This window comes from Ruegeria sp. D7, assembly GCF_056534355.1.
In genome coordinates, this window is the sequence record NZ_JBQFPG010000009.1 from 111175 (window position 1) to 166304 (window position 55130).

Below are 55130 nucleotides of genomic sequence, written 5' to 3' on the forward strand. Positions count from 1 at the left end.
GGTGATCCTGAGTGCTCTGCCCAACATGAATTGGCTCCCCCCTTACATCCAAAAAAAGGGTAGCCATTCCGAAATGTGACGCACCAGCGTTACGTTGCGTTTCGCGGGATCAGAGCAATCCCTCAACCTGCAGCAACTCCTGCATGTTCGCCTCAGGGCGCGGGCCGATATGGCTGATCACCTCGCGGGCACAGACATTGCCGATCCGCGCACAGGTCTCGTAATCGCGGCCTGTTGCCATGCCATAAAGGAACCCGGCGGCGAATTGATCGCCCGCGCCGGTCGCGTCCACGGGGACGATCTTTTCAACTGGTACGTCGATGCGCGCGTCGCCGTTCAGAACGGTCACCCCGTCGCCAGACCGGGTGCAGACGACCAGAGGGCAAATCTCGGCCGTTTTCGCCAGCGCCTCTTCAAGATCGTCGGTTTCGAACAGCGATTTGATTTCGGCCTCGTTGCCGATTACAAAATCCAGCTCATTCTCGATCAGCAGCAGGAAATCGACCCGGTGCCGTTCTACACAGAACGGGTCAGAAATGGCGATGCCCGCCTTGCCGCCACCCTTGTGGCAGTTGCGCGCGGCCTCCAGGAATGCCGCCTTGCCCTTTTCCTTGTCGAACAGATAGCCCTCGAGGAACATGATCTGGCTGTTGCCCGCGACGTCTTCCGAGACATCCCGAGAAGACAGCTCGGACGAAATACCCAGATAGGTGTTCATCGACCGCTCGCCATCCGGTGAGACAAAGATCATCGAACGCGAGGTTGGCAGCTCGCCCCCCGGCACCGGCGGGTTCACAAAATCCACCCCGTCTTCGTTCATCGCATCGGCATAGAAACGGCCCAGCGCATCATCATGCACCCGCCCGATAAACGCCGAATCCAGACCCAGTGCACCCGCACCCGCAATGGTATTGGCAACCGAGCCACCCGGAGTCTGCACCCGGCCTTCCATCGAGGCGTACAGTACCTCGCCGCGTTCCTGTTCGATCAGCTGCATGATACCCTTTTCGATGCCCATCAGCTCAAGGAAACTGTCATCGGCTTGGGAAATCACGTCCACAACGGCGTTTCCGATGCCGGTCAGTTGGTAGGTTTTCATAGAGTCTTGTCCTCAAATTCGCAGAGATCGCGGATGATACAGGTCGGGCACTGCGGTTTGCGTGCCTTGCAGTGATAGCGGCCATGCAGGATCAGCCAGTGATGCGCATGCAGCTGAAAGTCGGTCGGTATGTTGTCTTCGATGGCGCGTTCGACGGCGTCCACATTCTTGCCCGGGCAGATGCCGGTGCGGTTGCCGACGCGAAAGATATGCGTGTCCACGGCCTGCGCCGGATATCGCCACCACATGTTCAGGACAACATTGGCTGTCTTGCGCCCCACACCCGGTAGCGATTGAAGCGCCGCGCGGGAGTTGGGCACCTCACCGCCATAGTCTTCGACCAGAATGCGACTCAGCTTGATTACGTTCTTGGCCTTCTGGCGGAACAGGCCGATGGTCTTGATGTGTTCGATCAGACCTTCTTCGCCCAGTTCCAGCATCTTCTGCGGCGTGTCGGCGATCTTGAATAGCGCGCGCGTAGCCTTGTTGACGCCGGCATCGGTCGCCTGCGCTGACAGTGCGACGGCAACGACCAGAGTATAGACGTTTACATGCTCCAACTCGCCCTTGGGTTCAGGGTCGGCGTCGTGAAAACGCGTAAAGATCTCGCGGATCTTGTGGTATCCGAGTTGTTTGGCCATCCGAGCCTTAATGCCCTGCCAGACAAGCGGTCGCAATTGAAAAGGTGCGTTTTGATTTTGCCTAGGCGCGGGTCTTGGTCGATTTATCCCTATGCCTCACGTCTGCAGTCGGAAATCCACCCCCGCCGTTGCAAGTTGATCCCTGATCCCCTGCCACCGGTTCGGATCAGCCGCCAGAACGGCTGCCGAATTGATCTGAACCCGATATCCTCGATTGAGCGCGCCCTGCGCGGTCTTATTCACGCAATGACACCCGTCCAACCCTGTCAGAACCAGCGTTCCGATCCGTTTGTCTTGCAGGAACCGTTCAAAGCCCGGCGAAGAAAAGGCGTCACCTACGGATTTTACAAACTCGGCATCGGGATTCAGCGCAAGACGCGGATCCAACCCAACTCCGTCGGAACCTGCGTTGCCGCGCCCCTGATTGAACCACCCGTTCAGCAAGTTCGCCAGCCGTCCCTTGAATTCATGACGGATGGCAATCACGGACCAGTCAGACTGGCGGGCGCTGTCCGTCGTTGACCGGATCGTCGACAACGCACCCTCAATTTGCGCGTCATCCCATGTGGGTATCGAGGTAAAATCTGTTTGCATATCGATCACCAGCAGCGCCGTTTCAGGCCGCGATGCCAGGTCTATTTTGGGTCCGGTTGTCGGAGTGCCAATCTTTCGGATTTGCAAGAGGATGTACAAAACGGCGATCATGATGCTTGCCGCCATTATCCAAAGGACGGTCATGTCAGGCCTCCCTGGCGAGTTCTGCGAAATAGCGGGTCAGGGCCAGCTGAACCTTGTGATAGGCGACAAGCTCTGACGCAGAAAAATCCTGTGCAAAGCGTGTCAGCTTGGCCATCTCATCCGCTCTGATAGCCGTGATCGTCTCTTCGCCCGCTGGGCTCAGCCGGTAGCAGTAGGTGCCTGCACGTTTGGGATTGGGCTGGCTTTCGATCAGCTGTGCACCCATCAACTCTTTTAAGATGCGCGAGACATATTGTCGTTTCAGCTGCAGCTCGGCGCATAGCATCGGGGCTGTCGCGCCGGGAGATAGCGACAGACCTTCCAAAAGGGCACGTTGCCCGACGGTCACGCCTTTGCGCTGGCTGCCCTGCTCAACTGCTGCCGTGATGTTCCGCAGCAAAGGCCGGGTGGCCTGAACTGCCTGATAAAGCTGATCCAACCTGTGTCCCATACCTGAATGGTAGGAGAAATCGATTTGATTCGTCAACTCAGTTGACAAGATAAAGCGCAGGTTCCGGGTCGCAAGATCGACAGGGGCAAGTTACTGTTCCTGTAACTGATGAGGTGACTGATGAACGTCCAGACAGCAGAAAGCGGATATCATTATAACGTCATGCGGCGCGCGATCGAATTGATCGATCAAGGCGGAGAGAGTCTCAGTCTTGATGAGTTGGCTCGCCAGATGGATATGAGCCCTGCCCACTTTCAGCGTCTGTTCTCACGCTGGACCGGGGTCTCGCCGAAGCGATACCAGCAATACCTGACTCTCGGCCATGCCAAAGCCCTGTTGCACGAGCGTTTCACCACGCTGGAAACCGCTCATAATGTGGGGCTGTCCGGCAGTGGGCGGCTTCATGACCTGTTCCTGAAATGGGAATCCATGAGCCCCGGTGAATATGCCCGCAAAGGCGCAGGTCTCACGATCTACTGGGGCTGGTTCGAGTGCCCCTTTGGCCCTGCGCTGGTTATGGGAACTGACAAGGGAATCTGTGGAATCGCCTTTGGGGCCGAGACAGGCGAGGAGGCGGCGATGGAAGACATGATCTCTCGTTGGCCCAATGCTGATTTTGTCGAGGACCCGATGCGCCTGCGGCCTTGGGTGCTCAGCGCCTTCGGTGCGGCCAGCGACCGGTTGGAGCCGACCCCGCTCTACCTGATCGGCTCACCACTGCAGATCAAGGTATGGGAAGCGCTGATGCACATCCCTTCGGGGCAGGTCACCACCTATTCCGAGATCGCGCAGCGGGTCGGCTCACCCCAAGCGGTGCGCGCCGTAGGCACCGCAGTTGGGCGCAACCCGGTCAGTTGGCTGATCCCCTGCCACCGTGCCTTACGCAAATCGGGCGGCCTGGGTGGCTACCACTGGGGACTGCCCGTCAAGCGCGCCATGCTGGCCTATGAGGCGGCGCAGGCCGACGCCTGATTGACATTCTGGCGCGTCGTTGCCATATGCACGGCAGGTTCGGGTCCCCTGCCGTTCGCGGCCTTAGGCTTTGGTGAAACCCGATTGAATCACATCTGTTGCCCTTTCCAGGCGCGCGGATGGCAATGCGAACCCCGTCCAGATTTCGCGCCCGTTTCAGGAAACGAGGCACACCATGACACATACTCAGAACATCGCTCCGGTTGCGGAGCTGAAAGAGCAGGCAAAACGCCTGCGCAAACGCCTGCAGGACGCCGGAGTGAAGCTATCGCATAGCGAGGCGCTGGAACTGTTGGCGCATCAACTCGGTGCGCGGGATTGGAACACGTTGCACGCAATGGCAGGAAATCGAGTGCAGTTGCGCGTTGGTGACCGGGTTGAGGGCCGATATCTGGGTCAGCCCTTCACCGCCGAAATCCGCGGTCTGACCATGATTGGGGATGGCGGACATCGCCGGGTGACCCTGCAGTTCGACGTGCCCGTAGATGTGGTCCGGTTCGACAGTTTTTCGTCCCTTCGCCAGCGGGTGACAGGTGAGATTGGCTGGGATGGTCGATCCACCCGTCACACGTCGGACGGAGAGCCGCAGCTTATCGTCCGACCTGCCTAAGAAACAAAGCGAGGCACCCTTAGGGTGCCTCACATTTTGATACCACCAAAACCGGGTTATTCGGTAGCCCAGCCCCCGACGGCCTTGACCTCAAGGAAGTCCTCCAAGCCCCAAACCCCGCCTTCGCGGCCATTGCCGGACTGTTTCATCCCACCAAACGGGGACCCAGCGCTGCGCGACTGGCCGTTCATCTCAACCATGCCCGACCGCAAGACGCGAGCCATTCGGTTGGCGCGTGCACCGTCTTGGGTCTGAACATAATTGGTCAGCCCGTAAGGTGTGTCATTGGCAATCTCGATGGCTTCTTCTTCGGTATCGAAGGGGATCATGGTCAGAACCGGGCCAAAGATCTCCTCGCGCGCGATCGTCATCTGGTTATTGGCATCGGCAAAAACCGTTGGGCGCACATAATAGCCCTTGTTCAGCCCCTCTGGCCGACCCGTGCCGCCTGCAACCAGACGCGCGCCCTCATCAATTCCTTTCTGGATCAGGTCCTGAATTTTGGTCCACTGCACTTCGTTCACCACCGGTCCGATATGTCGGCCTTCTTCGGCGGCACTGCCGACGGTGACCTTGTTTGCCACTTCGGCGGCTGTCTCAACCGCCTGATCATAGATCGGACGCTGCACCAGCATCCGGCTGGGCGCGTTACAGCTTTGACCGGTGTTGTTCATCATGTGCAGGACGCCGCGTTTTACCGCCTTTTCGTCGGCATCGGCGAAGACCACATTGGCCCCTTTGCCGCCCAGTTCCAGATGCACTTTCTTCAGTGTATCCGCCGCATTCTTGGAAATCGCAGTGCCCGCGCGGGTCGAACCGGTGAAGCTGACCATATCAACATCTGCGTGCCCCGAGAGCTGAGAGCCCACGCCCACGCCATCGCCATTCACCAGGTTGAAAACACCAGCCGGGAAGCCAGCCTCATCCATCATCTCAGCAAAGATCATCGCGTTCAGCGGGCTTTGCTCGGACGGTTTCAGAACCATCGTGCAGCCCGCAATCGCGGCGGCCCCGACTTTGAGCGTGACCTGATTCATCGGCCAATTCCATGGGGTGATCAGGGCTGCCACACCCACCGCTTCATAGATGATCCGGTCATTCGGCGCATGATCGCCCAACGGACGTTCGAATTGGAACGCCTTGGCGGCACGGATGAAGTTTTTCAGGTGATAGATCCCCGCGCCCGATTGCTGGCTGCGCGCCATTTCGATGGGTGCACCCATCTCCATCGACATCGCCTGGGCCAGATCCTCTGAGCGGGTGGCGTAAATATCGACCAGTTTCTCTACCAAAGCGATGCGCTCGACCACCGGGGTTGCCATCCAACCAGGCAGAGCAGCTTTGGCCGCGGCGACCGCTGCGTTAGTGTCAGCCTCTGACCCCAATGAGATCACCGCGCATGGTTCTTCGGTCGACGGGTCGATCACTTCGAAATCATTCGGCTCTGATGGGGCGACCCATTTGCCGTTGATATAGAAATCGCGTTTTTCGATCATGGCTCATCCTCCGGATCAGGAATCAATCGACCGAACGGTCGGTTTTCATTCGCACTCTGTCACCCACCCGGGTGTCGGGCAAGGGTAAAACATAATTTGATCAAATTATCTACCTACTGAATCTTCTGACAGCGCAACATGAATGGTTTAACCTCTGCGCAAAGTGATTAGGTTGGCAGCAATCGACTCGCGATTTTTCACAGGAAAGGAGTTTCCCAATGGGTTTGCGCATCAATGATACGGTCCCGAATTTCACCGCAGAGACAGATCAGGGCACCGTCCAGTTTCATGACTGGATTGGCGATAGCTGGGCCATCCTGTTCTCACACCCCAAGGACTTCACTCCTGTTTGCACGACCGAGTTTTCGGCAGTTGCGCAGCTGAACGATGAATGGGCGGCGCGGAACACCAAAGTGATCGGCGTGTCGGTCGATGGTGTCGAAGATCATAAGAAGTGGAAAAAAGATATCGAGGCCTATGGCAACGCCAACCCCGGCTTCCCGATCATCGCCGATGACGGTCTGGCTGTGTCCAAAGCCTTCGACATGCTGCCGGCCGAGGCCTATCTGCCCGACGGCCGCACGCCTGCCGACAGCGCAACTGTACGCTCTGTCTTTATCATCGGACCCGATAAGCAGTTGAAACTGTCCATGACCTACCCGATGACCGTGGGCCGCAACTTTGCCGAGATTCTGCGTGCGCTGGATGGCCTGCAGATGAGCGCCAAGGGCGTGGCAACCCCCGCAAATTGGGTGCCGGGTGAGGATGTGATCATTCCACCTGCGGTCTCCAACGATGAGGCAAAAGAGAAGTTCGGCGAGTTCGAGACGATCTTCCCCTATCTGCGCAAAACCAAAGCGCCGTCGTAATCGGATCAACGGGCAGGGGGCGAAAGCCCCCGCCTTCTTCTAATGCGCAAACGCCGAGGTTGCGCCGCAAGGGGCAGATAGCTCCGGGCGCAGCATCTGCACTTCGTACGGTTTCAGAACCGGCAGCACCGTATCACCATAGCCGCCTGTGTCGGAATGAAGCTCAGGGAACAGCTCGAATAGTTCCTCCTTCACTGCACTGCTCATCGCGTCCAGCGTATATCCGCCGGGATAAAACGATTCCGACCACAATCCTTCGACATTCACCAGCTCATGCTGGTCGAATAGAATGTGAATGTACTCGACGCCCCCGCTTGGCGGAACTTGCGTGATAGACTTGCCGTTGAGCAGAGACTTGGCCGTCGCCAACATCATCGGGTGACTATGATGCAATTCCAATGCAGGTGAGGACACGACAACCCGATGCTGAGGTGACAGCAGCAGATCTCGCGATGGTGTCTGCGGCCCAAGACTGCCCGCACTGATCCGGATCGGGCAATGCTTAGGGGTCTGTCTCAGGTCCGCATCACTCAGCCGTCGCCGACCCACCCAGCGCACGGCCCGACCGGTGCCATCTGCGGTGATCACATGATCGCCTGCTTTGACTTCTTCGATCAGACGCTGGCCCGACGGTGTCAGAATATGTGACCCCGAAGTAAAGCAGACAAAGCTGGGAAGGTTATCATATTCGACCGCAGGTGCAGTACTCTGGGCCAGTGAGTTGCCTGTCAGTACATCGTTAACAGCAACGTTTCCCGAGGTCACAACGATGTATTGCGTACCCGAGAATTGCAGCAGTGTGTAGGTGACCGGTGCACCTCCGACCGTCGCGCTGTAGCCTTCAAATATCTGAAAGCTGCCGGAGTTGTTCAGCCCGTGGATTGGGAGGGTATCGAACTGTTGGCTGCCGTTGTTGTCCGGATTTTCGAGAAAATTATCATCATCAGTAATGGTGACCTGAAACCCCTGGGTCACCGTCACACTGGGGTTGCCAAACGGATCTCCGTCGATCTCAAAGATGGTGATAGAGGCCAAAGCGCGGCGACTTCCCAGATGATTTGGATTTCCTTAACTTTGAGCTAACTCAACTTAGAAGTGTTAACATATCGTTTACCGTGACGTGCAGGGCTCGAAAGCGGCACTGATCGAAAAAGGCAGATTGGCTATGTTGGATCGACTGTGGGCACGCCTGCCGAGGCGGTGGTTGGGATCGGATACGTCAGTTGAACGCGGTCTCGCTGCCAAGGATTGTAGCTTCTGATGGAAACTGAAAGCTGCGCTGACTGCGCTGACCAGGCGAAACATTGCCTTGATGTTCGATACCACAGAGGCTGCGTATCTCGAGGCGATTAAGTGGGATCCGATTTTGGACGTCGAAAGGTTGCGTTGAAGGCAACCGTGACGCGGCTTTCTTTACTTTGGTTTGGGTGGACCCAATGGGTCAGATAGGATGGAAAAAGGATCATTTCGCCTGCTGCCGGGCGCAGCTTCTTTTTGTTCCGAAACGCACTCGCCTGAAGTATGCGCCAGTGAGGCAACTCGTTTCGGGGGTCGAGAAACTCAATCATTCCAGACGAACCTTCTTCGATCTCGGGTTGAGAAACATAGTACACTCCAGACCAATGCGCGCCGGGATGAGTATGCGGCGCATTGTACCCGCCGGAAGGATTGTCGTTTATCCACCCGAACAGTTTCAGGCGAAGTTTATCCAGTTCAACCTTGTCGGAGACCTTTCGCGTTATTTGAAACACCGCATCTTCGGCTGCGTCTCGCAAATTCTGAATAGCGGGCGTATCGCGATCAAAGAGGTTTCCGTTTGAGTGCCATCCGCCGCGATTGGATTTTGAGGCACCCTCGTCTTCCTCACGCATCTTTTCGGCCTCAAACAGAATCGCCGCATTAAGCGCTGCACTGTTAGGCACCACAAATCGCATCATTGGAGTAGAGAAGAGCTTTTCGAATTTCTTGGCTTCGGGCATATCCTCGGTGTCACCTTCAAAAACTACATGGCTGTAAATTCAGATCGGTCCGAGATCAAATTCAGGAATTTGCTCCTGAAAAATTTTTCGGCGCTCTCCAAATCCACGTTCCCGCACATTGCGCGCATTACCCAGTACCGTTGAGGATATAGTTCTTTGGTTCAAGTCTGGCCTAACCAACCTAAGTTATATTCCCATCGCAAAGCGCCGATGTTTTAGTTCAATTGGCAATTCCTTTGAGGATGGGAACATGAACAAGAAAACTATCGGTCTGACATCAACTTTCGTTCTGATGGCCACCACGGCGCTTTCGCAAACCACCAAGCAAGACATCATCGACGAACTCACAGAACAAGGTTTCCAACGAATCGAAATAACCAACACGCTGTTTGGGAATCTTCGCTTTGAAGCGACTGGACCTGGAATCGAGAGAGAAGTGGTGCTGGGGAAAGACGGAACCATCGTTCGGGATCGTTCAGAGCGAGACGATGAGTTCGACGATGAGGAAGATGACGACGAAGATTTTGATGACGAAGATGACGACGAAGATGACGACGAAGGATTTGATGACGAAGGTGACGATGACGAAGGCGATGGGGAAAACGATAGCGAAGGTGACGATGGCGAGCGCGACAGCGAAGGTGACGATGGCGAGCGCGATAGCGAAGGCGACGATGGCGAACGCGATAGCGAAGGCGATGACGGCGAACGCGATAGCGAAGGCGACGATGGCGAGCGCGACGGTGAAGGTGACGATGGCGAAGGGGATGACGAAGGCGACGATGATTAATTCAGCTTCCAACTTGAGCCCAAGCGAGATTGGGGTTTGAACAAATGGTTTAAAAAAGAAGCCATGTTCAAAGCGGGGATCGCTGTATATGCGATCTCTGCTTTGACGTTTGTGATCGAATTGATTGGCGAAATAACAGGGTACTACATTTTTTCCGCGAGTTGGGTGGTCCATGAAATCACGGCTCTCATCACCCTATTTGGGTTTATTCTTGGGGGGCTTTTGATTTGGCAAAGCCACAGGCTGTTTTTGCGACGTCACCAAGAAGTCAAACAGAACCTGCGGAAGGCTCAAGGCGAGTTTTTTCGAATGCTGGAACTACAGTTCGACCGTTGGGGCCTTAGTGCTGCGGAACGAGATGTTGCACTTCTCACCGTAAAGGGCCTGTCCCTCGCAGAAATAGCTAAACTGCGCGAGACCAGCGAGGGAACAATCAAGTCCCAGAACAATTCAATCTACAAAAAAGCCAAGGTCAAATCGAGGACGCAACTGTTGGGCGCGCTCATAGAAGAGCTTTTGATCGAAGAAAAGAAATAAACCAAGAAACGATCGGATATCGTCGTAAATTCATTCATTTATCGGCAATGAGTAGAAAAGAACGCCCAAGTAGATGCCTCGGGGCTGTAAAGCCAACGTTTTAAGTGGTTGCGAGGCTCTGTTTCAGGGCAATGCACTCAGCGATTAAAACTGTATCCTCATCTAAATTGAAGCCTGCCCCAGCACCAGCTGATGGTCGGCACATTCCACAGCATCGCTACGGCACTCGTCATTCGCCCAAAGAAAAAGGCCCCGGCGGATTACCGGGGCCTTCGTTCTTGCAAAAGAGGCAGATTACTCTGCGCTTTCCTCTTTCTTTTCTTTCTTCTCGGGAACGATCTCTTCGCCGGTTTCCTGATCGACAACTTTCATCGACAGGCGCACCTTGCCGCGATCGTCAAAGCCCAGCAGTTTGACCTTTACTTCCTGACCTTCTTTCAGAACATCCGACGGATGGTTCAGGCGTCGGTTTTCGATCTGGGACACGTGCACCAGACCGTCGCGCTTGCCAAAGAAGTTCACGAAGGCACCGAAGTCGACGATCTTGACCACTTTACCGGTGTAGATCTGACCTTCTTCCGGCTCGGCCACGATCGAGTGGATCATCTCATAGGCCTTCTTGATCGATTCACCGTCGGGCGACGCGATCTTGATGACGCCGTCGTCATTGATGTCGACCTTGGCACCCGAAACCTCGACGATCTCGCGGATGACCTTACCACCCGAGCCGATCACTTCGCGGATCTTGTCGGTGGGGATGTTCATGGTCTCGATGCGCGGCGCGTGGACCGAGAATTCGTTGGTTTCGGACAGGGCTTTGCCCATCTCACCCAGAATGTGCATCCGGCCGTCCTTGGCTTGCGCCAGGGCTTTCTCCATGATCTCAGGCGTGATGCCCGCAACCTTGATGTCCATCTGCAGCGAGGTGATGCCGTTTTCGGTACCCGCAACCTTGAAGTCCATGTCGCCCAGGTGATCTTCGTCACCCAGAATGTCCGACAGGATGGCGTATTCGCCGTCATCTTCCAGGATCAGACCCATGGCCACACCGGCAACCGGTGCTTTGAGCGGAACGCCCGCATCCATCATCGAAAGCGAACCACCGCAAACCGACGCCATCGAGGACGAGCCGTTGGATTCGGTGATCTCCGACACGATGCGGATCGTGTAGGGGAAGTCGGTCGCCGCAGGCAGAACCGCCTGCAGGGCACGCCATGCCAGCTTGCCGTGGCCGATCTCACGACGGCCCGGACCACCCACGCGGCCAACTTCGCCAACCGAGTAGGGGGGGAAGTTGTAGTGCAGCAGGAAGTTCGATTTGAAGTTGCCGTGTAGCGCGTCGATGAACTGTTCGTCGTCACCGGTGCCCAGCGTGGTCACGGCCAATGCCTGAGTCTCACCACGGGTGAACAGGGCAGAACCGTGGGTCCGCGGCAGCATCGAGGTTTCTGCGACGATCGAACGGATATCGGTGGTCGAACGACCGTCGATACGTTTGCCGCCTTTGACGACGTCACCGCGCAGAATGCCAGCTTCCAGCTTCTTCATAGCGGAACCGAGGTTGCCGTCTTCTAGTTGCTCTTCGGTCAACGCTTCCTTGATCGCTTCACGGGCCGCGGCAACAGCGGCGGTGCGCTCTTGCTTGTCGGTGATCGCGAACGCGGCGCGCATCTTCTCTTCACCGGCAGCCGAAACAGCGGCGGACAGCTCCGAGTAATCGGGGGCGACAAATTCGAACGGCTCTTTCGCGGCTTCTTCGGCCAGCGAGATGATCAGGTCGATCACGGGCTGAATTTGCTCATGCGCGAAGTTTACCGCGCCCAGCATTTCCGCCTCGGACAGTTCGTACGCTTCCGATTCCACCATCATCACGGCGTCTTTGGTACCGGCGACAACCAGGTCTAGACGCTGTTCAGGGTTCAGGCGCAGGTCCTGCATGTCGTCGACGGTCGGGTTCAGAACGTATTCGCCATCCTCGAAACCAACGCGGGCACCGGCGATCGGACCCATGAACGGCGCGCCGGAAATGGTCAGAGCAGCGGATGCCGCGATCATCGCAACGATGTCGGGGTCGTTGACCAGATCGTGGGACAGCACGGTGCACATCACCAGAACTTCGTTTTTGAAGCCGTCAACAAACAGCGGGCGGATCGGACGGTCGATCAGACGCGCGGTCAGCGTCTCTTTCTCGGTCGGGCGCGCTTCGCGCTTGAAGAAGCCACCCGGAACCTTACCGGCGGCATAGTATTTTTCTTGATAGTGTACGGTCAGCGGGAAAAAATCCTGACCGGGCTTTTGAGCACGGGCAAAGGTCACGTTCGCCATGACGCTGGTTTCACCCAGCGTGGCAATCACGCTGCCGTCGGCCTGACGGGCAACCTTGCCGGTTTCCAGTGTCAGCGTCTCTTCGCCCCACTGAATCGATTTCTTTGTTACATCAAACATATGCGTATCCTAGAACGGAGCACTCCCGCCCCTGCGGGTCTCCGGTTTGCATGGCGGCCCCATTGCCGCCGACCCCACTTTATCTTCCATTCGAGTGCCGGGGTCAGGGCACAACGTCTCAGATGACAGGCCCATACATCAGTTTGCAAGCTTTGGAAAGTCGGGAGTTTTTGGGGGGCAGGGGATTACCTAACCCCCGCCCAAGCTGGGCAGGGGCCGATGTATCAAAGGATAGCGTGCGCCAATATCATCACCACGCCGCAGCCCAGCGCATATCCGGTGTCGACTGCGATGGCGAAGCCGCTTTTCTGCGCCCATGCCCCGACCGATGCGGCCTGAGCAGCCACCGCAAGGATGGCCAGAACTGCAACGCCAAGGCTATTGGTGGTCTCGGTCACGGCGATCACAGCAGCCAGCAGGATCAGAAATATGATCTGGGCTGCCAGTTGAGGCAGAGGTGGTGTGTCAGGCGGTGTCGGATCGATCCGAGTACCTTCGGCCCAACGTTTCTGAAATCCCACAGGTCCGTAGACCAGCCAGCCCAGCAGAAAGGCGGCGATGACTCCCGCGCCAAGGGCAAGCCAGTTGATCACAGCGCGACCTCCAGCACTTCAAGGATCCGGGTCCAGCCGCCTTCATGATTGTCTCGGCTTTCTTCCGAAGGGAAGCGGATGTGGTGCAGGCGCAATTCAGTACCCTTATCGGTGGGCGTGAAATCTAGCGTCACGGTGGAATCGTCCTGACTGTAAGGAGAGTTCCAAGTGAATTGCAGCCGATTGGGCCGGTCGATCACTTTGTATTCGCCCTCATGCGGAAGGTCCCCGGCCTCGGGCGCGCGCATGATGATCTTGAACCGGCCCCCTACCTTGGCGTCAGAATAAGCTTCGGGCACTGACATGTTGGGACCGGGCAGCATGAACTTGGCCAACATTTCCGGGTCTAGCCAAGCATCAAACACCTTTTCCGGCGGGTGCGGAATGGCGCGGGTTATTTCAAGGGACAGTTCCGTCATCTTCTGGGTCCTCCAAAGCAGTTTCCAAGGCGTCCAGCCGAAGCGCCCAGATCGAACGCAGCCCGGCGAACCAGTCATCCACGGCTGACAAGGGGGCCATCTGCACCTCGATCAGATGCTCGCGCCATTCCGTCCGACGCCGCACCAGCCCAGCATTCTCGAGCACCTTGATGTGCTTGGACACCGAGTTGAGGCTCATATCGAATTGCTGCGCAATATCCGTCACCCGCAAGGGGCCCTGCTGCGCGAGCATCGTTAGGATCACGCGGCGGGTTGGGTCGGACGCGGCCTTCAATATAGCGCTTAGGTCATAGCGATTCTCTCGTTCAACCATTTGGATGAATTACATGCCTTTTCTGCTTCAGTCAACCATTTGGTTGAATAACAGGATATTTGCAGCTCTGAAAGCTAATTCGGTCGCTCCCACCGCCTAACTATTCGCGAAATCGAATATATTTGGTGAAAATTTAGTATCCGTATAGGCTGAAACCACCATACCTGCGGTCGAAACGACGGAAACGCGCCAAGGGAATACGAATATCACCTCCGTCCGCCGGTCAAATACCTTGGCGTTTGCACGTAGCGAACAGAAGGGCAGACGCATGGCACAAACCAAGAAAATGCTGGATCCGGATCCCCGGATTTATGACTTTGAGACCGAATATGAGCTGGGGCAGGACAATGTCCGGCCTTTCGGTCTGGACATCCATAACCCGGTCTTTTTGATCTCTAGTATCCTGATCTTTGCGTTCGTCCTGATCGCGCTGGCAAATCAGGAATCCGCAGCCACGTTCTTTGGCTGGCTCCGGCCATGGCTGACCAGCACGTTTGACTGGTTTCTGGTGCTGTCGGTTGACGCAATCACCCTGTTCTGTCTGGTGCTGATCATCTTGCCTGTGGGCAAGGTGCGGATCGGCGGCAAGGACGCCAAACCCGACTATTCCTACGCCGGATGGATCGCGATGATGTTCGCGGCCGGGATCGGCATCGGGCTGTTGTTCTTCGGCGTGATGGAGCCGGTCTATTACAACTTTGCAGAAGACGGCAACGCCCGCCCGCTGGGCATCGATATCGCTGTGCCGGGTAACGAATACATCGGCATTGTCGGCACGATCCATCATTGGGGTCTCGAAGGCTGGGCTGTATATGCGGCCGTTGGTCTGGCGCTTGCAATCTTCAGCTATAATCTCGGGCTACCATTGACCCTGCGTTCGGCTTTTTATCCGATCCTGGGCGAGCGCGTCTGGGGCTGGTGGGGCCACATCATCGATACTCTGGCAGTATTCGCGACCCTCTTCGGCCTGACCACATCATTGGGTTTGGGCGCACAACAGGTGGCCGCCGGGCTGTATGAGGTCTTTGGCATCGAACCCAGCCCCACCGTCACCGTCCTGCTGATCATAGGCATTACGATGATCGCACTGGGCTCGGTCCTGATGGGCATGGATGCAGGAGTCAAACGGTTGAGTGAGATCAACATGATCATGGCCGTAGGACTGTTCATCTTCGTCATCGTAGTTACCGGTGTCGGAACCGCCATTGCACGGTACTTCAACGTGATGGTGGATTACGTGACCCATCTACCGGCCCTGTCCAATCCGTTCGGTCGGGAAGACACCAGCTACTTCCACGGCTGGACAACCTTCTACTGGGCCTGGTGGATTGCGTGGTCACCTTTCGTGGGCATGTTCATCGCCCGCATTTCCAAAGGTCGTACGGTGCGTGAGTTCGTGATCTGCGCCTTGTTGGCACCCACTGCGGTTTGCGCCCTGTGGATGTCGACCTTTGGTGGCGCCGCAATTGACATGCTGAACGCAGGCGGAGCAGAGGGCGTCCGCGCCACAGTGATCGAAAGCTATGCCCCCGAGGGCGCGCTGTTCGGCTTCCTGAAAGAGCTGCCGCTTTACGGCATCATTGCCCCGATCGCTCTGATCCTGATCGTTGTGTTCTTTGTCACATCGTCGGACTCAGGCTCGCTGGTGATCGATACGATCACGGCAGGCGGCAAGATGGACGCACCGGTTGTGCAACGCGTGTTCTGGTGCACGCTTGAAGGCCTCGTCGCAATCGCACTGCTGCTGGGCGGAGGTCTCTCTGCCTTGCAAGGGGCAGCGGTGTCGACTGGAATTCCGTTTACCTTGGTGGTTCTGATCATGTGCTACTGCCTGTGGCTGGCGCTTAAATCAGAAAAGGCCAAGATGTAACTGGGATTATCCTGAGAAAACCGAAACGCCCGCCAATTCGGCGGGCGTTTTTGGTCCGGAGCGGCCCCTGTAGCGCGTGCCCATGCAGCAGTCGTCGGGAGCGTACCAAACGGCGGTCAGTGCAGCGAATCCTCGCGTTTGCCTTGGGTTGGATATTCCATCTTTTCATCTTCTAGGATCCCGCGAAGAACCGCCGCTGTCTCAACCTTCGAAATTGCCTTCTTATGGTCGTAGGGATTATTCAAAATCGACCGCGCATTTGTGGCGTTGGACGTCTCAGACATCTTGGTTGCAAACACCCGGCTCAGAATTGTCTTCAATGGCATCATTCAACTCCCGCAACATATGGTCATCAAATCCTTGCCGCTGCGGGTCAGGTCCAAGCCACTTGAGGGAAGGGCTCAAAGACCAACTTCCGTGAGTGTGAACCCGCAGCGACACCGTCCATGTAGGAAAAATGGGGTGCCGAGAAAGGGGGAAGAAATCTGCTGTTTGCATCAATTTTTTGACCGCTTGGAAAAAAATCACGGCACTTCTTACGCTTACGTCAACCTTCTAACCTAGGGCCCGACTTTCGCGACGCGGCGTCACAATTCGAAACCCAAGGTCAGCCCCCCGGATACCGCCCGTCGCCGCGCCAAATTGGACAGAAAACAAAAGAGCTCATACCCTGACTCCGGGCAAATCTTGGCGCAGCGCGTGTTTCTTGTGATGTGGCCGGCCCCCTCGACGTTTTGAAATTGGATTATTCCGGGACCGTAATGAGGAAGCTGTTATGAACCTTTCACGATTGTCTCTGTTGCTGGTCGTTTTCATTGACGTGATGGGTTTTGGATTGATCGTGCCGATTTTCAACACGATCCTGCTGGATCCACACCAGGCTTTCCTCGCACATGGAACAGCGACGAATATCCGCCAGCTCGACTATACGATTCTGATTGTCGTCTTCTTTCTGTTCTACTTTTTCGGGGCGGCCTTCATCGCCAAGTTGTCGGACTATATCGGGCGTAAAACAGGCATCATGATCTGCCTTACCGGTGCCCTGATCGGCTATGTTCTGACTGTGGCCGCGATCATGACGTCCAGCTATTGGCTGTTGCTTTTGGGGCGCGCCATTTCCGGGTTTACGACGGCCAACCAACCCATTGCGCAGGCCGCATTGATCGACATCAGCCATGACGATCAGGAGAAATCAAAAAACCTCGGGATGATTGTTGCGGCATCCGCGCTGGGCCTGCTCGGGGGGCCACTGATTTCAGGATTGCTCAGCGACCAAAACCTGATGGGGTCATTTGCGTCACTGGAACTGCCTTTCTACGTCGCCATTGCCCTGATCCTGATCAACATGGCACTGATTCTGTTCTTCTTCTCCGAACCCGGTTTCAAAAGACAAAAAATTGACTTCGGGCTTTTAGATGTTGTTTTGAACCTGTGGAAAGTCTTCTCGCACCCGGTCGTTTTGCGGCTTTCGGTCGTCATGTTGTTCTCGCTGATGTGCCTGAATGCGTTTTTCTTCTTCATCGACACGTATCTGCTGACCCGGTTCAAGTTCAGTACGCTTCAAAACAGCATGGCCCTCGCCGTGTTCGGAGGCTCCATGGCCTTTGGCAGTGCCTACCTCACCGCGCCGCTGCACGAGCGGTACAAAAAGTTTCCGATTCTGTATGTCTCCATTGCAGCGATGGCACTTGGGATATTGGCCTTCATGCTGAACCCCATGGCCGATCTGACCTATGTCCTGATTGTTCCGATAACCATCGCGTTCGCGATCATGTACCCGACCATGCTTTCGTTGTTTTCCGCGAGCGTCGGCCCAACCGAGCAAGGTTGGGTCATGGGTGTGACAGTCGCCATCTACGCGTTGGGCTCCGGGACCATTACGGCCCTCAGCGGGTCCCTCATGGCTATCAATTTGCGGATGCCTTTCGTGCTCGCGGTCATCTGCGGTGTACTGGCATTGATTGCGATGGCGAAACTGTTTCGCCATCCCGGCGTTCAGGCGCTTGATACCAAAGGCAAGTAGGTTTCATCAGTGTGTCCCGAACGAAAATGGGCGCGCCCGCTACAGGCACGCCCAGTAAAAAAGGGAGGACTATGAAAAACCTGACGCTCGAAACAAAAGAAGCGCCTACTCACTAACACCCTCAGAATGGCGCAATCTTTGACCGCGTTCAGTGAAGTGGTTCACAGGAAGTTAAAAAAGTTTGCGCTTCTTTGCGTAGCGGTAAGGTTTGGGCCGCGGGTATGTGTGTGCCGTCTCTCATGAACATGGCGGGAAATCTGCGCGCCGCACAGTTCACTGGATTAGAGAGTGACCAAAACAAATACGCCCACCAAATGGCGGGCGTACAAGATGTACAATTTGTACGAACAGGGCCTCAGCGCCTGTACAACATGAACAAAACGCGTTTAGCGGCGGATGCCCAGCTTTTTGATCAGGTCCTGATAGCGTGCTTCTTCTTTGCCCTTCAGATAGTCCAGCAGCTTACGGCGCTGAGCAACCATCTTCAGCAGACCACGACGACCGTGGTTGTCTTTCTTGTGGGTTTTGAAGTGCTCGGTCAGGGTGTTGATGCGCGAGGTCAGGATAGCAACCTGGACTTCAGGCGAACCAGTGTCGCCGTCCTTGGTTGCGAATTCTTTCATGACGCGTGCTTTATCAGCGGCAGTAATCGACATCGGGGTCTCCTTTAAAGGTTAGAGTTGATGGCGCAGGCCGGGATGTCGTCCAGCACAGGCCCATGGAGAAAACCGCACCGATTCCGATGCGGATGGGCGCGTATAGGCGCATTCACCGCAAATGGCAAAGGGATTCTGCAGGCTCAACTGGTGAAGGCGTACTGCTCCAACTGGGCTTCGGTCACAAACTGAATATCTTCAACAGTCAGACCCTCTGCGCCAAAAAGCTGAGCGACGTCTTCGCCATTGACCCGAACATGGGTCAAGCTGTTGTTTTCACTGTCCTGTTCGATCGTCAATTCCGGTTCTTCCGGGTTGTCCCAGGTGATCAGAAGCTTGTCGTGACCGATCTGGAAATCCATGATTGTCGTGGCTTCCTGCTCGGGGTCGGACTGTACAACGATCTCGTCCTCGCCCTCTCCACCGGTGACCACATCGCCGTCTTCGGCAAGAATGACGTCGTCCCCAGAGCCCCCGTTTAGGAAGTCGCGCGCAGGCTCGTCCGGACCATCTTCTCCGGACAAGATGTCATCACCATCTCCGCCAAACAGGGCGTCTTCACCGGCACCCCCAACAAGGTAGTCGTCGCCATCTCCGCCTTGTAGCGCGTCGTCGCCGTCATCGCCGCTTAACGTGTCATCGCCCTGACCACCAAAAAGCCGGTCATTCCCATCACCGCCGCTCAGATCATCTGTTCCGAAATGACCATACAGGTCGTCATTTCCTGACATTCCGTCCAGCGCGTCGTCACCATATTCACCATGGAGCACATCATTCCCGAGGTTGCCAAACAGGACGTCCCCGCCACCTCCGCCATACAACACGTCGTTGCCGGCGCCGCCGTCGATCCAGTCGTCCCCGCCATATCCGTTGATCTGATCGTTGCCTTCCTGCCCGGTCAGAACATCCGCATCCTCATCGCCCGCAATGACTAGATCGCCTTCATACTCGGACACAATCTCACCAGTGTCAGAGTCGGTTTCCTCGGCAGAGCTGGGCTCGTCGACATTCTCGTCCGCGTCAAGCAAATTGCCTTCCGACAGGTCGTCGTCGGCCGTTTCCTCGATGCGATCGTCTTCATCCTCGTCATCGCCTTTGTCTTCTGGCACAAGTACGTCGCTGATTGCGTAGGCCGCACCACCCATGGCGGCCATTCCGAATAATCCGATCAGAAACATATCTACCCTCCGCAAGCACAATGGCTCCGAGTGTAAAACCTCTCATGCAAACAATGGCTTGGTCAAAGCGAAGCTGAGAGCTTGGTTAACCCTTTATCACCAGGCTTCGGGCTGCTGAGTGTACGCAATGTAGAGAGGATGCTTCGGATGTCCGTCCTTGGTCAGCCCAAGGTGGAACAAGGGCTGGCCCGTGCCGCGCAGCAAGTCCTCAACTGCGGGGCCGCGTTCCAGATGTGCGCCATGGGTGCCCCAGGCGGCGATGACCTGATCCGCCCATTCCACGCCGTCCAGGATGGCTGCGTCATTCTCAGGCCCCACCGGATCTGAAGATGCACGCATCTTGCGCGGATCAGTGTCGCGCCAGGCAAAGATATTGGTGACCTGAAAAGCTCCGAAACCCAGTGTGCGTGCGCGACGCTCGCAACGTTCCACCGTGGGGTCGTTCTGCACCTCGGTCGCCGTCGACGGATTCAGCATCACAAACAACGCCTTGCGGCCCGCCGGGTTCCAGATACGGGTCAGGCTATAGCGGTATTTTTCGCAATCGGAGTAGATGGCAGTCGAGGGCGCGTCGCCCTTGGTGTGAGAACGGGTGATCATGCAGTCGGGTTTGGCTGGAATTAGGCCCGTTTACAAGGGGCGATGTCCTGATCCTTAACTTGTGCTATACCTGCCTTCATTTGAACGGCTTATTCTGGGGGGAAGACATGACATTCGAGACATTGGATCCGGCGGATTGGGAGCAGACCCGCAAATTAGCACATGAGATGTTGGATATGGCGTTGGATCATACGCGTGATGTGCGTGATAGGTCGATATGGAAAGATATGCCGACTGCGATACGCAACGGGTTCGAAACGCCTGCACCTCAGCAGGGTATGCCGTTGGGTGATTTGATGGATGATGTCCAGTCTCAGGTCATGCAGTATCCAATGGGCAATATTCATCCCCGGTTTTGGGGCTGGTATATGGGCGCGAGCAATTTCACTGGCGCGATGGCGGATTTTCTGGCTGCGGTTCAGGGTTCGAACCTTGGGGGTGGGAATCATGCGGCAGCCCTGATCGACCGACAAGTCGTCGACTGGCTACGCGAGATGATCGGTCTGCCGGAGGGGGCCAGTGGGACATTGGTCAGCGGCGGCAGCGTGGCAAACTTGATCGGGCTGACGGTGGCCCGCAACGTCAAATCCGGGATCGACATGCGCGAAGAGGGCATCGCCGCCATGGATAAGCCGATGCGGTATTACGGATCGGATCAGATGCACAGTTGTCACCAAAAGTCGCTCGAAACACTGGGCCTGGGCAACAAGGCGCTGCGGCGTATTCCTACGCAAGACGATTTGACGATGGATCTTGAAGCGCTTGCCGGCATGGTCGCGCAGGATCGCGCAGACGGCCTTAACCCCGCTTGTGTGATTGCCACCGCCGGAACCGTGAACACAGGCGCCATCGACGACTTGTCGGCGATTGCCGATTTCTGCCGCGAGGAAGGCCTGTGGTTTCATGTTGACGGCTGTATCGGTGCGTTAATTGCAATCGCCCATGATAACAGTTGGCGCGTGTCCGGCATCGAACGCGCGGATTCCGTCGCGCTCGACCCACACAAATGGTTACATGCGCCTTTCGAAGTGGGTTGCGCGTTAGTGCGAAGCCATGATGCCCACCACGCGACATTCACTCTGACCCCGGAATACCTGGAACCGCAATCCCGAGGCGTCGCCGGGGCGGCGTTTTTGCACGATTACGGCATTCAGACTTCGCGTGGGTTTCGAGCGCTCAAGGTCTGGATGTCCTTGAAGGAGCACGGCGTTCAGAAATTCGGCAGGCTCATTGATCAGGATATCGAAAAGGCGCGTTATCTGACTTCGCTGATCGAGGCAGAGGATGACCTCACCTTGATGTTCCCCACCAACATAAACATCGTTTGTTTCCGCTATGACCCGGGCGGTCTCAGCCCCGAAACTCTGCGTGCGATTAACAGCGAAATCATGTTGTGCCTGCAAGAGGAAGGCACAGCGGTTTTATCGGATACAACGGTTCATGGGGCGCATTGCCTACGGGTGGCGGTCAACAATCACCGCACGCAAAAGCAGGATCTGGATCTACTGGTGTCCGAGATACTTCGACTGGGTCACAAATTGCGTATCGCCGCCTGAACAGTCATCAGTTGGCGGCAAAGACGCGGCTTGGGTACAATTCGCCCGACTTGTAAATTCCTACGGCCACGGCCTTGCCATCCAGCGAGGCCCAGGCCTCGTCGCCGTATTCCACGTCAGAGGCGAGCACCATGCCCGGATTGCCATTCCGCAGACGGGTGGCTCCTTCAGAGGTGCATTTCAGCTCGGGTAGGTCCGACAAGCCGGTTTCCAGCGGATGCAGATAATCATCCAGAGCGGTGGTTTTGGCCATCTCGTCGATCTGTTCGATGGTCAGGCCATCCTCGGCCTCAAACGGGCCGGACCAGATGCGGCGCAGTTTTTTCACGTGGCCGTGGCAGCCGAGCGCTTCGCCCAGATCACGCGCAATGGAACGGACATAGCCACCTTTGCCACAGGTCATCTCCAGCACGACGTGGTCTTCGTCGGGGCGGTCGATCAGCACCAGTTCCTCTACCCAAAGAGGGCGGGCGGTCAGTTCTACATCCTCGCCATCTCGGGCCAGCTTATAGGCGCGTTGACCGTCGATTTTCACGGCCGAGAACTTGGGCGGCACCTGTTTGATATCGCCCAGAAACGGGCCGAGCGCTTGTTTGATATCCTCATCCGAGGGGCGCGCAATGCTTTCAGCGATGACTTCGCCCTCGGCATCATCGGTGTTGGTGGCCTGCCCCAGCCGCACGGTGAAGGTGTAGGCCTTCAGCGCATCGGTGATGTAGGGGACGGTCTTGGTTGCCTCACCCAGCGCAACGGCCAGAACGCCGGTCGCCTCGGGGTCCAGCGTGCCCGCATGGCCGGCTTTCTTGGCGTCCATCGCCCAACGCACCTTGTTGACCACCGCGGTCGAAGTCATGCCAGCGGGCTTGTCCACCACCAGCCAACCGGAAATGTCGCGGCCCTTGCGTTTGCGTCCCATTCTACACCTTGAGTCTTGCTGAGGCGCGCGAGTTAGCGGATCGTTTCGATGCTGTCAATTTGCCGGAACGTCCTCGACGACACCCACGATGGGTCCCAGCGAAAACCCGATATCCGACCGGTTGCTGGCGCGATCATACATGCGGGAAATGTTGCCATCTAGAAACAGCGCATTTGGTGTTTTTAATACATCGCGGAATAGGCTGCCAAATTCAAAGAAAGTGACGTAATCGTCCGAGATCGCAAACACCGCACGCGTGCCATCGGCGCTGGTGCCCACCCCGTTTCGGGTGTAGCGCGAGGTTGAATCCGGCAGAAAGCGAGGGTGTAACTCTCCGTTGATCACCAGCATGGGGCCCGATTGTGTCGCAAAGCGGCACTGCGGCGCCTGATCGACGAAATCCAAAGTCTCGAACACATCAGAACGGTTTTTACGGATGCAGAACACACCGTTGGGCAGCAGGCCGAAATTGCCGGGTCCGGCATTCGGTATCACGCGCATCTGCTCTTCCCCCTCTTCGACATAGTGGCCGACGGGCGAGCGGTCGTCATGGTACATGCCTGCATTCATCGCAAAGACGAGCCTTTTCCCCTGAGGCTCCAACGCCTCATTCACCGAAGAGAAATGACCCAGCAGATCGCCATTTTCATCGTTCAGAAACAGGCGCAAATCTTCCGAGGTATCTACCTCGCAAACCGTATATCGCTTGTCCTCATGAGTCAGCTTCTCGCAAGTGACTGCAGAGACTTGCGCGGCCCAAAGGACAGCACACAGCGTGACAAGGGTACGGATCACTCGTCCAGATCGCGGCGTACCGCGTCCTGATTAAACATACGGCGGGTGTCGTCCAGTCGATCAAACGTGTCGTCCAAACGGAACCGCAGGTCGGGTGAGAATTTCAGGCCCACCTTCTTGCCCACTGCGCGCCGAAGCTCACCCTTGTTTCGAGCGAGCAGTTCGATCACGTCCTCCTGCCCCTTGCCGCCCAAGGGCAGCACATAGGCGGTGGCGATCTTCAGATCGGGCGAGGTGCGCACCTCACCCACAGTGATCGACATGCGGTTCAGGTCGGGGTCGTGGACATCTCCGCGCGCCAGAACCTCGGACAGGGTGCGGCGGATCAGTTCGCCGACGCGCAGCTGTCGTTGGGATGGGCCGGGGCCATCGTGGAATTTGTTCTTTGCCATGCCCCCCGATCTAAGCCCAAAGCGGGGCTTTGCCAAGCGGGCGCGAACCGGGTAGGAGGCTTTGAGCCGACTTTAGAAAGGAGCAGCGCAATGACCCATATTCCGGGGATCGTCATCACAGGGGCTTCGGGCCGTATGGGGCAGATGCTGATCAAGACCGTGTCTGAGAGCGATCAGGCGCGTCTGGTTGGTGTGGTCGAGCGTAAGGGTCATGACTGGATCGGTCAGGATGTGGGTCAGGCAATGGGCGGGCAGGCGCTCGGTGTTACCGTCACTGACGATCCGCTGGAGGCATTTGCGCAGGCGCAGGCTGTTATCGACTTTACGGCGCCCGAGGCGACGCTCGAGTTTGCCGCGCTGGCAGCACAAGCGCGGTGCGTTCACGTGATTGGCACCACCGGAATGACGGATGAACAGATCGCAGCTTTGGAACCTGCCGCGCGCCATGCCGTGATTGTGCGGGCCGGGAATATGAGCCTTGGGGTCAATCTGTTGGTGCAGCTCACCAAAAAGGTTGCCGCCGCGCTGGATGAGGATTTCGATATCGAGGTCATCGAGGGGCATCACCATCACAAGGTCGATGCGCCTTCAGGCACGGCTTTGATGCTGGGCGAAGCTGCCGCAGAAGGGCGCGGTGTCAAGTTGGCGGATGTGGCCGATCGGGGCCGCGACGGTATTACCGGTGCGCGAAAACGCGGCGATATCGGCTTCCACGCGATTCGTGGCGGAGACATTGTCGGCGAACACGATGTCCTGTTCGCGGCACCCGGTGAGCGTATCGTGTTGCGCCATCTAGCTACTGACCGTGCGATCTTTGCCCGTGGGGCGCTCAAAGCCGCGTTGTGGGGTCAAGGCAAGGCACCGGGCCAGTATGACATGGTGGATGTTCTGGGGCTGTAGGCTTTAGGATCAAGAGCCAAGAAAATTCGACGAATTTTCTTGGCTCTATCGATCGGGCAGATGAAAGCTGTCTCAGCTTGCCTGAATGTGCCGGTCGACCATCCGTTGTACCATCGGTGCGAAATGGGCGAAATCCGGGGTCTCCATATCAGCGCGTTTTCCCGCTTCGTCCAGATAACGGACCTGAATGATCTCTTTCAGGTTCGGATTTGCCTCGAACTCGGCTATCTCCTTGCCACTCATCGGACCACCCTGCAGTTCCAGCGTATGGACCGAGGCTTCGGACAGGCGATTGAAATACTCCGGCTTGGTGGCGCAGAGATACCGCTTGGCTGCAACGTGATACCGGCAGCAATCGGTGATGACCGACGGAAAGAACTGCTCCAACACCTCTGCACCTGCATCTTCATGATATCGGTCCTCGGTATCGTCCGGATGGTAAGTGCCGAATTCTGAAGTAAAATGGCCAATGTCGTGCAACAGCGCACCGACGATGATTTCTTCAGACTGTCCGTTCTGTTCCGCAATCGTGGCACCCTGCAGCATGTGCTGGGCCATGGTGACGGGTTCCCCCAGATATTCCTCACCCCCCCGACGATCGAAGATGTCACCGATAAAGGCCACGATATTGTCCCGGTTTAAGGTCGAGAAATCGGGTTTCATTCCGCCGCCTCCGGTTGTGCCATCTGCATGGCGGCCAGTGTCGAAAGCAGCCCATCCTTGTCAGCATAGCATCCCTGCAACCAGCGAGACCCGGCCCCGGAATAGCCCAGCCGTGCATGCATTACGCGAGTGTTGTCGACGATGAAACTTTCGCCCGGTTCCAGCTTGAAAGACACGCCCATAGCGGGATCGTCAATGATCTCACCCAGCTGGCGATAGGCTGCATAGTAGGCTTCCATCTTGTCAAAGGGTACATCCACGAACGGCGCAGACGAGCGGTTGTTGAAGCGAATGCCGATCAACTCGCCATCGGGAGAAAGCTCGATCATCGGGCGACGTGACCGCAAACAGACCCCGTCCGAACCTTTATACTCGAACCGTGCCGGATAGCCTGCAAGCAAGGCGAAGCCCTCGGGGTTCAGATCGCGCAGACGCTCAGCCGCGCGGAAACCATCGACAACGATGGAATCGCCGCCTTCGGCCGAATTCTCAAGGCAGTAGAGGATTTGCAGTGTCGGCACCGGGTCGCGATAAGGGTTGTCGGTATGGGCCTGCAACCCCAACCCAGTATAGGCGAGGTTGGTCGGGTTCACCTCGGTCCGAACCTCGAAATAGGGGCCATAATTTGTCTGGCGCACGTAGCCGAATAGATCGGCCACTTTCAGCAGCGATTCCGGCTCGGTCGGGCCACCTGTCAGCTTGGCAAAGCCGTACTCCGCGACGGCAGCCAGCCAGCTGCGCTTGGCCTCCGGGTCGGTGTGCACCCTTTCCCAGTCACCGCTGGGGGCGGTGATACCACGCTCCCATGTGGTGACGCAGGATGCGGTGCGGCCAACTTCTTGCGCCTGTTCGCGGTCATAAACGTGATCGGCTAGCCAATCGGCAGGGAACATCACGGATTTGTTTTCGGGCTGGAACGTAACGCTCAGATCGCCATTTCGGATCTCGGCAGCGCTGATCGAGATATCGGAGGGGATATCGCCGATTGTGATCAGGCGCTGCCCGTTGCCGGGGGCGCGGGTCTCGGGGTCCAGCGCATTGTCGCGCAGCCAAATGGCGTGAAATCTGGCCTGGGTACCATCGGAAAATGCGACGGTGACCATGGAAGGGTCGAAAGTAGCTGAGCGCAGCATGGGGTCTCTCCTGTTCGGCGCGGGCTTTGCTTGAGGAGATATGCGCTTCGTGGCATTACTACAATTAAACCTTATTGCCACTGAGGGCTGGAAATACTTATGGCTAAGAAGCAGATCGGTTTACCTCCTCTGGACTGGCTGCGCGTGTTCGAAGCCGCCGGGCGATTGGGCGGTTTTTCTGCTGCTGCGCGCGAATTTGGTTTGACGCAGGCGGCGGTCAGTCAACGGATAGGCAATCTTGAGGCGTGGCTGGGCCGGTCATTGTTTGTGCGCGAAGCCCGCGGTGTTTCGCTGACCATCGAAGGCGAAAGCTATCTGCCATTGGTGCAGGACAGTCTGCAAGCACTGGAACGCAATACCGAGGATCTGTTCGGCAAAACTCCGCGCGAGCTTCGGGTCGCGGGACTTTCGTCGCACATCCACGCGCTGGTTCTGCCAGCCTTGCCCGCATTTCTTGAAGCGCAGCCCAATGTGCGTGTAATGACAGATTCGATGGCGCGCCGCGCCTCGCTGGAGGAAGAGCGTACCTGGCTGCAGATCCGCTATGGCAGAGGCGTTTGGCCTGGACGAAAGGCAAAGCTAATTGCGCCTGAAGTTCTGGCACCGATGGCCGCATCTGGCATCAAGTGGGGTGCGCCGCTGATTGATTTGCGCGGAGAACGCCCGGGTTGGAAGGACTGGGCGCAGGTAGCGGGGGTTGATGAATTACCGGCTGGTCGGATCAGTTTTGACTCGGTAGGTCATGCGATCACGGCCGCGCGTCAGGGCATGGGGATCGCGTTGGGTTCACTACCGTTGGCTTCGGGCGGCTTAAAGACTGGTCAGTTACACAGATTGGATATGCCCGAGCTTCGGACAAAGGATGGCTATTGGCTGACCTGGCCCGAGGATCGGGCAAGGTCGAAACGGCAAAGAGCGTTGATAGACGACTTTCTGCAGGCGCTTCGGGGCGCGGCCTGATCAGAAGTCGATGGCGATGCCCTTTTTCTCCCAATCGCCATAGCGGGCCGGATCGGGACCGTCGCGCCCACCCAGTTCCTTGGGCTGCGCCTTGGCTTCCGCTTCGGCCTTTTTGCGACGTTCCTCAGCCTCGGCCAATGCGCGCTGAGCGGCGGGGGGCAGGTCTTTGCGCTCGTCACTCATGACATCGGGTTCCTTTCTGTTCAGGGCCTTGATATACGCCCTCGTCCGCCCAAGGCAATGCGGCAAAGGTCACGAGAGGCACTCAGCATCATGTCAAACTCTGCAACCGCCGCGCGGCGCAGTGCAATCTATCTGCTGGATCAGATATTGGGCGAGGGGCGGCTGTTACCTGAATGTCTGGCGGCGGGCGCATTGGATCGTCTGGTACCCGAGGATCGCGCGCGCGCGCAGCGTCTGACTATTGAAACCCTACGCGGGCTTGAGCGTGCCGACCGGCTGTTGGCCGATCACTTGCGGCAGACACCGGCGCTAACGGTGCATAACGCGCTGCGGCTTGGAACGGTCGAGTTGTGTCAGGGCGAGGCCGCGCATGGCGTGGTCAATTCGATGGTCGAGATCGTGGGACGCTCGCGCAAGCATGGGCGGCTCAAGGGGTTGGTGAATGCAGTCTTGCGCAAGATTGCCGCCGATGGGCCGGATGCTTGGCCCAAGATGCGCGTGCCCCGTCTGCCCGACTGGCTGCGCGATCCTCTGATCATGGCGTGGGGCGATGACGCGGTAAAGGGTATGGAACAGGCCCATTTCAATGGTGCACCGCTGGACGTGACGCTGAAACCGGGCGCTGAGGCGCCGGGCGGAGAAGCCCTGCCCACCGGCTCAGTCCGTTTGCAGGATGCGGGGCAGGTGTCGGCTTTGCCGGGCTACAAGCGTGGAAACTGGTGGGTTCAGGATGCGGCAGCGGCGCTGCCTGTGCGCGTGCTGGCCCCGAAAGCCGGGGAAAAGGTGTTGGACCTTTGCGCCGCGCCCGGTGGCAAGACGTTGCAATTGGCTGTGGTAGGGGCAGAAGTCACGGCGCTGGATATCTCCGAAACACGGTTGGAGCGGGTGCGCGAGAACCTGAAACGGACAGGTTTGAAGGCTAAGGTGATCGCTGGTGATGCGCTGGACCATCAGGGCCAGTATGATGCCATCCTGCTCGACGCGCCGTGTTCGGCCACGGGCACGATTCGCCGCCATCCTGATTTACCCTTCGCCAAGGATGGCTCGGAATTCGGGGGATTGATCGAGCTACAGGCCCGTATGCTGGCCCATGCCTGGACCCTGCTCAAACCCGGAGGCCGATTGGTATATTGCACCTGTTCCTTGTTGCCGGACGAAGGAGAGGTGCAGATCGAAGAGGCGCTGGATCAATACCCGGATATGCAGATTGACCGTGCGGCGCTTGAGATTGCGGGCGTTGAACCGGACTGGATTACAGAAGAAGGTGGCTTGCGTCTGCGCCCGGATTTCTGGCCGGACAAGGGTAGCATGGACGGGTTCTATATCGCCTGTCTGAACAAATCCGCTTGAGGCGACGCTTTTCGATGACTTGACGCGCGGACCGGTCTATCGTGTGTTCAAGCGCCCGCAGAGCGCAAGGGGCAGAGTCGCAAGCGTCATGTCAGAATCGGACACAATGGCCAATCGCTGGATGCGGTTTCAGAACCGCCTTTACGCGCGCCTGAGCCAAAGGCGGAAGGCGGTTTCGGGATTCGTCAGCCAGCCTGAGCCGCGCACCGTCGGTTCGTATGCACGCGGGCGACAACTGGTGGCCGGGAATCTCCTTTTCGCTGGATATCTGGTCGAGGCGGATGACACCGATCTCTGGGATGTTGCTGCGCCCAGTCCGGATTTTGATGATGAACGCCACGGTTTCATCTGGCTGGATGATCTGGCAGCCGTCGGCGATATGCGCGCCCGTGAAAAGGCGCAGCGATGGGTCTGGGGCTGGATCACCGCACATGGTCGCGGGAAGGGACCCGGCTGGGCGCCGGACCTGACCGGGCGTCGGGTGATGCGCTGGATCAACCACGCGCAATTTCTGCTACGCGGCGCTGATGAGGCGCAAAGCAGAGCTTTCTTCCGCTCCTTGGCACAACAAACATGGTTTCTTTCCAAACGCTGGACAGCAGCAACACCAGGATTGCCGAGATTCGAAGCGCTCGCAGGGCTGGTTCAGGCTGGTTTGGCCCTGGAGGGGTTGGAGCAACTGGCTGATCCCGCATTGCGCGCACTGGCCCGGGAATGCGACCGCCAGATCGATGCCGAGGGCGGCATTCTCACCCGCAACCCTGAGGAATTGCTGGAGGTCTTCACTCTGCTGGCCTGGACCTCTGCTGCACTTGGTGAAGTTGGCCGAGGCACGCCTGCCTCTCAGACCGGGGCGATCAAGCGCATTGCACCTACTCTGCGAAATCTGCGTCATGCAGATGGATCTCTGGCCAGATTTCACGGGGGCGGGCGTGGGCTTGAAGGGCGGCTGGATCAGGCACTGGCACAAAGCGGTGTCAAGCCGCAGCAGCATTCGGACCTGTCAATGGGTTATGCACGGCTTGCCGCCTCGAGAACCACGGTTCTGGTGGATGCCAGCGCGCCTCCCAAAGGTGCTGCGTCGTTCAACGCCCACGCATCCTCGCTTGCGTTTGAGCTGACCTCGGGGCGCCGTCCTCTGATCGTGAACTGTGGATCAGGCGGCAGTTTTGGGCAGGAATGGCGCAGGGCAGGGCGCGCGACCCCGTCGCATTCGACCCTATGCGTCGAAGGGTATTCCAGCGCCCGGCTTGCAGAAGGCGCAAATGGGTCGTCGCAGGAAGCATTGGTGGATGGCCCGCAGGATGTGCCCGTGGATTTCGAGGATGCATTCGAAGGCACCCGCTTTATGGTGGGTCATGACGGCTACGCCAAAGTGTTTGGCCTGACCCATGCCCGCACGCTTGAACTGCGCTTTGACGGGCGTGAGCTGGTGGGCGAGGATATTCTGCTGACCGCAACCGACAAAGCCAAACGGCAGTTCGATCGCGCGATGGACGGGGCAGGTCTGCAGGGGATAGCCTTTGACATCCGGTTTCACCTGCATCCTGACGTTGATGCGGCACTTGATCTGGGTGGCGCTGCGGTGTCGATGGCGCTCAAGAGCGGTGAGATCTGGGTTTTCCGCCATGATGGCGTTGGAAAGTTGTCAGTTGAACCAAGCGTTTACCTTGAAAAAGGCCGTTTGAAGCCACGCGCGACAAAACAGATCGTTCTATCTGGGCGCGCAATGGAGTATGCGACGCGCATCCGGTGGACGCTCAGCAAGGCTCAGGATACAGCCTATGCCGTGCGGGATACGCACCGGGACGAGCCCGTTTTCGACTGACGCCAAAAGGACCTTTGGACCCATGACCGACCTTCACCCCGTGCGCCGCGCGTTGCTTTCCGTTTCCGACAAAACCGGGCTGATCGAGCTGGGAACGGCGTTGGCCGAACGCGGGGTTGAACTGCTTTCGACCGGCGGTACCGCGAAGGCGCTACGCGATGCGGGGTTGGAGGTGAAAGATGTCAGCGAGATCACCGGCTTCCCCGAGATGATGGATGGCCGGGTCAAAACGCTGCACCCGATGGTCCATGGCGGGCTGCTGGCTCTGCGCGATAATGACACCCATGTCGCCGCGATGAACGAACATGGTATCGGCGCAATCGACCTGCTTGTGGTAAATCTCTACCCGTTTGAAGCGACCGTGGCTAAAGGCGCTGCCTATGATGAGTGCATCGAGAACATCGATATCGGCGGCCCAGCCATGATCCGGGCGGCATCCAAGAACCATGCCTTTGTAAACGTGGTTGTGGATGTCGAAGATTACTCGTCGCTGCTGGATCAGCTGGAAGAGAATTACGGTAAGACTTCTCTGGGCTTCCGTCAGTGGTTGGCGCAAAAGGCCTATGCCCGCACTGCCGCCTATGACACAGCCGTGTCCAACTGGATGGCCGATGCGCTGGAGCTTGAGGCGCCCAAACGCCGCGCCTTTGCCGGTGAGCTGAAACAGACCTTACGATATGGCGAGAATAGCCACCAGTCGGCAGCGTTCTATGTAGATGGCTCGGGTCGACCGGGCGTGGCGACGGCGGTACAGCATCAGGGCAAGGAACTGAGCTATAACAACATCAACGATACCGATGCCGCCTTTGAGTTGGTCGCTGAGTTCGACCCGGTCGAAGGGGCAGCTTGTGCGATTATCAAGCATGCCAATCCGTGTGGTGTAGCGAAAGGTGCGACGCTGCTTGAGGCCTATAAAGCCGCGTTCGACTGCGACAGGACTTCGGCATTCGGCGGTATCGTGGCGTTGAATCAACCGCTGGACGCGGAAACCGCGCAGGAGATCACGGGGATTTTCACCGAGGTTGTGATCGCTCCGGGGGCGTCAGACGAGGCCAAGGCGATCTTCGCCGCCAAGAAGAACCTGCGCCTGCTGACGACCGAAGCTCTGCCGGATGTGACCGCCGGTGGTAAAACTGTGCGACAGGTGGCAGGTGGCCTGCTGGTGCAGGACAAGGATAACGGCTTTGTTGGTATGGATGACTTGAAGGTGGTCACCAAAAAAGCACCATCTGAGGAACAGATGCGCGACCTGCTGTTCGCGTGGAAAGTGGCGAAACATGTCAAATCCAACGCCATCGTCTATGTCAAAGACGGCGCGACCGTGGGTGTTGGCGCGGGGCAGATGAGCCGCGTTGACTCGGCACTGATCGCGGCAAAGAAAGCAGAGCGTATGGCTGATGCGCTGGGCTTGCCCCAGCCGCTGACCATCGGTTCGGCCGTAGCTTCTGATGCATTCTTCCCCTTCCCCGATGGACTTATGGAGGCCGCCGAGGCAGGCGCAACATGCGTTATTCAGCCCGGCGGTTCGATGCGTGATGATGAAGTGATCGCGGCGGCGGATGAGGCCGGTCTGGCCATGGTCTTCACCCGCATGCGGCATTTCCGTCACTGATGCGCGGTTCGTTCATCCTATGGGCCGGATTGGCGGCGTTTTTGATCGACCAGATCAGTAAGTATCTGGTCGTTCACGTCATGCGCGTGGCGCAGGGCGATATCGACGTGCTGCCACCGCTTCTGGTTTTCAGATACGGCGAGAATCGCGGCATCAATTTTGGCCTGTTTCAGGGCGACGGTGACGCCGCCCGCTGGGTGCTGATCGGGGTTTCCGTGGCGATCTGCCTGGGCGTCCTGATCTGGCTGGGCCGCATCGCTCCTACGAAGCTTCAACAATTCTGCGGGGGTCTCCTGATCGGCGGTGCGCTGGGAAATGTCGTGGACCGGGTGCTTTACGGCTATGTTCTCGACTTTTTGAACATGTCCTGCTGCGGGATCAGCAACCCTTTTGTGTTCAATCTGGCGGATGTGTTCATATTTGCGGGAGCTTTGGGATTGGTCCTGTTCGATGGCAAAAAGCCCTCGTGACCTGCCGGACGATATGCGATAAAAGCGCCTGAAACTGGCTGGAGACACTGATGCGTATGCCACGCGCCATTCTTGTTCTGACACTCGCCGTTGTCGTTGCGGGCTGTTCCGATATTGGTTTGCGCAATCTTGATCCGCCCGGAGCGGGGCCGGATGAGTTTTCGGTATTGCCTGTCAAGCCACTGACCCAGCCCAAGGACTACGCCTTTCTTCCAGCGCCGACCCCCGGCGGTGCAAACCTGACCGATCCTAACCCCAAAGCGGATGCCGTTGTGGCGCTGGGTGGTAGTGAGGCAGCGCTGAACCCGAATACCTCAATACCGGCCAGCGATGCCGCGCTTGTGACGGCCTCAAGCAGATATGGCGTTCCTGCCAATACGCGTCAGGTAACGGCCGAAGAGGATGCGGCTTTCCGTAAAAATCGCGGTCGCTGGACCCGCCTGCGCCTGTTCCCGGTTGATCGGTACTCGCAGGTCTATGAACGTCAGTCAATCGATGCGAACGCGACCAATGAAGCGGCGCGTCGTCGTGGGATCGAAACGCCGTCGGCCCCGCCGCTGGAATGAATTCTTCTTAACTTTCCGTCATTGGCCTTGAACCCCGGCGGCACCACCGTAGTTTGAATATCAGAAATGAAACGGAGGATGCCCCATGGTTCGGGCCCTGGCACTGTCGGCTGCCCTGATCGCCGCCACCCCCTTGTTCGCGAAAGAGGGGCAAGAGGCTGTCACCACATTTACACTGGAAAACGGCATGGACGTCGTAGTGGTCGAGGATCATCGCGCTCCTGTTGTGCAGCATATGGTCTGGTACCGGGCCGGATCCGCCGATGAACCGATCGGATCCTCTGGCGTTGCACATTTCCTGGAACATCTGCTGTTCAAAGCCACCGACACAATGGAAGCGGGCGAGTTGTCAGCCACTGTCGCGGCCAATGGTGGCAATGACAACGCTTTCACTTCTTACGACTACACCGCCTATTTTCAGCGTGTCGCCGCTGACCGGCTGGAACTGATGATGCGGATGGAGGCAGATCGTATGCGCAACATCCGCCTGACCGAGAATGATATCATCACCGAACGCGACGTGGTTCTGGAAGAGCGTAATCAGCGGACCGAAAACAATCCACGCGCTCTGTTCGGAGAACAGATGAATGCAGCGCAATATTTGAACCACCGTTACGGAGCGCCGATTATCGGCTGGCGCCACGAGATGGAGGCGTTGGATATGGACGACGCCCTGTCCTTCTACCAGACCCATTATGCACCCAATAACGCCATATTGGTCGTCACCGGAGATGTTGACCCCGACGAAGTCAGGGCGTTGGCCGATCAGTACTACGGTGTTATCCCAGCCAACCCTGATTTGCCCGAGCGGATACGCTCGCAAGAACCACCCCAGACTGCCGAACGTCGCCTGACCTTCAAGGATGCGCGTGTCGCACAACCCTACGTGCAGCGCAGCTATCTGGCCCCTGAACGGGACGCCGGTGAGCAGGAGAAGGCCGCTGCCCTGTTTCTTTTGGCGGAATTGCTGGGAGGAAGCACAACCTCATATCTGAATGAAAAGCTGCAATTTGAGCAGCAGAAGGTGGTCTATACCGGTGCGTTCTACAAGGGGGTCTCATTGGATGACACGACCTTTGATCTGATCGTTGTGCCGGCTGAGGGCGTTTCGCTTCAGGATGCGGAGGATGCCATGGATCAGGCCGTTGCGGATTTCATCGCGGAAGGTGTCAAGGATGAAGACCTGGAGCGCATTAAGATGCAGCTCCGCGCCGCGCAGACCTATGCACGCGATAACGTGGACGGTATTGGAAACCGCTATGGTCGTGCGTTGACCAGCGGGTTAACGGTCGAGGATGTGCAGGCCTGGCCCGACATCCTGCAGGCTGTGACAGGTGACGAGATCATCGCGGCTGCCCGTGAAGTGCTGCAACCTGAAACCTCGGTCACTGGCTGGCTGATGCGTGACGATGAGGTGACACAATGAAACGGTTTGCCGCAACGCTGATTGCGCTGATCATTGCCCTTCCCGCCTGGGCCGAGATTAAGATCAAAGAGGTAACCTCGCCCGGTGGTGTTACCGCTTGGCTGGTCCAAGATCATTCGATCCCCTTCACCGCGCTGGAACTGCGGTTTCGTGGAGGAACGTCGCTGGATGATCCCGATAAACGCGGCGCGGTCTATCTGATGAGCGGCCTGATTGAGGAAGGCGCCGGCGACATGGATGCCCGCACCTATGCACGCGAACTTGAATCTCTGGCTGCATCCTTCAGCTACAGGGCAACAGATGATACGGTCTCCATTTCGGCGCGGTTCCTGACTGAGAACCGGGATGAAGTGATTGATTTGCTGCAGACCACAATTCATGAACCGCGTTTCGATGAGGATGCGATCGATCGGGTGCGCGCTCAGGTGATTTCGGGTCTGAAGTCCGACCAGACTGATCCAAGCGATATTGCCGGACGCAGCTTTGCTGAAATGGCATATGGGGATCATCCTTATGCGTCGGACGGTAAAGGTACGATTGAAAGCGTTTCAAGCCTGACCCGCGACGACATCGTCGCTGCCTACGACAATGTCTTTGCCAAGGACAGACTGTATGTCGGGGCTGTTGGCGACATCACGGCAGAAGAGCTGGGCGTACTGTTGGACGAATTGCTGTTGGATCTGCCAGCAACCGGGAAACCCATTCCAGAGAAGGCGAAGGTCACCATTGACGGCGGTGTCAGCGTAGTGGACTTCAACACTCCGCAATCCGTCGCCCTTTTCGGGCAAAGTGGCATTGATCGCGATGATCCCGATTTCTTTGCGGCCTATATCCTGAATCACATTCTGGGCGGCGGCGGTTTCGAAAGTCGCCTGATGCAGGAAGTACGTGAGAAACGTGGCCTGACCTACGGTGTGGCGACCTATCTGGTGCCCAAGGATCTGGCGTCGGTGTATCTGGGCTCGGTCTCATCTGCCAATGACCGTATCGCCGAAGCGGTCGAGGTGATCCGACAGGAATGGGCGCGCGCGGCTGCGGAAGGTGTGACGCAGAAAGAATTGGATGACGCCAAGACCTATTTGACCGGGGCCTATCCGCTGCGTTTTGACGGCAATGGCCAGATTGCCGGAATCATGGTCGGGATGCAGATGGAAAATCTGCCTATCGACTACATTGCGACTCGCAACGACAAGGTGAATGCAGTGACCTTGGAGGATGTGAACCGGGTGGCGTCTGAACTGCTGGACCCCGAGAGTCTGCATTTCACCATCGTCGGCAAACCGGAAGGGGTGGACGGCTGACGTCGTCCATCTACCCGCTGCCGAACAGGATTATTCGTTGTTATTGAATAATTTTTCTTGGAATTGACGGCAGTGGGTGATGCGAACCACTGGCGAAAACAACGAGTTTGTGACCTCTTGCAGGGCGCAGCGCCAGACAGAAGATCGGCAATTCTCCGCCTTAAGTAATCGTTAACTCGCCTTGGCCATACTTTGGCCAGAAATGTCGAGAATTCTATGTTAGTCGGGAGCGGAGATGGGGTTCAGAAGATCAACATCTCCTGAGACGAGGCTTGGGACGGATAGCGGCACCATGATAGTTGCGATAATGGGATTGGGAATACTTGCAGGGTTGTTAACCTTTGCTGCCGCTTTGATTGTCGGTCAATCTCTGCTCAGCGCTTTCGCACTTTACGTGGTGGCCGGTACGCTGACATCGCTTTTGTTAGCAGCGGGTATCTATTTCAGAAGCTCTTGAATTTGGTAGGTTGGAAATAAAGCCCAGCGACTGAAAAGTTTGCCACCAATCGGATTCCTGTGTTCTAACCTAAGCCTGGCCCTTTTTCGCTGCGCGCAGCATCTGACCCATCATCTGGCCAAACTTGCCCGAGCCGCGTTGATACAAAGCCCCATCAACCGCCATGACCGTGCCGCTGATATAGCTGGCCATATCAGAGCTGAGGAACAGGCAGGCATTGGCCACATCCTGCGGTTGGCCCCAGCGACCCAGCGGGACATCCCGGCGCAGCTCTTCATGGGCGTTTTCGGTAGGGGCCAACCGTTTTGCGCCTTCGGTTCCTTCGATGAAGCCCGGAACAACCGAATTCACGCGAATCCCCTCGACGCCCCATTCCATCGACAGAGTTCGGGTGATCTGATCAACGCCCGCCTTGGCGGCGCAAACATGGGCCTGCCCTTCGTAAGGCAGATAGGATTGCGGGGCCGAAATGTTGATAATGCTGGCACCGGGACGTTTGAGATAGGGGTAGGCCCCTTTCATGACGTGGATCGTGCCCATCAGATCGATATCTATGACCGCCTTGAATGCATTGACCGACATTTCAGATGCCAGCGCTGGGAAGTTGCCGGCAGCACCAGAAATCAGGACATCGAAATCTCCAAAAGCGTCGTGGAATTGCTTAAGGCCTTCGGCTACGGCCTCTGGATTGCGAACGTCGAACGCCGCGCCGGTCGCGTCGGATGCGCCTGCTGCTTTCAACGCAGCCACGGTATCATCGACCTTTTCCTGCGACCGACTGGCGACAGCCAGATTAGCACCCGAGGCGGCAAAGGCCTCGGCAATGCCGCGATTGATACCGCTGGTGCCACCAATGACGATGACGGTCTTACCTGAAAAATCCATTTAGGCCTCCGGTGGTACGGGGGCCTTACTCTCCGTAGGGCACCCAGATGTTTTTCACTTCGGTCGCAGCCTGCAGGAAGCGGCGCGAATGGTCCACGCTCCAGTCAAATGCCGTCGCGTTATTGACCCAAGTCCGCTTCAGATTTCCGGCCGAGACGACCTCGATATCTTTAGACAGATCGGTGGACGAGAACGACCAGACCGCATCCACGTTCAGATGCGAGGCCAGCGGCTTTGCCAGCTCTGCGTGGCTGCCGGTCAGGATGTTGACCACACCGGCGGGCACGTCCGAGGTTTCTAGGATCTGGTAAAAATCCGTTGCTGCCAGCGGGTAGGGCTCACTTGCCGCCAGAACCACCCGGTTGCCCATCGCAATCGCTGGCGCCATGGCCGAAACTAGACCCAAGAGGGGTGTTTCGTCAGCACACAGGGCGCCGATCACGCCAACCGGCTCTTTCATGGCAATGGCGACGCCCCGGATCGGAACACCATGTACTTGACCATCATACTTGTCCGCCCAGGCGGCGGCGGTGAACAGTCGCTGGATCGAGGCCTCAACCTCTTTCGCGCCGTCTTTCTTACCGGTCATCGCATCAATACGAGCAGCGAACTCACCCGCACGTGCCGAGAGGTTTTCACCGATGTAATACAGAATCTGAGCCCGCAGATGGCCGGTGGTCTTGGACCAGCCTTTTGCACCCGCTGCAGCCTCAACCGCGTTGCGCACGTCCTTACGGTTGGCCAGACCCACATGGCCAAGTAGGCCGGATTTGCCCCAGACGGGTTTCGAATAGCCGCCATCGGGCCGCGCCTGCTTACCGCCGACATACATCTTGGCGGTGCGGTCAATAGGATCGACTGGAGCGCCTTCGCCCATTGCCGCCTCAATCTTCGCCAGCGGTTTGGCCTTGGCTTTGGGCTTGGTATAGGCCGTCAGCCCTTCCCAACCGCCTTCACGGCCAAAGCCGCTTTCGCGTACACCGCCGAACCCGGCAGCAGCGTCGAACAGGTTAGTTGCGTTCACCCAGACCACGCCCGCAACCAGCTTGGGCGCGATATCCAGCGCGAGGTTCACGTTCTCGGTCCACACAGTCGCGGCCAGCCCGTAGCGGGTGTTGTTGGCCAACTCGACCGCTTCTTCCGGGGTGCGGAAGGTCGAAGAAACCAGAACCGGGCCAAAGATTTCTTCCTGCATCAGCGGATCGGAGGTTTCGAGTCCTGAAATCAAAGTTGGTGGATAGTAGCAGCCATTCGAGGGCAGCTCACAGGCCGCCTGATGAACATGCCCAACCGTGTTGCTTTCGACCATGCCCTTGATGGTCTGTAACTGCACGGGGTCCACAACCGCACCCACGTCGATGCACTTGTCCAGCGGATCGCCGATGCGCAGCTTGTCCATACGGGCACGCAATTTGTCGTGGAAGCGATCAGCGATACCCTCCTGCACCAGAAGGCGCGAGCCCGCACAGCAGACCTGGCCCTGGTTGAACCAGATCGCGTCGACCAAGCCTTCGATCGCTGAATCAATATCGGCGTCGTCAAAGACGATGTAGGCGGACTTGCCGCCCAGTTCCAACGTCAGTTCTTTGCCAAAGCCAGCGGTCGCTTCACGGATGCGACGGCCCACGACGGTCGAGCCGGTAAAGGCGATTTTGTCGACGTCCGAAGACACGATCATCTCACCAACGGCACCATCACCTGTGACGATGTTGACCACGCCTTTCGGCAACCCGGCCTGAGAGCAGATATCTGCAAACAGCAGCGCGGTCAGCGAGGTGTACTCGGCCGGCTTCAGAACCACCGTGTTGCCCATTGCAATTGCAGGCGCGATCTTCCACGCCAGCATCAGCAGCGGGAAGTTCCACGGGATGATCTGGCCGCAAACACCCAGTGCTTCGGCATAGGGCAATTCGCTTTCCATCAACTGCGCCATGCCCGCGTGATAGTAGAAATGCCGCTGTGCCAGGGGGATGTCGATGTCGCGGGATTCACGGATCGGCTTACCGTTGTCGAGGCTTTCGAGCACGGCAAACAAACGCGAGTGCTTCTGCAGCAGGCGCGCAATCGCGTAGAGGTAGCGCGCACGACCCGCACCGCCCAGCTTCTCCCATTTCGGCTGCGCTTTGCGCGCCGCAGAAACGGCGGCGTCCACGTCAGCCTGTTTGGCTTGTGTCAGCTTGGCCAGAACCTCTCCGGTTGCTGGGTTGCGGCTGTCGAATCCTTTGCCGGGTTTGGTAAACGCGCCATCGATGTAGTGGCCGAACTTGTCGCCCTGATCGACCAGCCAGGCCAGTGCCTCGGCTGCGCTTTCGGGGGCAGGGCCGTAGTCCATGGTCTCGAAAATCTCTTTGACTGTCATTGTTTTTGTCCTCAGCCCATGGAGTGACGGTAACCGGCGGAGTATGCGCCGGTGACATAGTGTTCCAACTGCCGCTCAATGTCGCCCAGCAATGATGAGGCACCAAAGCGAAACAGATCCGGCTCCAGCCAGCGGTCGCCCAGCTCGTCCTTGATCAGCGACAGATAGACCAGCGCATCCTTGGCTTTCGAAATCCCACCCGCAGGCTTGTAGCCTACGCGATAGCCGGTACGGTCATAATAGTCGCGAATAGCTCGGATCATCACCAGCGACACAGGCAAGGTGGCGTTGACGCTTTCTTTGCCGGTCGAGGTCTTGATGAAATCAGCGCCCGCCATCATGCATACCAGCGAAGCACGCGCGACGTTGCGCAGGCTGCCCAGCTCTCCGGTCGCCAAAATGGCTTTGACATGTGCATCGCTGCAGGCGACGCGGAAGGCCTTCATCTCATCATACAGGGCCTGCCAGTCGCCAGACAGCACATGACGGCGCGAGATGACGATGTCGATCTCCTCGGCTCCGGCCTTCACGCTTTCTTCGATCTCTGCCACACGCAGATGAAACGGAGAGAGCCCAGCCGGGAAGCCAGTGGATACCGCCGCAACCGGAATACCAGTGCCTTCCAATGCGTCCACAGCCGTTTCGATCATGTCATGGTAGACACACACCGCTCCGGTTGTGATCGGCGGCATGTCCAGCGCCTGCAGAACTGAAGACGCGATAGGCTGACGAGCCTTTGCGCACAGGCGACGAACCCGCCCAACCGTGTCATCGCCCGATAGCGTGGTCAGGTCGATCATTGTGATCGCTTTGAGCAGCCATGCGGCCTGGTATTCTTTTTTCACTGACCGCCGACCAGGCAGCGTCGCTGCGCGGCGCTCGATGGCCGAAGTGTTGGCCTGCACGGCCCGCACCCAATCCAGATCCAGATCCATTCCTGGGTTCCGGGGCTCGGTCACTTGCGGCAGATGCGGGGTGCGCACGGTGCTTTCTGAGCTCTGCGTTTCCATTATTCCGTCCTTTTGGAGGTTCGCGTCAAAATCGCATGGGTCGCAGCGAAAGGGAAGGTGTGCCAGCGTCGTAAGGGGCAAATTTTTGACCAAATGGACAAATATAGTCGTTTTCTTGCGAGTAATTCGCATTTGCATTGACTTAGTTGCGAATGGTTCTCATATTTTGACTTAACAGGATAACCGTTCGGAGTCTGAAATGATTCGTCGATCGCTACTTACGGCATTGGCTCTCGTGCTTGTGTGGCCCGTTGCCGCAATCGCTCAAGCGCCGCTGAAAGTCGTCGCCACCACCGGCATGATTGCAGACGCTGCGCGCCAGGTCGGCGGTGAACAGGTCGACGTGAAGGGCTTGATGGGACCCGGTGTCGACCCTCACGCTTATCGCCAGACCCGCACCGATATTGTTGCGATGACCCGAGCTGATCTGGTGCTGTGGCACGGCCTCTATCTAGAGGCTCAGATGGAAGGTTTCTTTGACGATCTGGGCCGCAAGCGGACAGTGGTTGCCGTGGCGGATGGCATCGACACATCGAAACTGCGCGCCCATGACGACTACGCTGACAAATTTGACCCGCATGTCTGGATGAGCCCGGTTCTGTGGCGCGATGTCGTGATCGAAGTGCAGGAAGCTCTGACCGAAGCCCGACCCGAAGCGGCAGATGAGTTCGCAGCCAACGCACAAGCTTTTCTGGCCGAGATCGATCTGCTGGCCGCCTATGGCAAGCAGGTTTTGGCGGCCGTTCCCGAAAACAACCGCGTGCTGGTGACTGCGCATGATGCATTTGGCTATTTCGGTGATGAATATGGCTATGAGGTGCTGGGTATTCAGGGCATCTCGACCCAATCCGAGGCAGGGTTGAACCGGATCGGTGAGTTGGTCGAAACTCTGGTAGAGCGTCAGCTGAACGCCGTGTTTGTGGAGAGTTCCGTTTCAGATCGATCCATGCGTGCCTTGATCGAGGGTGCTTCGGCCGAAGGTCACAAAGTGGGCGTCGGCGGAGAGCTTTATTCCGACGCCATGGGCGAGCCGGGCACTTATGAGGGCACCTATATCGGTATGCTCGATCACAACATTACTGTGATTGCCGGCGCGTTGGGGGCGGATGTGCCCGAACGCGGCATGAACGGAAAACTGTCGGCGGGGTTTTGAGCCATGATTGAACTCGCCACAGTTCAAGGGGTTTCTATCGAAGGGCAGGACATTGATCTCTGTCCTCTCGCCATACGGGGTTTGACCGTCTCGTACGGTCAGAAACCCGCAGTCTTCTCGGTCGATATGACGGTGCAGCCCGGCGCCATGACGGCAATTATCGGGCCAAATGGGGCTGGCAAATCAACCTTGCTAAAGGCTGCTTTGGGGATCGTGTCTCCGCTGTCGGGTCAAGTGACCGTGTTTGGTCAGCCGCTCGAGGACCAGCGGGCCCGCATCGCCTATGTACCACAGCGCGCCAGCGTGGACTGGGATTTCCCGACGCGCGTGATTGATGTGGTGCTGATGGGCTTGTCGCGTCAATTGGGCCTGCTGGGTCGTGTTCGTGCCCGCCATACCGCCCGTGCCATGGACTGTCTGCACCGTGTCGGGATGCGGGAATTTGCCGACCGTCAGATCGGGCAGCTTTCTGGTGGTCAGCAACAGAGGGTCTTTCTTGCGCGCGCTTTGGCACAGGATGCCGACATGTATTTGTTGGACGAACCTTTTGCAGGCGTGGACGCCGCGACTGAAAAGGCGATCATCGCCGTGCTGAAATCGTTGAAAGAGGCTGGCAAGACCGTTGTTGTAGTGCATCACGATCTGGCCACGGTCACCGAATATTTCGATCATGTGTTCCTGATCAACACCCGCAAAGTGGCCGAGGGACCAGTGGAGCAGGCCTTTACCGCTGAAACGCTGCAAGCCGCTTATGGCGGACGTCTTGCAACGGCTCAAATCGATCAGATTTCGCGCGCGCTGGGGTAATCATGCTTTGGGAGGCTTTGACCTTACAGCTTGGCTATAACGCCACGCTGGTTGCCATTGGTGCGACGTTACTGGGCGTTTCGGCAGGTGTGACGGGCACGTTCTTATTCCTGCGTAAACGCGCGCTGGTTAGCGATGCCATCAGCCACGCGACCCTACCGGGCGTTTGCCTTGCCTTCATGGTGCTGGTGGCTTTCGGTGGTGATGGGCGTAATTTGATCGGACTGCTTGCAGGTTCGGCAATATCTGCATGGATTGGTTTGCTCTGTATGAACTGGCTGACCAGTCGCACACGTTTGGCAGAAGATGCAGCGATCGGCGCAGTGTTGTCGGTGTTCTTCGGTTTTGGTGTCGTACTGCTGACCGTTATTCAAACCATGGGGGTTGGACGCCAGGCAGGATTGGAAGGATTCTTGCTGGGTTCCACTGCTGGGATGCTATGGGCTGATGCTCTGGTCATCGCGATCGGTGGCGCGGCAACGTTGGTACTGGTGATGATCATCCGCCGCCCGATGACGATGGTCGCCTTCGATCCTGAATATGCCGCTGCGCGCGGGTTGCCCGTGCATCGGATTGATCTGGCGATGATGGGGCTTGTGATGGCGGTGACCGTGGTCGGGCTAAAGATCGTTGGTCTGATACTGATTGTTGCTCTGCTGATCATCCCGCCTGTGACAGCGCGGTTCTGGACGGAGCGATCCGACCGCGTGGTCGTCCTGGCCGGTTTGGCCGGAGGTCTTGCAGGGTATCTGGGGGCAGGTGTTTCGGCCTCGGCTCCGAACCTGCCGACCGGACCGATCATCGTTCTGGTCAGTTTTGGGTTCTTTGCCCTGTCGCTCCTGTTCGCGCCGGTTCGGGGCGTGTTGGCAGCTATTCTCAGCCACCTTCGGTTCCAGCGTCGAGTGCACATTCGGCAGGGACTGCTGGCGCTGGCGCAGGGGCAGCAAATCTATGAACCCCTAACCATTCGCCTGTTACGCCGCACCGGCCTTGTGCGCGCCGATGGAGTTGCAACAGAGGAAGGGAGGGCGCGTGCGGCCAAGGCCCTACGAGACGAAAAGCGGTGGGAGATCGTCCGCGCGGATCAGGCGCATGAGGCCACTGCGGCGCTGTACGATGGGCTGCGCGATATCGAGACCGTGCTGACTCGCGATCAGATCGCCGAGATTGATCGTCGTATCGGCGGCCCGCAGGAGGTCACGCCATGAGCGGAGAAGAGTTCGTACCCCTGTCGCTGACGCCTTTGTTGATTGGGACATTCGCGGCCATCGCATGCGCTCTGCCCGGCAACTTTCTGGTGCTGCGCAAACAGGCGCTGATTGGCGACGCGATCAGCCATGTGGTGTTGCCCGGTATTGTCGTCGCGTTTCTGCTGACAGGCGCAATTTCAACATGGCCGATGATGCTTGGCGCAGCAGGGGCTGCTGTGGTCGCCGTGGTTATGATCGAAGCGATCCGGCGATTGGGTCAGATCGAGCCGGGGGCAGCGATGGGTGTCGTATTCACGACCATGTTCGCCGGTGGTGTCCTACTGCTTGAGCAGACTGACACTTCGACCGTCCATTTGGACGTTGAACATGCGCTTTACGGCAATCTGGAAAGCTTGATCTGGCTGGATGCAACGGACTGGTCATCGCTGCTGGATCTACAGGCATTGGCAGGGTTGCCACCTGAATTGCCGCGCATTGCGCTGACACTGACGGGGGTCTTGCTGTTCACGTGGTTGTTCTGGCGACCGCTCAAGATATCAACCTTCGATGAAGGCTTTGCGCGCACAATTGGTATCAGCACTGGTGCGTTAGGGATGGCGCTGGTGATCATAGCTGCGATTGCTGCTGTCGCGGCATTTGATGCAGTGGGGTCGATCATCGTGATTGCAATGTTCATCTGCCCGCCAGCTGCGGCACGGATGATGACCAACCGGTTGGAAGTCCAGATCGTCTGGAGTGTCCTGTTCGCAACCCTTTCCGCCGTGTCCGGTTATGTTTTGGCAGGCTATGGCCCATTGTGGTTGGGGGCTGCGGATGCTGTCAGCGCCGCAGGAATGATCGCCACGATATCAGGCCTGATTCTGGCGCTGACCGCTGCTTTTGGCCCATGCCGAACCCGCAGCGGAGCGCCCAGTCAGGCTTGACTTGGCGTATTCACGCCAACGCCCATCACGCAGTTTCGGCTGAACTTCGCCAAGTGGAAACAATCACGAATTCTTAACAAGATTTATTCCATTTTCGGTGATACCAAACTTTCAATTGGAAACCACAAGACCACCACTCACTCTGGTATATCCGGCCAGTTCTGACCTTAGTCGCTACCCCCTTAACGGCGCGGTCAAACTGGCCGGATACCTCGTTTAAAGCCCGCTCTTCACAATTCAAACCAGTGGTCGAATCGCGTGCACATATGCTAGGTCTAGCGGTATGGTGTATGCTAACCCCAATATCAGCGACGATCGGCCGGTCATTCGACAGCTTGACGACGCAGCGATCAACCGGATTGCAGCGGGTGAAGTCGTGGAACGGCCTGCTTCTGCCGTCAAGGAACTGGTCGAAAACGCCATCGATGCCGGGGCCACACGTATCGCTATTGAGGTCGCGGATGGCGGCAAGACCCTGATTCGTGTCACCGATGATGGGTGTGGGATCGCAGCGGGGGATTTGCCTCTGGCGCTGTCGCGCCATGCGACATCGAAGATCGACGGGTCAGATCTGTTGAATATCCACACATTTGGATTTCGCGGTGAAGCACTGCCCTCGCTGGGGGCTGTCGGGCGTTTGACCATCACCAGCCGTGTCTCGGGTGCTGATGCGGCCTCGATCCAGGTGTCCGGTGGCAAAATGGATGCAGTGAAGCCAGCAGCCTTGCGCGCTGGGACTGTGGTTGAGTTGCGAGACCTGTTTTACGCCACCCCGGCACGGCTGAAGTTCATGCGCACGGACCGGGCCGAGGCGCAGGCGATTTCAGACATTGTGAAACGTTTGGCGATGGCCGAGCCTTCGGTCGCGTTCACCCTGCGCGATGTCTCGGGCGGGGGAGAGGGGCGCGTGACCTTCCGCGCCGACCGCGAGAATGGCGATCTGTTTGATGCGCTGCATGCCCGATTGGCGCGCGTTCTTGGCCGTGAGTTCGCTGAGAATGCTTTGCAGATCGATGCCACACGCGAAGGGCTCAGGCTTTATGGCTATGCCGCGCTGCCGACCTATTCGCGCGGGGCTGCAGTGGCGCAGTATCTGTTCGTCAATGGGCGACCCGTGCGGGACAAGATGCTGACCGGTGCGCTGCGAGCGGCCTATTTCGATTTCCTCAGCCGCGACCGGCATCCGGCGGCGGCGCTGTTCATAGATTGCGATCCAACGCTGGTGGATGTGAATGTACATCCGGCAAAATCCGAGGTTCGGTTCCGCGATCCGGGCCTCGCGCGTGGCTTGATCGTGTCCAGCCTGCGTCACGCGTTGGCCGAGGCCGGGCACCGGGCATCTTCGACCGTGGCCAACGCAACCTTGGGTGCGATGCGGCCCGAGCCGGCACCTGCAACCCCGGCGCGGGTGTATCAAATGGATCGCCCGTCACCCGCGGCGCGTCAGGCGGCCTATCGGGCGCAGTCTCCGGGCTTTGCGGAACTGTCGCAGGACTATAGCGGACGCATCATGGAACCGGTGCCCGAAACTGCACCGGTGGATGAGCCGCAAGACCTGCCCTTGGGGGCGGCGCGCGGGCAGGTGCACGAGAATTACATCATCGCCCAAACGGCAGACGGCATGGTGATCGTGGATCAACACGCTGCACATGAACGGCTGGTTTACGAAAAGCTCAAGTCCCAGATGGCCGAAAATGGCGTTGCCGCACAAGCGTTGTTGATCCCCGAAATCGTCGAACTGACAGACGGTGACTGCACACGTCTGATGGCCGTTGCAGAGGACCTGTCGCGCTTTGGATTGACCATCGAACCCTTTGGTGGCGGGGCAATCGCCGTGCGCGAAACTCCGGCCATTCTTGGCGAGGTCGATGCCCGCGCGATGATCCTCGATATCCTTGATGAGCTCTCCGATCAGGGCGAAAGCCAGATGGTGCAAGCGCGGATCGAGGCGATCCTGAGCCGCGTGGCCTGCCATGGCTCGGTTCGGTCTGGCCGTCGGATGCGGGCCGAAGAGATGAATGCCCTGCTGCGTGAGATGGAGGCGACGCCCCATTCCGGGCAGTGCAACCACGGGCGGCCAACTTATGTGGAACTGAAGCTGAGCGATATCGAACGCCTGTTCGGCCGCAGTTGATCCGCTGGCCCGCTCGGGCTATGAAGAATAAAACAAGAACATCTGAGGCGATATGATCGAGATTGCTGGCACCCAATATGCATTGAATGACCCTATCATCCTGATTGCAGGCGGGGTGGTGGTGTTGATTCTGCTGCTTCTGTTTCTGTCACTTCGAGCGTCACAGCGTTCAGCTCGGATGGCGGAGCCGCTGGCCCGGCAGATGGCGCACCTTGGGCAGCATGTGCAGCAACTGGGCCAGGGGCAGGAACAACTGCGGGGTGGCCTACAGCATGTCTCGGACACGCAAGCCAACGCGCAGGTGCAGGTGATCCAGACCGTTGAATCCCGCCTGTCATCGGTGCAACAGCAGATGAATGACCGGCTGGCCGATAACGCGATGAAATCGGCGTGCGCTCTGGCTGAGATGCAGGAGCGGATGAAGGAATCGCTGCATGGTTCGTCGAAACAGACGGCGACCTCGCTGACGCAATTGCAGGAACGTCTGGCAGCCATCGACAAGGCGCAGGACAATATCACCAAGCTTTCAGGCGACGTGCTGTCATTGCAGGATATTCTGTCGAACAAGCAGACGCGCGGGGCATTCGGGGAAATCCAGCTGAACGATATCGTTTCAAAGGCGCTGCCATCAGATAGTTTTCAGCTGCAGGCCACGTTATCGAACGGACGGCGCGCTGATTGCCTGATCAACCTGCCGAACCCTCCCGGACCGATCGTGATCGACAGTAAGTTCCCGCTGGAAGCCTATGAGGCGCTGATCGGATCGACCAACGACATGGAGCTGAAAGCAGCGGTACAGATGTTCCGCAGTACCGTGCGCAAGCACATCAACGATATTGCCGAGAAGTACATTCTGGACGGTGAAACTGCAGATGGTGCGCTGATGTTTCTACCCTCTGAGGCAGTCTATGCCGAGCTGCACGCCAAGTTCCCTGAATTGGTGCAAGAGAGTTTCTCGAAACGCGTTTGGATCGTTTCACCCACAACTTGCATGGCGACGCTGAACACCATGCGGGCGATCCTTAAAGATGCGCATATGCGCGAACAGGCCGGTGCGATCCGCAAGGAATTGGGGCTGCTGCATAAGGATGTGGAACGTTTAGGCGACCGGGTGTCGAACCTCGACCGTCATTTCGGGCAGGCTGCAAAGGATATCTCGGAAATCAAGATCAGCGCGGAGAAGGCGGGTCGCCGGGCGCAACGGTTGGACAATTTCGATTTCGAAGAGCTTGCGCCGGATGACCAAACAAACGTCGTGCCGCTGGGCAAAACCGAAGGGTAAGCGTTATTGGATCGACAGGTCCAAATTGTAACCAACCGTCTTGCCTGTGTCGCGATCGTTACCCATCAGATAAACACGTATGGTGTAGTCGCCATCATCGGGAAGCTCGATCCGGGCGGTATTTCCATCGATTGAGCCGTTGTAAATTGCGACGCCGTCGCTATCCGGCGGCAAGATGTTAAAGTAGATCACGCCGTTGCCATTGGTGTCACTGACCTTAAGGTCGGCGAACATCTCCTGCCCAGCCTTGGCTCCGAGTTTATAGTCGAAATATTCGTCGCCGGTGACAGTACCGTTCACCATCGTGCCGAAATTGCCCGGTTGGAATTTAACGTCTGCGGACATCTGTGCGGAAACGCTGGATCCAAAAGTCAGCAAAAGCGCTGTGACTGCCATCCTTAAGAACATTGAAAACCCCGATTTAGTTAGCGTCGATAAACAACCCTACCACGACGGGTCAGATTCGAAGGAATGGCTGGAACAGGCGTGGCATCAGCTTGCTGAACTTCAGTGGAGCATCAGTGACGGCCAGGCAAATGCAATCTTCAGAGATATCTGCCGTAGGGGTATGATGGATAGACTGGTCAGCGATTTCGACATCGCCGCGGTCGAAGCGGTCGATCTCGTCAGAGAATGCACCCTGCAGGACCATCGTCAGTTCGATGCCTTTATGGCTGTGATCCGGCACTGCTGCCCCGGCGGGGATAAACAACAACCGGGCGGTGGCTTCGCTGGTCGTGGGCAGGATTGCCTGTTTGACACCCATGCCGACGGGCTTCCATTTGATCGCGTTCACGTCGCCGCCGACATAGTCCTGCAGCGGTGTCGGAAGAACTGCACAAGACGGGTGCGCGGGTTTCACCTTTGGTGCGCCCTGAGCAATCAATGCCATTGTTGCCGCCAGTGAGCCGTCACTCATGCTTGCTGACGCATCTTGTTCCTGCAAAACGCATCCGCCAACTGCGTCAAAGCTTTCAGCGCGGGCGCGGCAGTGGTCGCACAGAGACAGATGCGTTGCGACCATCAGGTCAAACGCTTCGGGCAGATTGCCTGCGGCATAGGCCATCAGCAGGTCGTCTGTCAGGTGATGTTTAATCTCGTTTTTCATGCTCGTCATCTCAGTTCATCGCGTGGCGCAAGCGGTCCAGCGCCAGCCGTATCCGTGATTTGATCGTTCCCAAGGGCAACCCGGTCTGAGATGCGATTTCTCGATGGCTCAGATCTCCGAAGTAGGCCTTCTCGATCAGCTGTCTTTGCGCCTCAGGTAATGCCGCCATGGCATCACGCAGCTGCGCGGTTTCCTGTTGCAGCGCTAGAACGTCTTCCTGTTCCGGCTCCGCCTCCGGCCCCCACCCGAGGTCTTCGGGTTCGGGGCGGCGTTGCTTGCGCAATACGTCAATGCGCTTGTTCCTTGCGATCGTGAACACCCAGGTCGCAACCGTTGCCCTTGTCGGGTCAAACAGATGCGCCTTGTGCCACAAGGTCGCCATGACCTCCTGCGCGCATTCTTCAGCCAGGGCGGCATCTGAACCGGACTTGATCAGGAACGCCTTGATACGAGGCGCGAAATGCTGAAACAGTTCGGCGAAGGCCGCCTGATCCTGAGCGTCTCGGATTCGACGGACGTGTTCCACCCAATCCTTTCTGGCGCCACAAGTATTATTCTGTCCGTTCACCGAGTTGCCCTTAAAACGCTTAGGTCCGCGCCAAACAATTCTTCCAGCAGCTTCTGCCGCCGGTTCGTCCAATGTCGCGGTGTCAGTCTCGGTAAACATAACCACAATACGTGGGGACACCCAAGGTGGATCAGTCGGTTGGATAAATTTCATCCAAAACCGGCTGAATATCGTATTGTGAGATACCAGATATGCGGAAATGCATGTCAATTGAATGATTTGCGGGCAGGACGGAAAATCTGTTTCATGAACAGAATTGATTATATCGCGGGCCATACCTTTCACGGGCGCAAAGGTGCGGTCGAGAATGCGTTTCGCTATTCCGTCGATTACATCTTGCTAGACCCCGAGGCCCACCCCAAGACCCCATCCCTGTTTTCGATCAATGGCGCGAACGTGACAAGCTGGCGAGAATGCGATCATGGGGGTGAACCTGGTCAGGGTCGCGGGGCGATCTGGCTGCGTGAATGCTTTGAGGCGCAAGATATTCCACAACCGGACAGGATGACCTTGCTGACACAACCCCGTGTGTTAGGACATGTGTTCAATCCGGTCAGTTTCTGGTTCTGTTTTGATAAAGATAACCAGCTTTATGCTGTGGTGGCCGAGGTGACCAACACTTATGGCACACGCCATAGCTACTTGTGCCACAAACCCGATCTTTCACCGATTGCACCTACCGATCGGATACTTGCGGACAAGCTGATGCATGTCTCTCCGTTTCAGAAGATCGAGGGCACCTATACCTTCCGCTTTGACTATCAGGACGAACGTGTTGGTGTCTGGATCGATTATGGGCGTGCCCGAGGCGGTTTGATTGCCACGCTGACCGGTCCGCGCCAGCCGTACAGCAACCGGATCATTTTTCAGTCTCTCTGGCGGCGTCCGTTCGGCGCGCGTCGGGCGGTGTTTCTGATCCACTGGCAGGCGGTGAAGCTGTGGTTCAAACGGGCGCGGTTCAGCCCGTTTCGTACCGCGCCGGTTCCCGATCAGCCTGTATCCCGGTCGCGGCACTAAAGCCCTCCGCTTTGCGCAAGATCAAAGACGGTCACCTGTGGGATCGTGCAGAAATGCCTGGACCGCGAACACGAGGAGTTGAGACAGATGTTGGAAATCTCGGCAAGAAAGATCGCCCAGGTCGCCATGATGGGGCGTGAACTGGACCGGGCCGAGGGCGAATTGCGCGCATTCATCGACCGTATGGGTGAGGATGAGCAAGCAGAGCTGGTGGCCGTCATGTGGATCGGTCGAGAAAGCTTTTTTGCCGAGGATTTGGCCGAAGCGATTGCGACGGCTAAGTCCGAAGCCTCGACGCCTTGCGCGGATTATCTGATCGGAACACCGCATTTGTCGGACCATCTGGAAAACGGTTTGGATGCGCTGGGAATTTCAGCCGAGGACGTTGAAAACGATCTGATGTAGTCGGTGATCTGGCGACGGGTCAGCTTATCCTAGCGTATGAAGCAAAATTAATGCGGCCTTCCGTCGGGGTTAATGTCGAGTTCTTTGATCAGGTTCATCAAACACAGCGATGAATCTAGGAGGAACCGTCATGGCACATGTCAATGCAACCGGAGCAGATCATCGGGATCTGCTTTTTGGCCAACTTGTGAACCAAACAGTGCCAAAGTCAGGATGGCAGCGCCGCAAGGTCTACAAGAACACGATCCGGGCGCTAGAAGAACTCAGCGATCGTCAGCTTTTTGATATCGGCATTCCGCGTGGTGAGATCAGGCGGCGCGTATATCGGAACGTCTATCAGAACATACCCTATCTGAACGGCGTTTAAGCCTTTCCGGCGCTGAACGGATATCGGTCCATTTTAAATTTTGCTGAGGTAACGAGTATGCTAGATGCCAACCCAACCCCGAAACAAACCCCTTCAAAAAGCGCATTGATGCTGTTTGACCGGGCGATGAGAATACACGCGATCAGAGCGGATATCGTTTGTGCCGCCCAGGAACTGAACCGGCTTTCTGATTCCGATCTGTCAGAACTGGGCATCAATCGCTGCGATGTTGAAGCGGTGATTGCGCAATACATCTGACGATAGCGGGTTAAGCCGCATTAAGAACGCAGCCGCTCCGAAGGTACCGGAGCGGCTGTTTGTGATTTAGGCCGTGTGGTCCACGATCTGCAGGTGCTGCGCCAGCGTGTCGATCTCGCGCATCCAGTCCTGCACCAGCTTCGGGTCGCTGGGTGCAGCGTGAACTCCTGCGGGAATAGCGCGGTTCAGCACGGCCTCGACGGCCAGTGAAACCGGGATCGAAACCAGCCGCGCCATCGCCGTCCCGCGCGCGTCGCCCCAGGCATCCATGACATAGGTTTTGTGCCAAACTTCAACGCCGTCCTTTTCCGCCTTCAGGCCCACACATAAAACCACGCGGTCAGGCTCGCCCTTGTCATAGGCGTTCTCGGCCCAGAACTGATCCGACATCTCTTTCAAGCGCGCATCGCCTTCGGGGCCGGACAGCGTTTCGATTTCGGTGAACACATCCGACCACGCCTCAGCCCAGCCGTTCAGGCGCAGGGTGCCACGGACAAATTCTTTGACCGGCCAGTGATCCTCGAACTGGTACTCGGCCTTGAAGGGGATCGAGTCGCGGTTCGGGTAAACTTCGAAGCTTTCCGGAGTGGGCAGCGGCGCGATGTAGCTGGTGATCGCGTCCCAAGGTCGGGCGACATCCAGCGGCGCGTAGTCCCGGATTGACTTGGATGGAGAGCGCAGCGCCTTGAGCACACCCAGAGGCGACCAGCTGAATTTGTAGCGGAACGGGTTGGGATTCTTGGGAACGCCTCCGCAATAAGAGATAAAGCTCAGGTGGTTTTGGGGATCAAACGCGTCCGAGGCGCGGTAATCGGCAACCAGAGCGTGCGCCATCAGATGGTCGATGCCCGGGTCCAACCCAACTTCGTTAACCAGTGCAACCCCGGCCTCGCGGGCCTTGCCGTCCAGCGCGCGCATCTCAGGTGCGATATATGAGGAAGAGACAAAGTTGGCTTCTTTCGTGATTGCCAACTCTGCCAAAGGTACATGCCAGTCACCAGGCAGCATCGATACGATGACGTCACCTTTTCCCAGCGCCTCACCCAATGCATCGATGTCGAAGGCGCGGATGTCGTCGGTGAGGTCACCGACCTCTGTCTTGGCCTTCTCAATGGTCCGGTTCCAGACAGTGACTTTGTGCCCGCCTTCAATAAGACGGCGCAGGCCGGGGATGGCCGACAGGCCGGTGCCGCACCAGTGAATCGTCATCGCTCAGATCCCTTCAATATGAGTTTTGTAAGTTGCTTCTGCCCGGCCCCAGACGCCGCTATCCAGATCGGTGAGGGTCAACAACGACGGAAGTAATTGCGCCGCGTAGTCCTCGGAACTTTCGACAGGCAGCATCGACGGCAGGTTGTCGATCGCCATAACATCCATCACCGGATCGGTGGCCACGCGCAAGGCGGGGGCATCCCATGTGGTCGCGCGGTCATAGACCGGCACTGGGTTGTAATCGCTATCCGGGTCGCAGGCCACATCGCCGATAGCTGTAAGGTTCCGCGAGGTGGTCAGCGCTGACCGTGGGACAAAGACCGGTGTGCCGGGACGAGCGAAGATACAGTTCAGGAACAGGTCGTGGTCGAGGATTTCTGGGAATGGTCCGCCGCGGGCGGTTTCGGCCATGTCCCACTTGGTAACGCTGACGCCCATTGCCTCGCAGAGATCAGCCGCGCCTGTGCCAACACGGCCCAACGCACCGATGACGATGGCGCGGGGACGGTCGGCGCCGGTGGAGTCCAGCTCGGCCAGCAATTCGGCATTCAATGTGTCTTTGTTCTTATAAACACCAACCGGCGGGCATTCTTCATTTCGTTGCTGGGCCGCCCATGTCTTGAGCGTCACGGCAGCCCCCGCGTACCCAGCCCAATAGCCGAAAGCGGCAACCCGGCGGCCGTTTTCCTCGACCAGATACTCCAGATCATAAAGTGTGCCGCCGCCAGCCTTGAACCGCTGCAAAAGCGCGCGTCCTGCATGTTGCCCCTTATAGGCATGGCCGAACATGATATGGCGGTGGGGCAGGGGCGTGCCGTCCTCGGGCAGCTCCTTGAGGCCAAAGATGATCGCGTCCAGCGGGGCATTGGGCCAGGAATTCTCAGCCGCGATTTCACAGCCCGCGTCCTTGTAGCCATCAATTGCGATGGCGCGGACGGAACTTTCCTCGACCGTCACGCGGATGCCTGCCGCGATCAACGCGGCAGTGCCTTCGGGGGTCAGCCCGACCCGTTCCTCGTTCGGGCGCTGTTCTGCCCGGACCCAGAGATGTGTCATTCCAATTCCTTTTGTCAGAGCATACCGGCAGCGCGTACCGCCTGTACCGAGGGACGCGCCTCCATCGCTTCGCGGAAGGCGATGATCTTTGGAAAGGCCGAGACGTCAACACCGTCGCCCTCCAGCCAGCTGCAAACCACGTACAGGTACGCGTCGGCCAGCGAGAACGCCTCGCCCAAAACAAACGGCCCACGCAACCCGTTCGACGAGATATATGCGCAGGACTCAGTCATGTTTTGCGCGACTTTGTCCTTCATGTCTTTCCAGCTGGATTTCTTGTCTGCCCAACGGGGCCCGCGCATCTTGTGGGCATGGTTCACATGCATGGTCGAGGCGAGATAAAACATCGCCTCTCGCATCCGCGCCGCCATAACCGGATCTGATGGCACCAATCCCGCCTCGGGCGCTTTAGCGGCAATGTATTCCAGCAACGCTCCGGTTTCGGTCAGAATGCCGCCATCCACAACCAGTGCCGGGACCCGACCTTTTGGATTGATCTGCTTATAGGCGGGTTTGGTTTGCTCACCTCCGGCAAAGTCCAGTTGGATGGCCTCATACTCAAGCCCG

The 55130-nt window shown here is 57.6% G+C and carries 59 protein-coding genes (2 of these 59 only partly in view); 28 read left to right on the top strand and 31 right to left on the bottom strand.

The features are described 5' to 3' along the window. The 5 genes from ACRZ9U_RS13950 to ACRZ9U_RS13970 all read right to left on the bottom strand — a co-directional run. A protein-coding gene (locus tag ACRZ9U_RS13950) for a serine hydrolase domain-containing protein (RefSeq protein WP_170408515.1) crosses the window boundary here: on the bottom strand, nucleotides 1-27 show its 5' end (the start). It extends 1311 nt beyond the left edge of the window; 27 of the gene's 1338 nt are visible here — the first part of the coding sequence; the start codon lies at nucleotides 25-27; its stop codon lies beyond the left edge, outside the window. An 82-nt stretch (nucleotides 28-109) separates the two neighbouring features. After that, a complete protein-coding gene (locus ACRZ9U_RS13955; RefSeq protein WP_170408514.1) occupies nucleotides 110-1099 on the bottom strand; it encodes an adenosine kinase in 990 nt (329 codons plus the stop codon). Continuing rightward, nucleotides 1096-1740: an endonuclease III gene (nth, locus tag ACRZ9U_RS13960; RefSeq protein WP_170737201.1), complete on the bottom strand. Its 645-nt coding sequence runs from the start codon at nucleotides 1738-1740 to the stop codon at nucleotides 1096-1098. The genes ACRZ9U_RS13955 and nth overlap by 4 nt, the downstream gene beginning before the upstream one ends. 96 nt (nucleotides 1741-1836) lie before the next feature. Further along, the gene (locus tag ACRZ9U_RS13965; protein ID WP_170408512.1) at nucleotides 1837-2478 is read right to left on the bottom strand and encodes a cysteine hydrolase family protein; all 642 of its coding nucleotides are present in this window, start codon (nucleotides 2476-2478) and stop codon (nucleotides 1837-1839) included. A gap of 1 nt (nucleotide 2479) precedes the next feature. Further along, nucleotides 2480-2929, bottom strand: coding sequence for a MarR family winged helix-turn-helix transcriptional regulator (locus tag ACRZ9U_RS13970; RefSeq protein ID WP_480902107.1), 450 nt, complete (start codon nucleotides 2927-2929; stop codon nucleotides 2480-2482). Nucleotides 2930-3049: 120 nt separating this feature from the next. On the opposite strand from ACRZ9U_RS13970, the gene ACRZ9U_RS13975 reads away from it, so the two are divergent. Both ACRZ9U_RS13975 and ACRZ9U_RS13980 read left to right on the top strand, forming a co-directional pair. After that, a complete protein-coding gene (locus tag ACRZ9U_RS13975; RefSeq protein ID WP_170394731.1) occupies nucleotides 3050-3901 on the top strand; it encodes a bifunctional helix-turn-helix domain-containing protein/methylated-DNA--[protein]-cysteine S-methyltransferase in 852 nt (283 codons plus the stop codon). Nucleotides 3902-4076: 175 nt separating this feature from the next. Further along, a complete protein-coding gene (locus tag ACRZ9U_RS13980) occupies nucleotides 4077-4511 on the top strand; it encodes a glyoxalase superfamily protein (RefSeq protein ID WP_170408510.1) in 435 nt (144 codons plus the stop codon). Nucleotides 4512-4567: 56 nt separating this feature from the next. On the opposite strand, the gene ACRZ9U_RS13985 is transcribed toward ACRZ9U_RS13980, so the two are convergent. Then, nucleotides 4568-6007 (bottom strand): aldehyde dehydrogenase family protein, encoded by a 1440-nt coding sequence (locus tag ACRZ9U_RS13985; RefSeq protein WP_170408509.1) that lies wholly within the window; start codon nucleotides 6005-6007, stop codon nucleotides 4568-4570. A 218-nt stretch (nucleotides 6008-6225) separates the two neighbouring features. Between ACRZ9U_RS13985 and ACRZ9U_RS13990 the strand changes: the two genes are divergently transcribed. Beyond that, on the top strand, nucleotides 6226-6876 hold the full coding sequence (locus ACRZ9U_RS13990; RefSeq protein ID WP_170408508.1) for a peroxiredoxin: 651 nt from the start codon (nucleotides 6226-6228) through the stop codon (nucleotides 6874-6876). A gap of 39 nt (nucleotides 6877-6915) precedes the next feature. Here ACRZ9U_RS13990 and ACRZ9U_RS13995 read toward each other — a convergent pair whose 3' ends face one another. Next, nucleotides 6916-7911 (bottom strand): Hint domain-containing protein, encoded by a 996-nt coding sequence (locus tag ACRZ9U_RS13995; RefSeq protein WP_170408507.1) that lies wholly within the window; start codon nucleotides 7909-7911, stop codon nucleotides 6916-6918. A 314-nt stretch (nucleotides 7912-8225) separates the two neighbouring features. After that, nucleotides 8226-8855, bottom strand: coding sequence for a TIGR02466 family protein (locus ACRZ9U_RS14000; protein ID WP_170408506.1), 630 nt, complete (start codon nucleotides 8853-8855; stop codon nucleotides 8226-8228). A gap of 250 nt (nucleotides 8856-9105) precedes the next feature. Here ACRZ9U_RS14000 and ACRZ9U_RS14005 point away from each other — a divergent pair, with 250 nt between their 5' ends. Then, nucleotides 9106-9645 (top strand): hypothetical protein, encoded by a 540-nt coding sequence (locus ACRZ9U_RS14005; RefSeq protein WP_170408505.1) that lies wholly within the window; start codon nucleotides 9106-9108, stop codon nucleotides 9643-9645. A gap of 36 nt (nucleotides 9646-9681) precedes the next feature. Next, complete coding sequence (locus ACRZ9U_RS14010) at nucleotides 9682-10182, top strand: helix-turn-helix transcriptional regulator (RefSeq protein WP_170394711.1); 501 nt, start codon at nucleotides 9682-9684, stop codon at nucleotides 10180-10182. A 294-nt stretch (nucleotides 10183-10476) separates the two neighbouring features. Here ACRZ9U_RS14010 and pnp read toward each other — a convergent pair whose 3' ends face one another. The 4 genes from pnp to ACRZ9U_RS14030 form a co-directional block, all read right to left on the bottom strand. Further along, entirely contained in the window at nucleotides 10477-12627 is a 2151-nt protein-coding gene (pnp, locus tag ACRZ9U_RS14015; protein WP_170394709.1) for a polyribonucleotide nucleotidyltransferase, read from the bottom strand. 224 nt (nucleotides 12628-12851) lie between these two features. Next, entirely contained in the window at nucleotides 12852-13220 is a 369-nt protein-coding gene (locus tag ACRZ9U_RS14020) for a DUF1761 family protein (protein WP_170737213.1), read from the bottom strand. Beyond that, nucleotides 13217-13639, bottom strand: a complete 423-nt coding sequence (locus tag ACRZ9U_RS14025) for an SRPBCC family protein (RefSeq protein WP_170408503.1) — start codon at nucleotides 13637-13639, stop codon at nucleotides 13217-13219. Before ACRZ9U_RS14025 ends, ACRZ9U_RS14020 begins: the two co-directional genes overlap by 4 nt. Next, on the bottom strand, nucleotides 13620-13973 hold the full coding sequence (locus tag ACRZ9U_RS14030) for a metalloregulator ArsR/SmtB family transcription factor (RefSeq protein WP_170408502.1): 354 nt from the start codon (nucleotides 13971-13973) through the stop codon (nucleotides 13620-13622). The genes ACRZ9U_RS14025 and ACRZ9U_RS14030 overlap by 20 nt, the downstream gene beginning before the upstream one ends. 268 nt (nucleotides 13974-14241) lie before the next feature. Here ACRZ9U_RS14030 and ACRZ9U_RS14035 point away from each other — a divergent pair, with 268 nt between their 5' ends. Continuing rightward, on the top strand, nucleotides 14242-15843 hold the full coding sequence (locus ACRZ9U_RS14035; protein ID WP_170394697.1) for a BCCT family transporter: 1602 nt from the start codon (nucleotides 14242-14244) through the stop codon (nucleotides 15841-15843). A gap of 116 nt (nucleotides 15844-15959) precedes the next feature. Here the strand turns inward: ACRZ9U_RS14035 and ACRZ9U_RS14040 are convergent, their stop codons facing one another. Continuing rightward, complete coding sequence (locus ACRZ9U_RS14040) at nucleotides 15960-16169, bottom strand: hypothetical protein (RefSeq protein ID WP_170408501.1); 210 nt, start codon at nucleotides 16167-16169, stop codon at nucleotides 15960-15962. A gap of 449 nt (nucleotides 16170-16618) precedes the next feature. Between ACRZ9U_RS14040 and ACRZ9U_RS14045 the strand changes: the two genes are divergently transcribed. After that, complete coding sequence (locus ACRZ9U_RS14045) at nucleotides 16619-17866, top strand: MFS transporter (protein ID WP_170408500.1); 1248 nt, start codon at nucleotides 16619-16621, stop codon at nucleotides 17864-17866. A gap of 386 nt (nucleotides 17867-18252) precedes the next feature. Here the strand turns inward: ACRZ9U_RS14045 and rpsO are convergent, their stop codons facing one another. The 3 genes from rpsO to ACRZ9U_RS14060 all read right to left on the bottom strand — a co-directional run bounded on the left by rpsO (nucleotide 18253) and on the right by ACRZ9U_RS14060 (nucleotide 20300). Then, nucleotides 18253-18522, bottom strand: coding sequence for a 30S ribosomal protein S15 (gene rpsO, locus ACRZ9U_RS14050; RefSeq protein ID WP_050605082.1), 270 nt, complete (start codon nucleotides 18520-18522; stop codon nucleotides 18253-18255). Nucleotides 18523-18665: 143 nt separating this feature from the next. Next, on the bottom strand, nucleotides 18666-19700 hold the full coding sequence (locus ACRZ9U_RS14055; RefSeq protein ID WP_170408499.1) for a calcium-binding protein: 1035 nt from the start codon (nucleotides 19698-19700) through the stop codon (nucleotides 18666-18668). Nucleotides 19701-19796: 96 nt separating this feature from the next. Then, a complete protein-coding gene (locus tag ACRZ9U_RS14060; protein WP_170408498.1) occupies nucleotides 19797-20300 on the bottom strand; it encodes a DUF1643 domain-containing protein in 504 nt (167 codons plus the stop codon). Between the two features lie 107 nt (nucleotides 20301-20407). Here ACRZ9U_RS14060 and ACRZ9U_RS14065 point away from each other — a divergent pair, with 107 nt between their 5' ends. Further along, the gene (locus ACRZ9U_RS14065) at nucleotides 20408-21856 is read left to right on the top strand and encodes a pyridoxal-dependent decarboxylase (protein WP_170408497.1); all 1449 of its coding nucleotides are present in this window, start codon (nucleotides 20408-20410) and stop codon (nucleotides 21854-21856) included. A gap of 7 nt (nucleotides 21857-21863) precedes the next feature. Here the strand turns inward: ACRZ9U_RS14065 and truB are convergent, their stop codons facing one another. The 3 genes from truB to rbfA are packed head-to-tail and all read right to left on the bottom strand — an operon-like array spanning nucleotide 21864 to nucleotide 23959. After that, nucleotides 21864-22772, bottom strand: coding sequence for a tRNA pseudouridine(55) synthase TruB (gene truB / locus ACRZ9U_RS14070; protein ID WP_170408496.1), 909 nt, complete (start codon nucleotides 22770-22772; stop codon nucleotides 21864-21866). A 54-nt stretch (nucleotides 22773-22826) separates the two neighbouring features. Beyond that, on the bottom strand, nucleotides 22827-23567 hold the full coding sequence (locus ACRZ9U_RS14075) for a phosphodiester glycosidase family protein (protein ID WP_170408495.1): 741 nt from the start codon (nucleotides 23565-23567) through the stop codon (nucleotides 22827-22829). Next, nucleotides 23564-23959, bottom strand: a complete 396-nt coding sequence (rbfA, locus tag ACRZ9U_RS14080) for a 30S ribosome-binding factor RbfA (RefSeq protein WP_170408494.1) — start codon at nucleotides 23957-23959, stop codon at nucleotides 23564-23566. Before rbfA ends, ACRZ9U_RS14075 begins: the two co-directional genes overlap by 4 nt. 90 nt (nucleotides 23960-24049) lie before the next feature. Here rbfA and dapB point away from each other — a divergent pair, with 90 nt between their 5' ends. After that, nucleotides 24050-24859, top strand: coding sequence for a 4-hydroxy-tetrahydrodipicolinate reductase (gene dapB, locus ACRZ9U_RS14085; RefSeq protein WP_170394672.1), 810 nt, complete (start codon nucleotides 24050-24052; stop codon nucleotides 24857-24859). Nucleotides 24860-24931: 72 nt separating this feature from the next. Here the strand turns inward: dapB and tmpB are convergent, their stop codons facing one another. After that, the gene (gene tmpB / locus ACRZ9U_RS14090; protein WP_170394669.1) at nucleotides 24932-25522 is read right to left on the bottom strand and encodes a (R)-1-hydroxy-2-trimethylaminoethylphosphonate oxygenase; all 591 of its coding nucleotides are present in this window, start codon (nucleotides 25520-25522) and stop codon (nucleotides 24932-24934) included. Further along, nucleotides 25519-26655 (bottom strand): 2-trimethylaminoethylphosphonate dioxygenase, encoded by a 1137-nt coding sequence (tmpA, locus tag ACRZ9U_RS14095; RefSeq protein WP_170408493.1) that lies wholly within the window; start codon nucleotides 26653-26655, stop codon nucleotides 25519-25521. Before tmpA ends, tmpB begins: the two co-directional genes overlap by 4 nt. 99 nt (nucleotides 26656-26754) lie before the next feature. Between tmpA and ACRZ9U_RS14100 the strand changes: the two genes are divergently transcribed. Then, nucleotides 26755-27615, top strand: coding sequence for a LysR family transcriptional regulator (locus ACRZ9U_RS14100; protein ID WP_170408492.1), 861 nt, complete (start codon nucleotides 26755-26757; stop codon nucleotides 27613-27615). Here ACRZ9U_RS14100 and ACRZ9U_RS14105 read toward each other — a convergent pair whose 3' ends face one another. Continuing rightward, complete coding sequence (locus tag ACRZ9U_RS14105; protein WP_170394659.1) at nucleotides 27616-27798, bottom strand: DUF1674 domain-containing protein; 183 nt, start codon at nucleotides 27796-27798, stop codon at nucleotides 27616-27618. A gap of 90 nt (nucleotides 27799-27888) precedes the next feature. Here ACRZ9U_RS14105 and ACRZ9U_RS14110 point away from each other — a divergent pair, with 90 nt between their 5' ends. From ACRZ9U_RS14110 to ACRZ9U_RS14145, 8 genes are all read left to right on the top strand, one after another. Further along, nucleotides 27889-29148 (top strand): RsmB/NOP family class I SAM-dependent RNA methyltransferase, encoded by a 1260-nt coding sequence (locus tag ACRZ9U_RS14110; protein ID WP_170408491.1) that lies wholly within the window; start codon nucleotides 27889-27891, stop codon nucleotides 29146-29148. Between the two features lie 88 nt (nucleotides 29149-29236). Next, nucleotides 29237-30976 (top strand): heparinase II/III domain-containing protein, encoded by a 1740-nt coding sequence (locus ACRZ9U_RS14115; RefSeq protein WP_170733897.1) that lies wholly within the window; start codon nucleotides 29237-29239, stop codon nucleotides 30974-30976. 22 nt (nucleotides 30977-30998) lie between these two features. Further along, a complete protein-coding gene (gene purH, locus ACRZ9U_RS14120) occupies nucleotides 30999-32588 on the top strand; it encodes a bifunctional phosphoribosylaminoimidazolecarboxamide formyltransferase/IMP cyclohydrolase (protein ID WP_170408489.1) in 1590 nt (529 codons plus the stop codon). Beyond that, nucleotides 32588-33058, top strand: a complete 471-nt coding sequence (gene lspA / locus ACRZ9U_RS14125) for a signal peptidase II (RefSeq protein ID WP_170394647.1) — start codon at nucleotides 32588-32590, stop codon at nucleotides 33056-33058. The genes purH and lspA overlap by 1 nt, the downstream gene beginning before the upstream one ends. 50 nt (nucleotides 33059-33108) lie before the next feature. After that, nucleotides 33109-33624 (top strand): DUF3035 domain-containing protein, encoded by a 516-nt coding sequence (locus ACRZ9U_RS14130; protein WP_170408488.1) that lies wholly within the window; start codon nucleotides 33109-33111, stop codon nucleotides 33622-33624. Nucleotides 33625-33709: 85 nt separating this feature from the next. Next, complete coding sequence (locus tag ACRZ9U_RS14135; protein WP_170394641.1) at nucleotides 33710-35050, top strand: M16 family metallopeptidase; 1341 nt, start codon at nucleotides 33710-33712, stop codon at nucleotides 35048-35050. Next, nucleotides 35047-36351 carry a M16 family metallopeptidase gene (locus ACRZ9U_RS14140; RefSeq protein ID WP_170408487.1) on the top strand — a complete coding sequence of 435 codons (1305 nt, stop codon included), beginning with the start codon at nucleotides 35047-35049 and terminating at the stop codon, nucleotides 36349-36351. Before ACRZ9U_RS14135 ends, ACRZ9U_RS14140 begins: the two co-directional genes overlap by 4 nt. A 292-nt stretch (nucleotides 36352-36643) precedes the next feature. Then, a complete protein-coding gene (locus ACRZ9U_RS14145; RefSeq protein WP_170566978.1) occupies nucleotides 36644-36808 on the top strand; it encodes a hypothetical protein in 165 nt (54 codons plus the stop codon). A gap of 69 nt (nucleotides 36809-36877) precedes the next feature. Here ACRZ9U_RS14145 and ACRZ9U_RS14150 read toward each other — a convergent pair whose 3' ends face one another. From ACRZ9U_RS14150 to deoC, 3 genes are read right to left on the bottom strand one after another with little or no spacing between them, the layout of a single operon-like run. Further along, nucleotides 36878-37693, bottom strand: a complete 816-nt coding sequence (locus ACRZ9U_RS14150) for an SDR family oxidoreductase (RefSeq protein ID WP_170408486.1) — start codon at nucleotides 37691-37693, stop codon at nucleotides 36878-36880. A gap of 25 nt (nucleotides 37694-37718) precedes the next feature. Beyond that, nucleotides 37719-40052 carry an aldehyde dehydrogenase family protein gene (locus ACRZ9U_RS14155; protein WP_170408485.1) on the bottom strand — a complete coding sequence of 778 codons (2334 nt, stop codon included), beginning with the start codon at nucleotides 40050-40052 and terminating at the stop codon, nucleotides 37719-37721. Nucleotides 40053-40063: 11 nt separating this feature from the next. Beyond that, complete coding sequence (gene deoC, locus ACRZ9U_RS14160; protein WP_170408484.1) at nucleotides 40064-41062, bottom strand: deoxyribose-phosphate aldolase; 999 nt, start codon at nucleotides 41060-41062, stop codon at nucleotides 40064-40066. A gap of 199 nt (nucleotides 41063-41261) precedes the next feature. Here deoC and ACRZ9U_RS14165 point away from each other — a divergent pair, with 199 nt between their 5' ends. The 6 genes from ACRZ9U_RS14165 (at nucleotide 41262) to ACRZ9U_RS14190 (ending at nucleotide 48572) form a co-directional block, all read left to right on the top strand. Beyond that, entirely contained in the window at nucleotides 41262-42215 is a 954-nt protein-coding gene (locus ACRZ9U_RS14165) for a metal ABC transporter solute-binding protein, Zn/Mn family (protein ID WP_170408483.1), read from the top strand. A gap of 3 nt (nucleotides 42216-42218) precedes the next feature. Beyond that, complete coding sequence (locus ACRZ9U_RS14170; protein ID WP_170408482.1) at nucleotides 42219-43022, top strand: metal ABC transporter ATP-binding protein; 804 nt, start codon at nucleotides 42219-42221, stop codon at nucleotides 43020-43022. Between the two features lie 2 nt (nucleotides 43023-43024). Further along, on the top strand, nucleotides 43025-44230 hold the full coding sequence (locus ACRZ9U_RS14175; protein ID WP_170408481.1) for a metal ABC transporter permease: 1206 nt from the start codon (nucleotides 43025-43027) through the stop codon (nucleotides 44228-44230). Then, entirely contained in the window at nucleotides 44227-45156 is a 930-nt protein-coding gene (locus ACRZ9U_RS14180; RefSeq protein WP_170408480.1) for a metal ABC transporter permease, read from the top strand. The genes ACRZ9U_RS14175 and ACRZ9U_RS14180 overlap by 4 nt, the downstream gene beginning before the upstream one ends. A gap of 283 nt (nucleotides 45157-45439) precedes the next feature. Beyond that, complete coding sequence (gene mutL / locus ACRZ9U_RS14185; RefSeq protein WP_170408479.1) at nucleotides 45440-47290, top strand: DNA mismatch repair endonuclease MutL; 1851 nt, start codon at nucleotides 45440-45442, stop codon at nucleotides 47288-47290. Between the two features lie 52 nt (nucleotides 47291-47342). Further along, a complete protein-coding gene (locus ACRZ9U_RS14190) occupies nucleotides 47343-48572 on the top strand; it encodes a DNA recombination protein RmuC (RefSeq protein WP_170408478.1) in 1230 nt (409 codons plus the stop codon). 3 nt (nucleotides 48573-48575) lie between these two features. Here ACRZ9U_RS14190 and ACRZ9U_RS14195 read toward each other — a convergent pair whose 3' ends face one another. From ACRZ9U_RS14195 to ACRZ9U_RS14205, 3 genes are all read right to left on the bottom strand, one after another. After that, a complete protein-coding gene (locus ACRZ9U_RS14195; RefSeq protein ID WP_255611950.1) occupies nucleotides 48576-48917 on the bottom strand; it encodes a hypothetical protein in 342 nt (113 codons plus the stop codon). Between the two features lie 112 nt (nucleotides 48918-49029). Further along, nucleotides 49030-49680 carry a ChrR family anti-sigma-E factor gene (locus ACRZ9U_RS14200; protein ID WP_170408477.1) on the bottom strand — a complete coding sequence of 217 codons (651 nt, stop codon included), beginning with the start codon at nucleotides 49678-49680 and terminating at the stop codon, nucleotides 49030-49032. A gap of 10 nt (nucleotides 49681-49690) precedes the next feature. Next, the gene (locus ACRZ9U_RS14205; protein WP_370644455.1) at nucleotides 49691-50206 is read right to left on the bottom strand and encodes a sigma-70 family RNA polymerase sigma factor; all 516 of its coding nucleotides are present in this window, start codon (nucleotides 50204-50206) and stop codon (nucleotides 49691-49693) included. Between the two features lie 288 nt (nucleotides 50207-50494). On the opposite strand from ACRZ9U_RS14205, the gene ACRZ9U_RS14210 reads away from it, so the two are divergent. The 4 genes from ACRZ9U_RS14210 (at nucleotide 50495) to ACRZ9U_RS14225 (ending at nucleotide 52295) form a co-directional block, all read left to right on the top strand. Continuing rightward, a complete protein-coding gene (locus ACRZ9U_RS14210; RefSeq protein WP_170408476.1) occupies nucleotides 50495-51265 on the top strand; it encodes a DUF1365 domain-containing protein in 771 nt (256 codons plus the stop codon). An 87-nt stretch (nucleotides 51266-51352) separates the two neighbouring features. Beyond that, on the top strand, nucleotides 51353-51670 hold the full coding sequence (locus tag ACRZ9U_RS14215) for a DUF3775 domain-containing protein (protein ID WP_170408475.1): 318 nt from the start codon (nucleotides 51353-51355) through the stop codon (nucleotides 51668-51670). 130 nt (nucleotides 51671-51800) lie between these two features. Continuing rightward, entirely contained in the window at nucleotides 51801-52037 is a 237-nt protein-coding gene (locus ACRZ9U_RS14220) for a DUF1127 domain-containing protein (protein WP_170394595.1), read from the top strand. A 57-nt stretch (nucleotides 52038-52094) separates the two neighbouring features. After that, on the top strand, nucleotides 52095-52295 hold the full coding sequence (locus tag ACRZ9U_RS14225) for a DUF1127 domain-containing protein (RefSeq protein WP_480614420.1): 201 nt from the start codon (nucleotides 52095-52097) through the stop codon (nucleotides 52293-52295). Between the two features lie 66 nt (nucleotides 52296-52361). Here ACRZ9U_RS14225 and ACRZ9U_RS14230 read toward each other — a convergent pair whose 3' ends face one another. The 3 genes in view from ACRZ9U_RS14230 to ACRZ9U_RS14240 are tightly spaced (at most 14 nt apart) and all read right to left on the bottom strand, a layout consistent with a single transcriptional unit that may run on beyond the window. Then, nucleotides 52362-53504 (bottom strand): saccharopine dehydrogenase C-terminal domain-containing protein, encoded by a 1143-nt coding sequence (locus tag ACRZ9U_RS14230; RefSeq protein ID WP_170408474.1) that lies wholly within the window; start codon nucleotides 53502-53504, stop codon nucleotides 52362-52364. Between the two features lie 3 nt (nucleotides 53505-53507). Then, a complete protein-coding gene (locus ACRZ9U_RS14235; RefSeq protein ID WP_170408473.1) occupies nucleotides 53508-54563 on the bottom strand; it encodes a saccharopine dehydrogenase in 1056 nt (351 codons plus the stop codon). 14 nt (nucleotides 54564-54577) lie between these two features. Then, nucleotides 54578-55130, bottom strand: the 3' portion of a protein-coding gene (locus tag ACRZ9U_RS14240; protein ID WP_170408472.1) for a glutathione S-transferase family protein. Its footprint extends 62 nt past the window's final position; only the last 553 of its 615 coding nucleotides appear in the window; its start codon lies off the right edge, out of view; its stop codon occupies nucleotides 54578-54580.

Excerpts from the sequence above, each read along its gene's own strand:
- dapB (WP_170394672.1), top strand. The coding sequence starts at position 24,050 with ATGACCCATATTCCGGGGATCGTCATCACAGGGGCTTCGGGCCGTATG.
- ACRZ9U_RS14100 (WP_170408492.1), top strand. The coding sequence starts at position 26,755 with ATGGCTAAGAAGCAGATCGGTTTACCTCCTCTGGACTGGCTGCGCGTG.
- ACRZ9U_RS14110 (WP_170408491.1), top strand. The coding sequence starts at position 27,889 with ATGTCAAACTCTGCAACCGCCGCGCGGCGCAGTGCAATCTATCTGCTG.
- ACRZ9U_RS14065 (WP_170408497.1), top strand. The coding sequence starts at position 20,408 with ATGACATTCGAGACATTGGATCCGGCGGATTGGGAGCAGACCCGCAAA.
- purH (WP_170408489.1), top strand. The coding sequence starts at position 30,999 with ATGACCGACCTTCACCCCGTGCGCCGCGCGTTGCTTTCCGTTTCCGAC.
- ACRZ9U_RS14230 (WP_170408474.1), bottom strand. The coding sequence starts at position 53,504 with ATGACGATTCACTGGTGCGGCACCGGCCTGTCGGCCATCCCCGGCCTG.
- ACRZ9U_RS13990 (WP_170408508.1), top strand. The coding sequence starts at position 6,226 with ATGGGTTTGCGCATCAATGATACGGTCCCGAATTTCACCGCAGAGACA.
- tmpA (WP_170408493.1), bottom strand. The coding sequence starts at position 26,655 with ATGCTGCGCTCAGCTACTTTCGACCCTTCCATGGTCACCGTCGCATTT.
- ACRZ9U_RS13985 (WP_170408509.1), bottom strand. The coding sequence starts at position 6,007 with ATGATCGAAAAACGCGATTTCTATATCAACGGCAAATGGGTCGCCCCA.
- ACRZ9U_RS14140 (WP_170408487.1), top strand. The coding sequence starts at position 35,047 with ATGAAACGGTTTGCCGCAACGCTGATTGCGCTGATCATTGCCCTTCCC.
- ACRZ9U_RS14225 (WP_480614420.1), top strand. The coding sequence starts at position 52,095 with ATGCTAGATGCCAACCCAACCCCGAAACAAACCCCTTCAAAAAGCGCA.
- ACRZ9U_RS13965 (WP_170408512.1), bottom strand. The coding sequence starts at position 2,478 with ATGACCGTCCTTTGGATAATGGCGGCAAGCATCATGATCGCCGTTTTG.
- truB (WP_170408496.1), bottom strand. The coding sequence starts at position 22,772 with ATGGGACGCAAACGCAAGGGCCGCGACATTTCCGGTTGGCTGGTGGTG.
- ACRZ9U_RS14000 (WP_170408506.1), bottom strand. The coding sequence starts at position 8,855 with ATGCCCGAAGCCAAGAAATTCGAAAAGCTCTTCTCTACTCCAATGATG.
- ACRZ9U_RS14045 (WP_170408500.1), top strand. The coding sequence starts at position 16,619 with ATGAACCTTTCACGATTGTCTCTGTTGCTGGTCGTTTTCATTGACGTG.
- mutL (WP_170408479.1), top strand. The coding sequence starts at position 45,440 with ATGGTGTATGCTAACCCCAATATCAGCGACGATCGGCCGGTCATTCGA.
- ACRZ9U_RS14040 (WP_170408501.1), bottom strand. The coding sequence starts at position 16,169 with ATGCCATTGAAGACAATTCTGAGCCGGGTGTTTGCAACCAAGATGTCT.
- ACRZ9U_RS14170 (WP_170408482.1), top strand. The coding sequence starts at position 42,219 with ATGATTGAACTCGCCACAGTTCAAGGGGTTTCTATCGAAGGGCAGGAC.
- ACRZ9U_RS14175 (WP_170408481.1), top strand. The coding sequence starts at position 43,025 with ATGCTTTGGGAGGCTTTGACCTTACAGCTTGGCTATAACGCCACGCTG.
- ACRZ9U_RS13980 (WP_170408510.1), top strand. The coding sequence starts at position 4,077 with ATGACACATACTCAGAACATCGCTCCGGTTGCGGAGCTGAAAGAGCAG.
- ACRZ9U_RS14005 (WP_170408505.1), top strand. The coding sequence starts at position 9,106 with ATGAACAAGAAAACTATCGGTCTGACATCAACTTTCGTTCTGATGGCC.
- ACRZ9U_RS14105 (WP_170394659.1), bottom strand. The coding sequence starts at position 27,798 with ATGAGTGACGAGCGCAAAGACCTGCCCCCCGCCGCTCAGCGCGCATTG.
- ACRZ9U_RS14030 (WP_170408502.1), bottom strand. The coding sequence starts at position 13,973 with ATGGTTGAACGAGAGAATCGCTATGACCTAAGCGCTATATTGAAGGCC.
- ACRZ9U_RS14035 (WP_170394697.1), top strand. The coding sequence starts at position 14,242 with ATGGCACAAACCAAGAAAATGCTGGATCCGGATCCCCGGATTTATGAC.
- tmpB (WP_170394669.1), bottom strand. The coding sequence starts at position 25,522 with ATGAAACCCGATTTCTCGACCTTAAACCGGGACAATATCGTGGCCTTT.
- ACRZ9U_RS14025 (WP_170408503.1), bottom strand. The coding sequence starts at position 13,639 with ATGACGGAACTGTCCCTTGAAATAACCCGCGCCATTCCGCACCCGCCG.
- ACRZ9U_RS13975 (WP_170394731.1), top strand. The coding sequence starts at position 3,050 with ATGAACGTCCAGACAGCAGAAAGCGGATATCATTATAACGTCATGCGG.
- pnp (WP_170394709.1), bottom strand. The coding sequence starts at position 12,627 with ATGTTTGATGTAACAAAGAAATCGATTCAGTGGGGCGAAGAGACGCTG.
- ACRZ9U_RS14220 (WP_170394595.1), top strand. The coding sequence starts at position 51,801 with ATGGCACATGTCAATGCAACCGGAGCAGATCATCGGGATCTGCTTTTT.
- ACRZ9U_RS14215 (WP_170408475.1), top strand. The coding sequence starts at position 51,353 with ATGTTGGAAATCTCGGCAAGAAAGATCGCCCAGGTCGCCATGATGGGG.
- ACRZ9U_RS13970 (WP_480902107.1), bottom strand. The coding sequence starts at position 2,929 with ATGGGACACAGGTTGGATCAGCTTTATCAGGCAGTTCAGGCCACCCGG.
- ACRZ9U_RS14145 (WP_170566978.1), top strand. The coding sequence starts at position 36,644 with ATGATAGTTGCGATAATGGGATTGGGAATACTTGCAGGGTTGTTAACC.
- ACRZ9U_RS14155 (WP_170408485.1), bottom strand. The coding sequence starts at position 40,052 with ATGACAGTCAAAGAGATTTTCGAGACCATGGACTACGGCCCTGCCCCC.
- ACRZ9U_RS14060 (WP_170408498.1), bottom strand. The coding sequence starts at position 20,300 with ATGATCACCCGTTCTCACACCAAGGGCGACGCGCCCTCGACTGCCATC.
- ACRZ9U_RS14235 (WP_170408473.1), bottom strand. The coding sequence starts at position 54,563 with ATGACACATCTCTGGGTCCGGGCAGAACAGCGCCCGAACGAGGAACGG.
- nth (WP_170737201.1), bottom strand. The coding sequence starts at position 1,740 with ATGGCCAAACAACTCGGATACCACAAGATCCGCGAGATCTTTACGCGT.
- ACRZ9U_RS14055 (WP_170408499.1), bottom strand. The coding sequence starts at position 19,700 with ATGTTTCTGATCGGATTATTCGGAATGGCCGCCATGGGTGGTGCGGCC.
- ACRZ9U_RS13955 (WP_170408514.1), bottom strand. The coding sequence starts at position 1,099 with ATGAAAACCTACCAACTGACCGGCATCGGAAACGCCGTTGTGGACGTG.
- ACRZ9U_RS14135 (WP_170394641.1), top strand. The coding sequence starts at position 33,710 with ATGGTTCGGGCCCTGGCACTGTCGGCTGCCCTGATCGCCGCCACCCCC.
- rpsO (WP_050605082.1), bottom strand. The coding sequence starts at position 18,522 with ATGTCGATTACTGCCGCTGATAAAGCACGCGTCATGAAAGAATTCGCA.
- ACRZ9U_RS14190 (WP_170408478.1), top strand. The coding sequence starts at position 47,343 with ATGATCGAGATTGCTGGCACCCAATATGCATTGAATGACCCTATCATC.
- ACRZ9U_RS14210 (WP_170408476.1), top strand. The coding sequence starts at position 50,495 with ATGAACAGAATTGATTATATCGCGGGCCATACCTTTCACGGGCGCAAA.
- ACRZ9U_RS14115 (WP_170733897.1), top strand. The coding sequence starts at position 29,237 with ATGTCAGAATCGGACACAATGGCCAATCGCTGGATGCGGTTTCAGAAC.
- ACRZ9U_RS14130 (WP_170408488.1), top strand. The coding sequence starts at position 33,109 with ATGCGTATGCCACGCGCCATTCTTGTTCTGACACTCGCCGTTGTCGTT.
- ACRZ9U_RS14195 (WP_255611950.1), bottom strand. The coding sequence starts at position 48,917 with ATGTCCGCAGACGTTAAATTCCAACCGGGCAATTTCGGCACGATGGTG.
- ACRZ9U_RS14165 (WP_170408483.1), top strand. The coding sequence starts at position 41,262 with ATGATTCGTCGATCGCTACTTACGGCATTGGCTCTCGTGCTTGTGTGG.
- ACRZ9U_RS14150 (WP_170408486.1), bottom strand. The coding sequence starts at position 37,693 with ATGGATTTTTCAGGTAAGACCGTCATCGTCATTGGTGGCACCAGCGGT.
- ACRZ9U_RS14180 (WP_170408480.1), top strand. The coding sequence starts at position 44,227 with ATGAGCGGAGAAGAGTTCGTACCCCTGTCGCTGACGCCTTTGTTGATT.
- rbfA (WP_170408494.1), bottom strand. The coding sequence starts at position 23,959 with ATGGCAAAGAACAAATTCCACGATGGCCCCGGCCCATCCCAACGACAG.
- deoC (WP_170408484.1), bottom strand. The coding sequence starts at position 41,062 with ATGGAAACGCAGAGCTCAGAAAGCACCGTGCGCACCCCGCATCTGCCG.
- ACRZ9U_RS14200 (WP_170408477.1), bottom strand. The coding sequence starts at position 49,680 with ATGAAAAACGAGATTAAACATCACCTGACAGACGACCTGCTGATGGCC.
- lspA (WP_170394647.1), top strand. The coding sequence starts at position 32,588 with ATGCGCGGTTCGTTCATCCTATGGGCCGGATTGGCGGCGTTTTTGATC.